Source organism: Streptomyces sp. GS7 (assembly GCF_009834125.1).
Taxonomy (GTDB): domain Bacteria; phylum Actinomycetota; class Actinomycetes; order Streptomycetales; family Streptomycetaceae; genus Streptomyces.
Genome location: NZ_CP047146.1, coordinates 572610 through 629445, shown reverse-complemented (window position 1 = coordinate 629445; position 56836 = coordinate 572610). Strand labels below are relative to the sequence as shown.

56 protein-coding genes (2 of these 56 only partly in view) are annotated in these 56836 nt (G+C 71.4%); 11 read left to right on the top strand and 45 right to left on the bottom strand.

Annotation, left to right across the window (positions count from 1 at the left end; all coding sequences use genetic code 11):
* The 4 genes from rpsI to GR130_RS02615 all read right to left on the bottom strand — a co-directional run.
* On the bottom strand, window positions 1-293 hold the 5' portion of the coding sequence (rpsI, locus tag GR130_RS02630) for a 30S ribosomal protein S9 (protein ID WP_159503199.1). Its footprint begins 220 nt before the window's first position; the window shows 293 of its 513 coding nt (coding positions 1-293); it begins with the start codon at window positions 291-293; the stop codon falls past the left edge of the window.
* 42 nt (window positions 294-335) lie between these two features.
* Window positions 336-779: a 50S ribosomal protein L13 gene (gene rplM / locus GR130_RS02625; protein ID WP_159503198.1), complete on the bottom strand. Its 444-nt coding sequence runs from the start codon at window positions 777-779 to the stop codon at window positions 336-338.
* A 204-nt stretch (window positions 780-983) separates the two neighbouring features.
* Window positions 984-2279, bottom strand: coding sequence for a glycosyltransferase family 87 protein (locus GR130_RS02620; protein ID WP_159503197.1), 1296 nt, complete (start codon window positions 2277-2279; stop codon window positions 984-986).
* A 68-nt stretch (window positions 2280-2347) separates the two neighbouring features.
* Window positions 2348-3976, bottom strand: coding sequence for an ABC-F family ATP-binding cassette domain-containing protein (locus GR130_RS02615; protein WP_159503196.1), 1629 nt, complete (start codon window positions 3974-3976; stop codon window positions 2348-2350).
* Between the two features lie 56 nt (window positions 3977-4032).
* On the opposite strand from GR130_RS02615, the gene GR130_RS02610 reads away from it, so the two are divergent.
* Window positions 4033-4890 carry a hypothetical protein gene (locus GR130_RS02610; protein ID WP_159503195.1) on the top strand — a complete coding sequence of 286 codons (858 nt, stop codon included), beginning with the start codon at window positions 4033-4035 and terminating at the stop codon, window positions 4888-4890.
* 72 nt (window positions 4891-4962) lie between these two features.
* On the opposite strand, the gene truA is transcribed toward GR130_RS02610, so the two are convergent.
* The 32 genes from truA to rpsJ all read right to left on the bottom strand — a co-directional run bounded on the left by truA (window position 4963) and on the right by rpsJ (window position 22767).
* On the bottom strand, window positions 4963-5814 hold the full coding sequence (gene truA / locus GR130_RS02605; RefSeq protein ID WP_159503194.1) for a tRNA pseudouridine(38-40) synthase TruA: 852 nt from the start codon (window positions 5812-5814) through the stop codon (window positions 4963-4965).
* A 92-nt stretch (window positions 5815-5906) separates the two neighbouring features.
* Entirely contained in the window at window positions 5907-6359 is a 453-nt protein-coding gene (rplQ, locus tag GR130_RS02600; RefSeq protein WP_159503193.1) for a 50S ribosomal protein L17, read from the bottom strand.
* A gap of 128 nt (window positions 6360-6487) precedes the next feature.
* The gene (locus tag GR130_RS02595; RefSeq protein WP_003956430.1) at window positions 6488-7510 is read right to left on the bottom strand and encodes a DNA-directed RNA polymerase subunit alpha; all 1023 of its coding nucleotides are present in this window, start codon (window positions 7508-7510) and stop codon (window positions 6488-6490) included.
* 111 nt (window positions 7511-7621) lie between these two features.
* Complete coding sequence (gene rpsD / locus GR130_RS02590; RefSeq protein WP_159503192.1) at window positions 7622-8248, bottom strand: 30S ribosomal protein S4; 627 nt, start codon at window positions 8246-8248, stop codon at window positions 7622-7624.
* Between the two features lie 27 nt (window positions 8249-8275).
* On the bottom strand, window positions 8276-8680 hold the full coding sequence (rpsK, locus tag GR130_RS02585; RefSeq protein ID WP_004571845.1) for a 30S ribosomal protein S11: 405 nt from the start codon (window positions 8678-8680) through the stop codon (window positions 8276-8278).
* Between the two features lie 64 nt (window positions 8681-8744).
* Window positions 8745-9125, bottom strand: coding sequence for a 30S ribosomal protein S13 (gene rpsM / locus GR130_RS02580; protein ID WP_018090888.1), 381 nt, complete (start codon window positions 9123-9125; stop codon window positions 8745-8747).
* A gap of 200 nt (window positions 9126-9325) precedes the next feature.
* A complete protein-coding gene (rpmJ, locus tag GR130_RS02575; RefSeq protein WP_003956441.1) occupies window positions 9326-9439 on the bottom strand; it encodes a 50S ribosomal protein L36 in 114 nt (37 codons plus the stop codon).
* Window positions 9440-9499: 60 nt separating this feature from the next.
* Window positions 9500-9721 carry a translation initiation factor IF-1 gene (gene infA / locus GR130_RS02570; RefSeq protein ID WP_003956442.1) on the bottom strand — a complete coding sequence of 74 codons (222 nt, stop codon included), beginning with the start codon at window positions 9719-9721 and terminating at the stop codon, window positions 9500-9502.
* Between the two features lie 179 nt (window positions 9722-9900).
* A complete protein-coding gene (map, locus tag GR130_RS02565; protein ID WP_159503191.1) occupies window positions 9901-10743 on the bottom strand; it encodes a type I methionyl aminopeptidase in 843 nt (280 codons plus the stop codon).
* A gap of 104 nt (window positions 10744-10847) precedes the next feature.
* A complete protein-coding gene (locus GR130_RS02560; RefSeq protein ID WP_159503190.1) occupies window positions 10848-11501 on the bottom strand; it encodes an adenylate kinase in 654 nt (217 codons plus the stop codon).
* Window positions 11501-12814, bottom strand: a complete 1314-nt coding sequence (secY, locus tag GR130_RS02555; RefSeq protein ID WP_159503189.1) for a preprotein translocase subunit SecY — start codon at window positions 12812-12814, stop codon at window positions 11501-11503. Before secY ends, GR130_RS02560 begins: the two co-directional genes overlap by 1 nt.
* Before the next feature lie 226 nt (window positions 12815-13040).
* The gene (gene rplO / locus GR130_RS02550; RefSeq protein ID WP_159503188.1) at window positions 13041-13496 is read right to left on the bottom strand and encodes a 50S ribosomal protein L15; all 456 of its coding nucleotides are present in this window, start codon (window positions 13494-13496) and stop codon (window positions 13041-13043) included.
* A gap of 1 nt (window position 13497) precedes the next feature.
* Window positions 13498-13680 (bottom strand): 50S ribosomal protein L30, encoded by a 183-nt coding sequence (gene rpmD / locus GR130_RS02545; protein WP_159503187.1) that lies wholly within the window; start codon window positions 13678-13680, stop codon window positions 13498-13500.
* A complete protein-coding gene (rpsE, locus tag GR130_RS02540) occupies window positions 13680-14282 on the bottom strand; it encodes a 30S ribosomal protein S5 (RefSeq protein WP_042155878.1) in 603 nt (200 codons plus the stop codon). Before rpsE ends, rpmD begins: the two co-directional genes overlap by 1 nt.
* Window positions 14283-14328: 46 nt before the next feature.
* Window positions 14329-14712 carry a 50S ribosomal protein L18 gene (gene rplR, locus GR130_RS02535; protein WP_159503186.1) on the bottom strand — a complete coding sequence of 128 codons (384 nt, stop codon included), beginning with the start codon at window positions 14710-14712 and terminating at the stop codon, window positions 14329-14331.
* A gap of 3 nt (window positions 14713-14715) precedes the next feature.
* On the bottom strand, window positions 14716-15255 hold the full coding sequence (gene rplF / locus GR130_RS02530) for a 50S ribosomal protein L6 (protein ID WP_159503185.1): 540 nt from the start codon (window positions 15253-15255) through the stop codon (window positions 14716-14718).
* 21 nt (window positions 15256-15276) lie between these two features.
* Window positions 15277-15675 carry a 30S ribosomal protein S8 gene (gene rpsH / locus GR130_RS02525; RefSeq protein WP_159503184.1) on the bottom strand — a complete coding sequence of 133 codons (399 nt, stop codon included), beginning with the start codon at window positions 15673-15675 and terminating at the stop codon, window positions 15277-15279.
* Window positions 15676-15914: 239 nt separating this feature from the next.
* Window positions 15915-16100, bottom strand: a complete 186-nt coding sequence (locus tag GR130_RS02515; protein ID WP_003956452.1) for a type Z 30S ribosomal protein S14 — start codon at window positions 16098-16100, stop codon at window positions 15915-15917.
* 5 nt (window positions 16101-16105) lie between these two features.
* Window positions 16106-16666, bottom strand: a complete 561-nt coding sequence (gene rplE, locus GR130_RS02510) for a 50S ribosomal protein L5 (RefSeq protein WP_016571061.1) — start codon at window positions 16664-16666, stop codon at window positions 16106-16108.
* Window positions 16666-16989 carry a 50S ribosomal protein L24 gene (gene rplX, locus GR130_RS02505; protein WP_016571060.1) on the bottom strand — a complete coding sequence of 108 codons (324 nt, stop codon included), beginning with the start codon at window positions 16987-16989 and terminating at the stop codon, window positions 16666-16668. Before rplX ends, rplE begins: the two co-directional genes overlap by 1 nt.
* A 3-nt stretch (window positions 16990-16992) precedes the next feature.
* On the bottom strand, window positions 16993-17361 hold the full coding sequence (rplN, locus tag GR130_RS02500; RefSeq protein WP_003998823.1) for a 50S ribosomal protein L14: 369 nt from the start codon (window positions 17359-17361) through the stop codon (window positions 16993-16995).
* Between the two features lie 140 nt (window positions 17362-17501).
* Window positions 17502-17783, bottom strand: coding sequence for a 30S ribosomal protein S17 (gene rpsQ / locus GR130_RS02495; protein ID WP_006604882.1), 282 nt, complete (start codon window positions 17781-17783; stop codon window positions 17502-17504).
* Entirely contained in the window at window positions 17783-18007 is a 225-nt protein-coding gene (gene rpmC / locus GR130_RS02490; protein ID WP_159503182.1) for a 50S ribosomal protein L29, read from the bottom strand. The genes rpsQ and rpmC overlap by 1 nt, the downstream gene beginning before the upstream one ends.
* Entirely contained in the window at window positions 18007-18426 is a 420-nt protein-coding gene (rplP, locus tag GR130_RS02485) for a 50S ribosomal protein L16 (protein WP_004571829.1), read from the bottom strand. Before rplP ends, rpmC begins: the two co-directional genes overlap by 1 nt.
* Window positions 18427-18431: 5 nt before the next feature.
* The gene (gene rpsC / locus GR130_RS02480) at window positions 18432-19253 is read right to left on the bottom strand and encodes a 30S ribosomal protein S3 (RefSeq protein ID WP_043264894.1); all 822 of its coding nucleotides are present in this window, start codon (window positions 19251-19253) and stop codon (window positions 18432-18434) included.
* On the bottom strand, window positions 19253-19600 hold the full coding sequence (gene rplV / locus GR130_RS02475; RefSeq protein ID WP_009997296.1) for a 50S ribosomal protein L22: 348 nt from the start codon (window positions 19598-19600) through the stop codon (window positions 19253-19255). The genes rpsC and rplV overlap by 1 nt, the downstream gene beginning before the upstream one ends.
* Window positions 19601-19644: 44 nt before the next feature.
* On the bottom strand, window positions 19645-19926 hold the full coding sequence (rpsS, locus tag GR130_RS02470; protein ID WP_016571057.1) for a 30S ribosomal protein S19: 282 nt from the start codon (window positions 19924-19926) through the stop codon (window positions 19645-19647).
* A gap of 12 nt (window positions 19927-19938) precedes the next feature.
* Window positions 19939-20775 (bottom strand): 50S ribosomal protein L2, encoded by an 837-nt coding sequence (rplB, locus tag GR130_RS02465; RefSeq protein ID WP_016571056.1) that lies wholly within the window; start codon window positions 20773-20775, stop codon window positions 19939-19941.
* Window positions 20776-20814: 39 nt separating this feature from the next.
* The gene (gene rplW, locus GR130_RS02460) at window positions 20815-21138 is read right to left on the bottom strand and encodes a 50S ribosomal protein L23 (RefSeq protein WP_159503181.1); all 324 of its coding nucleotides are present in this window, start codon (window positions 21136-21138) and stop codon (window positions 20815-20817) included.
* Window positions 21138-21791, bottom strand: a complete 654-nt coding sequence (gene rplD, locus GR130_RS02455; RefSeq protein WP_159503180.1) for a 50S ribosomal protein L4 — start codon at window positions 21789-21791, stop codon at window positions 21138-21140. Before rplD ends, rplW begins: the two co-directional genes overlap by 1 nt.
* A gap of 8 nt (window positions 21792-21799) precedes the next feature.
* On the bottom strand, window positions 21800-22444 hold the full coding sequence (rplC, locus tag GR130_RS02450; RefSeq protein WP_046927442.1) for a 50S ribosomal protein L3: 645 nt from the start codon (window positions 22442-22444) through the stop codon (window positions 21800-21802).
* A 14-nt stretch (window positions 22445-22458) separates the two neighbouring features.
* Entirely contained in the window at window positions 22459-22767 is a 309-nt protein-coding gene (gene rpsJ / locus GR130_RS02445) for a 30S ribosomal protein S10 (RefSeq protein WP_003948644.1), read from the bottom strand.
* A gap of 625 nt (window positions 22768-23392) precedes the next feature.
* Here rpsJ and GR130_RS02440 point away from each other — a divergent pair.
* The 6 genes from GR130_RS02440 (at window position 23393) to GR130_RS02415 (ending at window position 32161) form a co-directional block, all read left to right on the top strand.
* Window positions 23393-24538: an acyltransferase domain-containing protein gene (locus GR130_RS02440; protein WP_159509675.1), complete on the top strand. Its 1146-nt coding sequence runs from the start codon at window positions 23393-23395 to the stop codon at window positions 24536-24538.
* Window positions 24535-25749, top strand: coding sequence for a macrolide family glycosyltransferase (locus GR130_RS02435; protein ID WP_159503179.1), 1215 nt, complete (start codon window positions 24535-24537; stop codon window positions 25747-25749). The genes GR130_RS02440 and GR130_RS02435 overlap by 4 nt, the downstream gene beginning before the upstream one ends.
* 77 nt (window positions 25750-25826) lie before the next feature.
* Window positions 25827-26783: a class I SAM-dependent methyltransferase gene (locus tag GR130_RS02430; protein WP_159503178.1), complete on the top strand. Its 957-nt coding sequence runs from the start codon at window positions 25827-25829 to the stop codon at window positions 26781-26783.
* Window positions 26784-26794: 11 nt separating this feature from the next.
* On the top strand, window positions 26795-30103 hold the full coding sequence (gene fabD, locus GR130_RS02425) for an ACP S-malonyltransferase (protein ID WP_236572719.1): 3309 nt from the start codon (window positions 26795-26797) through the stop codon (window positions 30101-30103).
* Between the two features lie 25 nt (window positions 30104-30128).
* Entirely contained in the window at window positions 30129-31331 is a 1203-nt protein-coding gene (locus GR130_RS02420; protein WP_159503177.1) for a cytochrome P450 family protein, read from the top strand.
* Window positions 31332-31381: 50 nt separating this feature from the next.
* Window positions 31382-32161, top strand: coding sequence for a class I SAM-dependent methyltransferase (locus GR130_RS02415; RefSeq protein WP_159503176.1), 780 nt, complete (start codon window positions 31382-31384; stop codon window positions 32159-32161).
* Between the two features lie 106 nt (window positions 32162-32267).
* On the opposite strand, the gene GR130_RS02410 is transcribed toward GR130_RS02415, so the two are convergent.
* From GR130_RS02410 to GR130_RS02380, 7 genes are read right to left on the bottom strand one after another with little or no spacing between them, the layout of a single operon-like run.
* Entirely contained in the window at window positions 32268-33254 is a 987-nt protein-coding gene (locus GR130_RS02410) for an aldo/keto reductase (protein ID WP_159503175.1), read from the bottom strand.
* Complete coding sequence (locus tag GR130_RS02405) at window positions 33169-34374, bottom strand: NAD-dependent epimerase/dehydratase family protein (protein ID WP_159503174.1); 1206 nt, start codon at window positions 34372-34374, stop codon at window positions 33169-33171. The genes GR130_RS02410 and GR130_RS02405 overlap by 86 nt, the downstream gene beginning before the upstream one ends.
* Window positions 34344-34940 carry a dTDP-4-dehydrorhamnose 3,5-epimerase family protein gene (locus tag GR130_RS02400; RefSeq protein ID WP_159503173.1) on the bottom strand — a complete coding sequence of 199 codons (597 nt, stop codon included), beginning with the start codon at window positions 34938-34940 and terminating at the stop codon, window positions 34344-34346. Before GR130_RS02400 ends, GR130_RS02405 begins: the two co-directional genes overlap by 31 nt.
* A gap of 43 nt (window positions 34941-34983) precedes the next feature.
* Window positions 34984-36168, bottom strand: coding sequence for a cytochrome P450 (locus tag GR130_RS02395; RefSeq protein WP_159503172.1), 1185 nt, complete (start codon window positions 36166-36168; stop codon window positions 34984-34986).
* Window positions 36165-37037: a phytanoyl-CoA dioxygenase family protein gene (locus GR130_RS02390; RefSeq protein ID WP_159503171.1), complete on the bottom strand. Its 873-nt coding sequence runs from the start codon at window positions 37035-37037 to the stop codon at window positions 36165-36167. The genes GR130_RS02395 and GR130_RS02390 overlap by 4 nt, the downstream gene beginning before the upstream one ends.
* 13 nt (window positions 37038-37050) lie before the next feature.
* Window positions 37051-38481 carry an amidase gene (locus tag GR130_RS02385; RefSeq protein ID WP_159503170.1) on the bottom strand — a complete coding sequence of 477 codons (1431 nt, stop codon included), beginning with the start codon at window positions 38479-38481 and terminating at the stop codon, window positions 37051-37053.
* On the bottom strand, window positions 38478-39752 hold the full coding sequence (locus GR130_RS02380) for an activator-dependent family glycosyltransferase (protein ID WP_159503169.1): 1275 nt from the start codon (window positions 39750-39752) through the stop codon (window positions 38478-38480). Before GR130_RS02380 ends, GR130_RS02385 begins: the two co-directional genes overlap by 4 nt.
* 221 nt (window positions 39753-39973) lie before the next feature.
* Here GR130_RS02380 and rfbA point away from each other — a divergent pair, with 221 nt between their 5' ends.
* Genes rfbA through GR130_RS02360 form a run of 4 tightly spaced genes read left to right on the top strand, consistent with a single transcriptional unit; the run spans window position 39974 to window position 44633 of the window.
* The gene (rfbA, locus tag GR130_RS02375; RefSeq protein WP_159503168.1) at window positions 39974-40846 is read left to right on the top strand and encodes a glucose-1-phosphate thymidylyltransferase RfbA; all 873 of its coding nucleotides are present in this window, start codon (window positions 39974-39976) and stop codon (window positions 40844-40846) included.
* 29 nt (window positions 40847-40875) lie between these two features.
* Window positions 40876-41865: a dTDP-glucose 4,6-dehydratase gene (rfbB, locus tag GR130_RS02370; protein ID WP_236573896.1), complete on the top strand. Its 990-nt coding sequence runs from the start codon at window positions 40876-40878 to the stop codon at window positions 41863-41865.
* A 5-nt stretch (window positions 41866-41870) separates the two neighbouring features.
* Window positions 41871-43310 (top strand): NDP-hexose 2,3-dehydratase family protein, encoded by a 1440-nt coding sequence (locus tag GR130_RS02365; protein WP_236572716.1) that lies wholly within the window; start codon window positions 41871-41873, stop codon window positions 43308-43310.
* Between the two features lie 3 nt (window positions 43311-43313).
* Window positions 43314-44633, top strand: coding sequence for a phthiocerol/phthiodiolone dimycocerosyl transferase family protein (locus GR130_RS02360; RefSeq protein ID WP_159503165.1), 1320 nt, complete (start codon window positions 43314-43316; stop codon window positions 44631-44633).
* A gap of 74 nt (window positions 44634-44707) precedes the next feature.
* On the opposite strand, the gene GR130_RS02355 is transcribed toward GR130_RS02360, so the two are convergent.
* Both GR130_RS02355 and GR130_RS02350 read right to left on the bottom strand, forming a co-directional pair.
* Window positions 44708-52762 (bottom strand): type I polyketide synthase, encoded by an 8055-nt coding sequence (locus tag GR130_RS02355; protein WP_159503164.1) that lies wholly within the window; start codon window positions 52760-52762, stop codon window positions 44708-44710.
* Between the two features lie 59 nt (window positions 52763-52821).
* On the bottom strand, window positions 52822-56836 hold the 3' portion of the coding sequence (locus tag GR130_RS02350) for an SDR family NAD(P)-dependent oxidoreductase (protein ID WP_236572714.1). It continues 3800 nt past the right edge of the window; 4015 of the gene's 7815 nt are visible here — the last part of the coding sequence; the start codon falls outside the window, past its right edge; its stop codon occupies window positions 52822-52824.

Below are 56836 nucleotides of genomic sequence, written 5' to 3'. Positions count from 1 at the left end.
TCGTCGAGCTCGAGCACCTTGAAGGGCTCGTTGACTTCCTGCTGGTGCACCTTGTTGGGGAAGTAGCCCTCAAGGGTGCGGCCGTTGATCTTCCACTTGCCGGTGCCCGGGACGATCCGGACGCGGGCGATGGCGTTCTTGCGGCGGCCCAGGCCGGCGGCCGGCTGCGGGTCACCGAAGCGGGAGGCGACGGACTCGGAGGTGTAGTCGCCCTCCAGCGGAACCTCGGTCTCGGTGGTGTACTGCTCGACCTCGACCTCGTCCAGCGGGGTCTCGGGGGTGGTCTCAGCCACGATGCTCCTCAGATTCTCTATCGTCTTAGGGGGTGGCCGGACTTACTGCGCGACCTGGGTGATCTCGAACGGGACCGGCTGCTGCGCAGCGTGCGGGTGCTGGGCGCCCGCGTAGACCTTCAGCTTCGAGAGCATCTGACGGCCGAGGGTGTTCTTGGGGAGCATGCCCTTGATGGCCTTCTCGACGGCCTTCTCGGGGCTCTTGGCCAGCAGCTCGTCGTAGCGGACGGAGCGCAGACCACCCGGGTAGCCGGAGTGGCGGTAAGCCATCTTCTGGGTCTTCTTGTTGCCGGACAGGTGCACCTTGTCGGCGTTGATGATGATGACGAAGTCACCGGTGTCAACGTGAGGGGCGTAAACCGGCTTGTGCTTGCCCCGGAGAAGGGACGCGGCCTGGCTGGCCAGACGGCCCAGGACAACGTCCTGCGCGTCAATGATGTGCCACTGGCGCTGAACATCGCCGGGCTTGGGGCTGAACGTACGCACGTCTTAGCCTTCGCTTCGTAAGTGATGGGTCCTGTACTGGCCACCGCGGCTGATCACACAGCAGGGCGGTGCTACGGGTGACGCAACCCGATCGTCCGCCGCTGGTCAACGGCCCGGTGAGCCGGCGTAAGGGCCCCTCACGTGAGATAGAGCAAGCCAATACGCATAACGAACTGGCAGAATACCGGCCCGCCCCCAGCGGGGTCAAAACGCGTCCCGGACCGGCTCCCGGCCCCCCGCCGGCTCACCCGCTGACCCGCCCGCCGCCAGCGGCGCCCGCCCGCGCCCCGCGCAGGTCCACGCGGTCGCCCCCGCCAGCAGCCACAGCGCCGCCGCGTCCCTGAAGGCCCGCCGCTGGATCGCCTCCAGGTGCGGCCACGCGAAGCCGGAGACCTGCGGCACCAGCGCGCACCAGAACCAGGCCGTCCGCGGCACCGACCCGGCCACCACCACCGACGCCAGCAGCGGCCCCAGCACCACCAGCAGATAGTGGTCGAAGGACGGCCTGGAGACGAGGAAGGCCGCCAGCATCAGCATCGCCGCGGTCTCCACCAGCCGCCGCGGCCCGGCGTCGGCGCGCCGCCACCGCACCCGGGCGCACCCCAGCCCGACCGCCGCCGCGAGCACCGCGACCCCGTACGCGAGCGGCGCCGGCACCCCCAGCCGCGTCAGCACCATCCCCACCGAGGCGTCGTACGGCCGGGCGAAGGCGTCCTGCCCGCGGAGCAGGAACGGCAGTGTGTGCGTGAAGAACATCCCCGGCCGCGGCATCACCAGCGCCGCCGCCACCGACGCCGCCACCGGGATCCCGGCCGCCACCGCCAGCGCCCGCCCGCGCCGGGCGAGGACGAAGAGCAGCAGCAGCGGCACCAGCATCGGCTTGACCGCCAGCGCGCACCCGACCACCGCACCGGCCGCCGTCCACCGCCCGCGCGCCGCGCAGAGCACCGCCGCCGGCAGCGCCACCACCGACGCCAGCGTCCAGTTCCCGATGTTCGCCACGTTGCGCAGCGGCTCGAAGAACACCAGCCCCGCCACCCCCAGCGCCGCCAGCCGGCTGCCCGCGCCCACCCGGAAGATCCGCAGCGACGCCCACCATCCGGCCAGCACCGCCGCCGCCCCGGCCACCGGCACCAGCAGCCGCAGCTCCCGCGTACCCAGCAGCGCCTCGGGCACCGCCGCGAGCACCGCGCTCGGCAGGTAGAGGAACCGCTTGTCGGCGTACGGGGCCCCGCCGTCCAGCAGCGCCCGCGCGGCCCGGACGACGAAGTCGTTGTCCATCCCCAGCGTCGGGCTGGTCCGGTGCAGCTCCCAGACCAGCACCGCCAGCAGCCCGCCGGCCACCGACCGCAGCCCCCACGAGGCCCGCCCGCGCAGCCACGCCGCAAGGGCCGACCCCTCCGCAGGCCCCTCCGCCGCCTCCCCCACCAACTCGACTGAAATGACAGGCTTGCCCGGCTTGGCGGACTTGCCTGACTTGACCGGATCCTCCGCACTCATGCGGCCAGGCTAAGAGCCGCCCCGGCCACCGCTCCCGCCCGACACTCCCCCAGCGGGCCGGCACGCCCTCACGCCCTGGGGCGGCCCCGCGCCTCGTCCCACACCGGCTGAGCCGTCTCCCGTACGGTCCCGTCCGCGCCGAACACCAGGAACCGGTCGAAGGACCGCGCGAACCACCGGTCGTGGGTCACCGCCAGCACCGTCCCCTCGTACGCCTCCAGCCCCTCCTGGAGCGCCTCCGCGGACTCCAGGTCCAGGTTGTCGGTCGGCTCGTCCAGGAGCAGCGCGGTCGCCCCGGACAGCTCCAGCAGCAGGATCTGGAAGCGCGCCTGCTGTCCGCCGGACAGCCGCTCGAAGCGCTGCTCGGCCTGCTTCTCCAGCTCGTAGCGGCGCAGTACGGACATCGCCTGGCCCTGGTTCCTGGCGTGCTCGGTCCACAGCACGTCGAGCAGGGTGCGGCCCATCAGCTCGGGGTGCGCATGCGTCTGCGCGAAGTGCCCGGCGACGACCCGGGCGCCCAGCTTCCAGGCACCGGAGTGCGCGACCGGGTTCTGCGTGTCCCCGGCCAGCAGCCGCAGGAAGTGCGACTTCCCCGAGCCGTTCGAGCCCAGGACGGCCACCCGCTCCCCGTAGAACACCTCCAGGTCGAAGGGCCGCATCAGGCCGGTCAGTTCCAGGCCCTCGCAGGTCACCGCCCGGACGCCGGTGCGCCCGCCGCGCAGCCGCATGGTGATCTCCTGCTCGCGCGGCGGCTCCGGCGGCGGGCCGGCCTCCTCGAACTTCCGCAGCCGGGTCTGCGCCGCGGCGTACCGCGACGCCAGCTCGTGGCTGACCGACGCGGCCTGCCGCAGCGAGACCACCAGCTTCTTCAGCTGCGCGTGCTTCTCGTCCCAGCGCCGCCGCAGCTCCTCGAAGCGCGCGAAGCGCTCCCGGCGAGCCTCGTGGTAGGTGGCGAAGCCGCCGCCGTGCACCCAGACGTCGGACCCCGCAGGCCCCGGCTCGACGCTGATGATCTTCTCCGCGGCGCGGGCCAGCAGCTCCCGGTCGTGCGAGACGAACAGCACCGTCTTACGGGTCTGCCGCAGCTGCTCCTCCAGCCACCGCTTGCCCGGCACGTCCAGGTAGTTGTCCGGCTCGTCCAGCAGCAGCACCTCGTCCGTACCGCGCAGCAGCGACTCCAGCACCAGCCGCTTCTGCTGGCCCCCGGAGAGCGTGCGCACCTGGCGCCACTGCGCCTTCTCGTACGGCAGCCCCAGCGCCGCCGTGGTGCAGATGTCCCAGGCCGTCTCGGCCTCGTAGCCGCGCGCCTCGGCCCAGTCGCTGAGTGCCTGCGCATAGGCCATCTGCGCGGCCTCGTCGTCACGCGTCATGATCGCCTCTTCGGCCGCGTCCACCGCTGCCGCCGCCTGGCGGATCCGCGGGTGCGCGACCGACACCAGCAGGTCCCGCACCGTCCGCTCGTCCTGTACGGACCCCACGAACTGCGGCATCACGCCCAGCCCACCGCCGACCGCGACCGTCCCGCCGTGCGGCTCCAGCTCGCCCGCGATCAGCCGCAGCAGGGTCGTCTTGCCCGCGCCGTTGGCCCCCACCAGCGCCACCGAAGCGCCCTCCCCCACCCGGAAGGACACATCCCCCAGGAGAGCCCTCCCGTCCGGCAGGTAGTACTCCAGGTGCGCGGCTTCCAGATGTCCCATGGGCGGGATTGTCTCCGCCCCCCACGCGTTCCACCAACCGCATTAGGATGCGCGGCATGAGCTTTGGGCAAGGGGGGCCGTTCGGCGGCCCCGGGGGAGGCACCCCGGACTGGGACGCGCTCGCCGACGAGAGCGAGGCGCGCGGCCGCCGCAAGCGCTGGATGATGATCGGCGGCGGCGCCGTCGCCACCCTCGCGATCGCCGGCATCGTCGCCGTCGCCGTCATGAACAGCAACTCACCGGGCGGCAACCCCACGGCCCAGCCCACCGCCTCCGGCCAGAGCGCCGCGGGGAACGACAAGCCGTCGTTCCCCGACGTCTCGGTCCCGCCGCCGCCCAACCCGCAGGACTACATCTCCGACCCCAAGAAGGACACCGCGCCGCTCACCCCGGCCACCCTCTTCCCGCAGAAGAGCATGGTCGTCGGCGAGAACAGCTACCCGCAGACCGCCACCGACAGCAGCACGGACTGCACCGCCGCCGCCCAGGGCGCGCTGGTCTCCTCGCTCACCCACAACGGCTGCAAGCAGCTGCTGCGCGCCACCTACGCCAAGGACGGGGTCGCGGTCACCATCGGCATCGCGGTCTTCGACTCCCCCGCCAAGGCCACCGCGGTGATGAACGAGGGCAAGCCCAACCTCACGCCGCTCTCCGGCGGCGGCGTCCCGGCGAACTTCTGCCAGGGCACCAAGTGCCGGATGACCACCAACGCCACCGGCCGCTACGCGTACTTCACCATCGCCGGCTACACCAACGGCAAGGACGTCGGCGCCGGCGACACCAAGGCCCAGCAGATCAACCGGGACGGCGGCTCCTACGCCTTCGCCCAGATCGCCCAGCGCGGCAAGGACCAGGCCGCCAAGGCCGCCGCGCAGCAGCTCCAGGACGCCCGTCGGAAGGCCGGCAAGTCCTGACGCCGAGTGGCACCTCCCCCGCGCCCCTGCGGCGCGGGGGCCCCGGCGCCGCCGCTCGGCGGCTGCCGCCGCTCAGCAGCAGCCTGCGCCCGGCAGGGACCGCTTGTTGCGCGCCTCCTTGTTGCGCGCCATCAGCAGCTCGTCGGCCGGGTACCCGACCTCCTCCAGCGTCAGCCCGTGCGGCCGTACGACGTGGACGGCGGAGTCCCGCACCCCCGCGGCCAGCACCTTCGCCGGCCACTCCACCGGCCGGTGCCCGTCGCCCACGAACAGCATCGCGCCCACCAGCGAGCGCACCATGTTGTGGCAGAACGCATCGGCCCGCACCGTCGCCGTGATGATCCCGTCCGCGCCCCGCTCCCAGCTCAGCTCCTGGAGCGTGCGGATCGTGGTCGCGCCCTCCCGCCGCTTGCAGTAGGCCGCGAAGTCGTGCTCCCCGAGCAGCGGCCGGGAGGCCGCGTTCATCGCCTCGACGTCCAGGTCCCAGTCGTGCCACAGCACGTGCCCGCGCAGCAGCGGGTCGACGCCCCCGTGGTGATCGGTGACCCGGTACGCGTACCGCCGCCAGATCGCCGAGAACCGCGCGTTGAACCCGTACGGCGCCTCGGCGACCCGCCACACCCGGACGTCCTTCGGCAGCCGCCCGGCCAGCCGCCGCAGCAGCTTGTCCGCGTGCTCGGCCCACAGCTCCGCCGGCAGGTCCACATGCGCCACCTGCCCCCGCGCGTGCACCCCCGCGTCCGTCCGCCCGGCGACGGTGAGCTCATACGCCTCCGGCGACCGTGTCACGGTCCGGATCGCGTCCTCCAACTCGCCCTGGACCGTACGCCGTTCACGCTGCTTGGCCCATCCGGAGAACTCCGCGCCGTCGTACGACAGGTCCAGCCGCACCCGGACGAAACCGGGCTCCACTTCATCACTCACGCCAGCAATCCTCCCTCACCCCACACGAACCTCGCCCCACACGAAAGCGGGCCCGCCCCGAAGGGCGGACCCGCTCACAGCCAACCGGTGCCTCAGGCTTCGGTGGTCTCCTCGGCCGCAGCCTCGGACTCCTTCACCGCGCGCTTGGTCGCGGCCTCGGCCTCGGCGACGGTCGCCTTCTTGGCGATCTCGCCCTCGACCAGCTCGATGACCGCCATCGGGGCGTTGTCGCCACGACGGTTACCGATCTTGGTGATGCGGGTGTAGCCACCCGGACGCTCCGCGAAGCGCGGGGCGATCTCCGTGAAGAGCGTGTGCACGACGCTCTTGTCCGAGATCAGCTCCATGACCTGGCGACGGTTGTGCAGGTCGCCCTTCTTCGCCTTGGTCACCAGGCGCTCCGCGTACGGGCGCAGACGACGGGCCTTGGCCTCGGTCGTCGTGATGCGGCCGTGCTCGAAGAGGCTGGTCGCCAGGTTGCGCAGCATCAGACGCTCGTGAGCCGCGCTGCCGCCCAGACGGGCACCCTTGGTGGGCTTCGGCATGGTGTTTCTCCTTCATTGCTGCACCGGCCGTATCAGGTACCGGTGTCAGTTCCCCCGAGGCGGCCGCCCCGGGGAAGATCTCACACGGCTGGGGCCCGGGACACCGCCCGGACCCCAGTCGGTCACGCTCAGTACTGCTCGGTCTCCACGAAACCGGCGTCCGCGTCGTCGTCCGCACCGAAGGCGTCGGCGGCGGCGGTCGGGTCGAATCCGGGCGGGCTGTCCTTGAGCGCCAGGCCCATGCCGGCCAGCTTCGCCTTGACCTCGTCGATCGACTTCGCGCCGAAGTTGCGGATGTCGAGCAGGTCCGCCTCGGAGCGGGCCACCAGCTCGCCCACCGAGTGGATGCCCTCACGCTTGAGGCAGTTGTAGGAGCGGACGGTGAGCTCCAGCTCCTCGATCGGCAGCGCCAGGTCGGCGGCCAGGGCGGCGTCCGTCGGGGACGGGCCCATGTCGATGCCCTCGGCGTCGATGTTCAGCTCACGGGCCAGGCCGAAGAGCTCGACGAGGGTCTTGCCGGCCGACGCCATGGCGTCGCGCGGGCGCATGGCCTGCTTGGTCTCGACGTCGACGATCAGCTTGTCGAAGTCGGTCCGCTGCTCGACACGGGTCGCCTCGACCTTGTACGTGACCTTGAGCACCGGCGAGTAGATCGAGTCGACCGGGATCCGGCCGATCTCCTGGCCGACCTGCTTGTTCTGCACGGCGGAGACGTAGCCGCGACCGCGCTCGACGGTCAGCTCCATCTCCAGCTTGCCCTTGCCGTTGAGCGTGGCGAGGACCAGGTCGGGGTTGTGCACCTCGACACCGGCCGGCGGCGCGATGTCGGCGGCGGTGACCAGACCCGGGCCCTGCTTGCGCAGGTACATCACGACCGGCTCGTCGTGCTCCGAGGAGACGACCAGCTGCTTGATGTTGAGGATCAGGTCGGTGACGTCCTCCTTGACGCCCGGCACGGTGGTGAACTCGTGCAGGACACCGTCGATGCGGATGGACGTGACCGCCGCACCCGGGATCGAGGAGAGAAGCGTCCGGCGCAGGGAGTTGCCGAGGGTGTAGCCGAAGCCCGGCTCCAGCGGCTCGATCACGAACCGGGAGCGGTATTCGTCGACGACCTCTTCGGTCAACGAGGGGCGCTGAGCAATCAGCATGGTGTTCGTTCCTTCAGTCGTGGACGCCCGCTATTTGACGTCCGCTGTACTTCAAAGGGTACGGGCGGTACGGCGCCGATGGCTCCGTACCGCCCCTACCACGCTCAGCCCTTACTTGGAGTAGAGCTCAACGATCAGCTGCTCCTGCACCTGGGTGTCGATCACCTGGCGCTCGGGCAGGCTGTGCACGAGGATCCGCAGCTGCGAGGGGATCGCCTCCAGCCACGCCGGGACGGTCTTCTCGCCGGCCTCCGCCTTGGCCACCTCGAAGGGGGTCAGGGTCCTGGAGCCCGTGCGGACCTCGATGATGTCGTTCACGGCGACGCGGGCCGACGGGATGTCGGTCTTGCGGCCGTTGACCTGGATGTGTCCGTGACGCACCAGCTGACGGGCGTGGTCGCGGGACTTGGCGAAGCCGGCCCGGTAGACCACGTTGTCGAGGCGGGTCTCAAGGATGCGCAGAAGGTTCTCACCGGTCTTGCCGGTCTTCTGGTTCGCTTCCTTGTAGTAGTTCACGAACTGCTTCTCAAGGACACCGTAGATGCGGCTGCACTTCTGCTTCTCGCGAAGCTGGAGCAGGTACTCGCTGTCCTTGGTGCGCCCGCGACCGTGCTCACCCGGGGGGTAAGGACGGATCTCGATCGGGCACTTCGCGCTCTCGCACTTGCTCCCCTTGAGGAAGAGCTTCTGCTTCTCCCGACGGCAACGCTTGCAGTCGGCCCCGGTGTATCGCGCCATTGTCTAGTTGTCTCCTACTTCAGTGGGTCAGACGCGGCGACGCTTGGGCGGGCGGCATCCGTTGTGCGGGGTGGGGGTGACGTCCTGGATGGAGCCGACCTCAAGACCGGTCGCCTGCAGCGAACGGATGGCCGTCTCGCGGCCCGAGCCCGGGCCCTTCACGAAGACGTCGACCTTGCGCATGCCGTGCTCCTGCGCGCGGCGGGCGGCCGACTCGGCGGCCATCTGCGCGGCGAAGGGGGTGGACTTGCGCGAGCCCTTGAAGCCGACGTGGCCGGCAGAGGCCCAAGAGATCACGTTCCCGGTCGGGTCGGTGATCGAGACGATCGTGTTGTTGAACGTGCTCTTGATGTGAGCGTGCCCGTGGGCGACGTTCTTCTTCTCCTTGCGGCGCACCTTCTTGGCGCCGGCCGTACGGCCCTTCGGAGGCATGAATTTCTCCCGTGGAGGTGGTCGGTCCTACAGCGAAGACCGCTGGTGAGCGTCCTGCTGAGGACTACTTCTTGCCCGGCTTCTTCTTGCCGGCGATCGCGCGACGCGGACCCTTGCGGGTACGGGCGTTCGTGCTGGTGCGCTGACCGTGCACCGGCAGACCGCGGCGGTGACGCAGACCCTGGTAGCAGCCGATCTCGACCTTGCGGCGGATGTCGGCCTGGATCTCGCGACGGAGGTCACCCTCGGTCTTGAGGTTGTTGTCGACGTACTCGCGGATCTTGACGAGGTCTTCCTCGGCCAGGTCGCGGACCCGGGTGTTCGGGTTCACGCCGGTGGCGGCGAGGGTCTGCTGCGAGAGCGTCCGCCCGATACCGAAGACGTAGGTGAGGGCGACCTCCACACGCTTTTCGCGCGGGAGATCAACGCCTGCGAGGCGTGCCATTGATGTGGCTCCTGATGGCTATTCGGAGGTCTTCCGCAGCACCGTTCCCGTAAGACTCTGCAGAATTACGAGCCGGGTCCCCGGCCTCCGAGCCGGGGGTGTCGTCCCCTCGCGACAGATGCGGGGGTCGGGTGACTGCGTATGTACGTGTCGTGCTTGCGTCGCGCGAAAACTGCGAAATGCAGGTTGGTCGGCGTGCGTCAGCCCTGGCGCTGCTTGTGGCGCAGGTTGTCGCAGATGACCATGACCCGGCCGTGGCGGCGGATCACCTTGCACTTGTCGCAGATCTTCTTGACGCTCGGCTTGACCTTCATGGGATGTGAGGTTCTCCGGGTCAGTGCCGTCGCCCCACGGGAGCGGGGCTTCGACAAGATCTACTTGTAGCGGTAGACGATCCGGCCACGCGTCAGGTCGTAGGGAGAAAGCTCCACCACAACCCGGTCATCCGGGAGGATACGGATGTAGTGCATCCGCATCTTGCCGCTGATGTGCGCGAGGACCTTGTGACCGTTCTGGAGCTCCACCTTGAACATGGCGTTCGGCAGAGACTCGATCACGGTGCCCTCGATCTCGATGGCACCTTGCTTCTTGGCCACGCTTCGCCTTTCGAATCGGCTACCTTGATCGACTCACTTGCAAAAAGTGTCCACTAACGTGCGGGCACACGGATGCACGAGAGCCGACGCGTCAGTCTACGTCAGTGCCTAAGAAAAGACGAATCCAGGGCTATTGCCCACCAGCGGAGATCATTACGCGTTGGGGTCTCCCCTGGTCCCTAAGACCTTGGGGAAGGGTCCGGCGCCACGGTGATCCCCAGCTCCGCCAGCTTGGCCTTGCCGCCGTCCGGCGCGGTCAGCACCAGCGGGCCGTCCTCGGTCAGCGCGACCGAGTGCTCCCAGTGCGAGGACCAGCTGCCGTCGTTCGTCTTGACCGTCCACTCGTCGTCGAGCACATGCGTCTTGGCGGTGCCGAGGTTGACCATCGGCTCGATCGCGATGCAGAAACCGGGCACCAGCTTCGGGCCGCGGCCCCGCTTGCGGTCGACGTAGTTCAGCAGGTGCGGATCCATGTGCATCTGCGATCCGATGCCGTGGCCGCCGTAGTCCTCGACGATGCCGTACTTGCCGCTGGACGGACGCGGCTGGCGCCGGATGTAGCCCTCGATGGCCTTGGAGATGTCCACCAGCCGGTTGCCCTTGGCGACCGCGGCGATCCCCGCCCACATCGACGCCTCGGTGACCCGGCTCAGCTCGATCAGCTCCGCGGAGTGACCCGAGCCGACGAAGGCCGTGTACGCGGCGTCGCCGTGCCAGCCGTCGATGATCGCGCCGCAGTCGATGGAGATGACGTCGCCGTCCGCCAGGACCGTGTCCTCGGACGGGATGCCGTGGACGACCACGTCGTTCACGGAGGTGCAGATGGTCGCCGGGAAACCGCCGTAGCCAAGGAAGTTCGACTTCGCCCCGTGCTCCGCGAGCACCTTGCGCGCCGCGTCGTCCAGGTCCTTGGTCGTGGCGCCCGGCACCGCGACCTCGCGGGTCGCCGCGTGGATGGCGGCGACCACCAGCCCCGCCTCGCGCATCTTGGCGATCTGCGCGGGGTTCTTGATCTCCAGCATGCCGGTGCCTTCCGCCTTCACTCTCGTCCGTGGGTGATTCCCGTTGGACCAACAGTACGGCCGCGGTGCCCATGGTGGACACCGCGGCCGTACGGAGCTGTCTGCTACTCGCCGGTTCCCAGGGCGCTCATCGCCCGCTGGGTCACCTCGGCGACCTTGCCGAGGGCCGGGATCGTGACGACCAGGTCCTGGGCCTTGTAGTAGTCGATGATCGGCTCGGTCTCCGTGTGGTAGACCTCCAGCCGCTTGCGGACGGTCTCCTCGCGGTCGTCGTCGCGCTGGTACAGCTCGCCGCCGCAGACGTCGCAGACGCCGTCGGCCTTCGGCTTGTTGTACTCCGCGTGGAAGACGTGGCTGCTGTCCTTGCGGCAGATCCGCCGGCCGGCGATCCGCTTCACGACCTCGTCCTCGGGGACTTCGAGGTCCAGGACCGCGTCCAGCTCAAGGCCCTTGGCCTTCAGGTACGTGTCCAGCGCCTCGGCCTGGCCGAGGTTGCGCGGAAAGCCGTCGAGCAGGAAGCCGTCGGCCGCGTCGGACTGTTCCATACGATCCTCGGCCATCCCGATGGTGACCGAGTCGGGCACGAGATTGCCGGCGTCCATGTAGGACTTCGCCTCGACACCCAGGGGCGTGCCCTGGCTGATGTTGGCGCGGAACAGGTCCCCCGTGGAGATGTGCGGGATCGCGAGGTTCTTGGCAAGGTACGCGGCCTGCGTACCCTTGCCGGCCCCCGGGGGTCCGACGAGGACGATTCGCATCAGCGGAGGAACCCTTCGTAGTTGCGCTGCTGAAGCTGGCTCTCGATCTGCTTCACGGTCTCCAGGCCCACACCCACGATGATGAGGATGCTCGTCCCGCCGAACGGGAAGTTCTGGTTCGCGTTGAACAGCACCAACGCCACTGTTGGTACGAGCGCGATCAGCCCCAGATACAGCGAGCCCGGCCACGTGATCCGGTTGAGCACGTAGCTGAGGTACTCGGCCGTCGGGCGACCAGCCCGGATACCCGGGATGAAGCCACCATACTTCTTCATGTTGTCGGCAACTTCTTCGGGGTTAAAGCTGATGGCCACGTAGAAGAAGGCGAAGAACACGATGAGCAAGAAGTACGTGACGATGTAAACCGGGTGATTTCCCTTGGTGAAGTTGGTGGCGATCCAGGTCGCCCATGCCGCCTTCGACCCGCTGAACTGTGCGATGAGCGCCGGGATGTAGAGCAGCGACGACGCGAAGATGACAGGAATCACACCTGCCTGATTGACCTTGAGCGGGATGTAAGTGGACGTACCGCCGTAGGACCGACGCCCGATCATCCGCTTCGCGTACTGCACCGGAATGCGCCGCTGCGCCTGCTCGACGAAGACCACCAGGGCGACCATCGCCAGGCCCACCGCGATGACCGCGAAGAACTCGATCCAGCCGTCGGCCAGCTTGCCGGTGAGCTTGATCTGCCACAGGGCGCTCGGGAAACCGGCGGCGATCGAGATGAACATCAGGATCGACATGCCGTTGCCGATACCGCGGTCGGTGACCAGCTCACCGAGCCACATGATCAGGCAGGTGCCGGCGGTCATCGTGATCACCATCGTGATGGTGGTGAAGATCGAGTCGTTGGGCACGATCTGGCTCGCCACCGGGCAGCTCTGGAAGAGCGCGCCGCTGCGGGCGGTGGCCACCAGGCCGGTGCCCTGCAGCACGGCCAGTGCCACGGTCAGGTAGCGGGTGTACTGGGTGATCTTCCCCTGCCCGGACTGGCCCTCCTTCTTGAGGGCCTCCAGCCTTGGGATCACGACGGTCAGCAGCTGGAGGATGATGCTCGCCGTGATGTACGGCATGATCCCCAGCGCGAAGATCGTGATCTGCAGCAGCGCTCCACCGCTGAACATGTTCACCAGGCCGAACAACCCGCTGTTGGCGCCGGCCTGCTTCATGCAGGTCGCGACGTTCGCGTAGTTCACCCCAGGGACGGGGACGTGCGCTCCGATGCGGTAGAGCACGACGATGCCCAATGTGAACAGCAGCTTCTTGCGCAGGTCGGGCGTCTTGAACGCTCGGGCGAACGCGGTGAGCACGGTGCCTCCTGCGCCCCCCGCTTCGTGGGCGGGAGGTGACGGTCTTGAGGATCGACGAATACGTAGCGGCTGTGCCGCACGGACATCGTCCGCGCAGCGGGCTCCGGGGACGCACCCCGGACAAAACAACAGTGCAGGCCACCTTACCGGCGACCTTACCCCCGTGGAACGACCAACCGGGGATGCCCCAATAGATGGGCATCCCCGGTCAGTTGAACCAACGAACTCAGAGGAGTTCGGTGACGGTGCCGCCGGCGGCGGCGATCTTCTCCTTGGCGGAGCCGGAGACGGCGTCAACCGACACCTGCACGGCCACGGAGATCTCGCCGGTGCCGAGCACCTTGACGAGCTCGTTCTTGCGCACCGCGCCCTTGGCGACCAGGTCGGCCACCGTGACCTCGCCACCCTGCGGGTAGAGCGCGGCCAGCTTGTCCAGGTTCACGACCTGGAACTGCTTGTGGGCGGGGTTCTTGAAGCCCTTCAGCTTCGGGAGGCGCATGTGGAGGGGCATCTGCCCACCCTCGAAGCGCTCCGGAACCTGGTAACGGGCCTTGGTGCCCTTGGTACCACGACCTGCGGTCTTACCCTTGGACGCCTCACCACGACCGACACGGGTCTTGGCGGTCTTGGCACCCGGGGCAGGACGGAGGTTGTGGACCTTCAGCGGGTTGGTCTCCGCCATGTCAGTCGACCTCCTCAACCGTCACGAGGTGGCGGACGGTGTGCACCATGCCGCGGAACTCGGGACGGTCCTCCTTGACCACCACGTCGTTGAGCCGCTTGAGGCCCAGCGAACGCAGCGTCTCACGGTGGTTCTGCTTGCTACCGATGTAGGACTTGGTCTGCGTGATCTTGAGGTGCGCCATTACGCGGTCACCCCAGCACGCGCCCGCAGCAGAGCGGCGGGAGCAACGTCCTCCAGCGGCAGGCCACGACGGGCGGCGATCTCCTCGGGCCGCTGCAGGCCCTGGAGCGCCTCCACCGTGGCGTGCACGATGTTGATCGGGTTCGACGAACCGAGCGACTTGCTCAGCACGTCGTGGATGCCCGCGCACTCCAGGACGGCGCGCACCGGGCCACCGGCGATCACACCGGTACCGGGGGAAGCCGGCTTGAGCAGGACGACGCCCGCAGCCTTCTCGCCCTGGATCGGGTGCGGGATGGTGCCCTGGATACGGGGGACCTTGAAGAAGTTCTTCTTGGCCTCTTCCACGCCCTTGGCGATGGCAGCCGGAACTTCCTTGGCCTTGCCGTAACCGACACCTACGGTGCCGTCACCGTCGCCCACCACGACCAGCGCGGTGAAGCTGAAGCGACGACCACCCTTGACAACCTTGGCGACGCGGTTGATCGCGACAACGCGCTCAACGTACGCGGTCTTCTCGGCGGCAGCGCCACCGTCGCGACCCTTCCGGTCCCGCCGCTCGCCGCCACCGGCACCGCTTCCGCGGCGCTGGGGTCCAGCCATTGGATTTACCTCTCTCTATTGCGTCCGCTAGCTCCGGAACCGGGGCTTAGAACTTCAGCCCGGCTTCGCGGGCGGCGTCGGCCAGAGCGGCAATCCGCCCGGCGTACTGCTTGCCACCACGGTCGAACACGACGGCCTCGACACCGGCGGCCTTGGCACGCTCGGCGACCAGGGCGCCAACCTTCTGGGCCTGGGCGCTCTTGTCGCCCTCGCCACCACGGATCGACGCGTCCAGGGTCGACGCCGAGGCCAGCGTGTGGCCCGCGATGTCGTCGATGACCTGGGCGAAGATGCCGCGGTTGGACCGCGTCACGACCAGACGCGGACGCTCCGGGGTACCCGAAATCCGCTTGCGGATGCGGATGTGGCGACGCTTGGCGGCAGCGCGCTTGTAGGCGTTGCCCTTAGCGATCTTCACACCGTATGCCATGGCTTACTTACCAGCCTTTCCGACCTTGCGGCGGATGACCTCGCCGGCGTACTTGACGCCCTTGGCCTTGTACGGGTCAGGCTTGCGCAGCTTGCGGATGTTCGCCGCCACCTCGCCGACCTTCTGCTTGTCGATGCCCTCGACGCTGAGCTTGGTCGGGGACTCGACCTTGAAGGAGATGCCCTCGGGCGCCTCGACGACGATGGGGTGGCTGTAGCCCAGCGAGAACTCCAGGTTGGAGCCCTTCGCCTGGACGCGGTAGCCGACACCGCTGATCTCAAGCGCCTTGCTGTAGCCCTGGGTCACGCCGGTGATCATGTTCGCCACCAGCGTGCGGGACAGGCCGTGCAGGGCCTTGTTCTGCCGCTCGTCGTTCGGGCGGGTGACGGAGATGACGCCGTCCTCACCCTTGGCGACCTCGATGGGCGCCGCGACGGTGTGCGAAAGGGAGCCCTTGGGACCCTTCACCGCGACCGTGCGGCCCTCGATGGTGACGTCCACACCAGCGGGAACCTGGATGGGCAGCTTGCCAATACGCGACATTAGCTATTCCTCCGTTCCCTGTTACCAGACGTAGGCGAGGACTTCCCCACCCACGCCCTTCTTCTGCGCCTGCTGGCCGGTCAGGAGACCGTGGGACGTGGAGATGATGGCCACGCCCAGGCCGCCGAGGACCTTCGGCAGGTTGGTGGACTTGGCGTAGACCCGCAGACCCGGCTTCGAGATCCGCTTGATGCCGGCGATCGAGCGCTCGCGGTTCGGGCCGAACTTCAGCTCGAGGACGAGGTTCTTGCCGACCTCGGCGTCCTCGGTCTTCCAGCCGGTGATGTAACCCTCCTGCTGGAGGATCTCCGCGATGTGCGACTTGATCTTGCTGTGCGGCATCTCGACGGTGTCGTGGTAAGCCGAGTTCGCGTTCCGCAGACGGGTCAGCATGTCTGCGATGGGGTCAGTCATGGTCATGAATTGGCCTTCGGCCTCTCTCGCCGGGGTTTCCTATATGCGCCATCCCTCTCCCCGATCTCGGTCGGGACGGGTGCGGCACGGGGACCTACGGCGTAGTAAGCGACGTTATGCGGGCGGGGCCCGCGGTCGGTCTCGGGCGGCGGGGCGCCCAAACCCTTCCAGCTTACGGGAAAAGGTCTGGGACGCCCGCCGACCGAATGCTTACCGAGAGCGTCCGGTGATTCCCAACTAGGGAATTACCAGGAGCTCTTGGTCACGCCCGGCAGCTCGCCACGGTGAGCCATCTCACGAAGGCACACGCGGCACAGGCCGAACTTGCGGTAGACGGAGTGCGGACGGCCGCAGCGCTGGCAGCGGGTGTACGCGCGCACACCGAACTTCGGCTTGCGAGCAGCCTTGGCAATCAGAGCCTTCTTCGCCATCTCGCTCACGCCTCCTTGAACGGGAAGCCGAGGTGACGAAGCAGGGCGCGGCCCTCGTCGTCGTTGGTCGCCGTGGTGACCACGGTGATGTCCATACCCCGGGTGCGGTCGATCTTGTCCTGGTCGATCTCGTGGAACATGACCTGCTCCGTGAGACCGAAGGTGTAGTTGCCCCGACCGTCGAACTGCTTCGGGGACAGACCACGGAAGTCGCGGATACGCGGCAGCGCGAGCGACAGCAGGCGGTCCAGGAACTCCCACATGCGGTCACCGCGGAGGGTGACGTGGGCACCGATCGGCTGGCCCTCACGCAGCTTGAACTGCGCGATGGACTTACGGGCCTTGGTGACGGCCGGCTTCTGGCCGGTGATCGTGGTGAGGTCGCGGATGGCGCCCTCGATCAGCTTGGAGTCGCGGGCGGCGTCGCCCACACCCATGTTGACCACGATCTTGGTCAGGCCGGGGATCTGCATGACGTTCTCGTAGGAGAACTCGTCCTTCAGCTTCCCGGCGATCTCTTCGCGGTAGCGCGTCTTGAGACGCGGCGCGTTGGTGGTGGCAGTCATCAGATGTCCTCACCGGTCCGCTTGGCAACGCGGATCTTGTTGCCCTCGTCGTCGAAGCGGTACCCGACGCGGGTGACGACCTTCTTGCCGTCCTGCTCCACGACCAGCTGCACGTTGCTGACGTGGACCGGAGCCTCGGTCGTCACGATGCCGCCGGTCTGCGAACCACGAGCGGTCTGTCCGGCCTTGGTGTGCTTCTTGACCCGGTTGACACCCTCGACCAGGACACGGTCCTCGCGGGGGTAGGCCGCGATGACCTTGCCCTGCTTGCCCTTGTCCTTACCGGTGATGACCTGGACCAGGTCGCCCTTCTTGATCTTCATCGGTTACAGCACCTCCGGCGCGAGCGAGATGATCTTCATGAACTTCTTCTCGCGCAGCTCACGGCCCACGGGGCCGAAGATACGGGTGCCGCGGGGGTCGCCATCGTTCTTGAGGATGACGGCCGCGTTCTCGTCGAAGCGGATGTACGAGCCGTCCGGACGGCGGCGCTCCTTGACGGTGCGAACGATGACGGCCTTGACGACGTCACCCTTCTTCACGTTGCCACCGGGGATCGCGTCCTTGACGGTGGCGACGATGACGTCACCGATGCCCGCGTAGCGGCGACCGGAACCACCGAGAACACGGATGCAAAGGATCTCCTTCGCACCAGTGTTGTCGGCGACACGCAGTCGCGACTCCTGCTGGATCACGTCTATCTCCTGAATGTCTGCCGGTTCCCGGCAGGGGCCCGTCCCTTACGGGACGTCAGCCCCTGCCGAGCCTGGCGGAACTGTTCCTAGGGGGTCCCCCTAGGAGGGATTGCTTGCCTGTCGAAATCCCCGTGAGGGAATTACTTGGCCTTCTCGAGGATCTCGACGATGCGCCAGCGCTTGGTGGCGGACAGCGGCCGGGTCTCCATCAGGAGGACGCGGTCGCCGACACCGGCAGCGTTCTGCTCGTCGTGCGCCTTGAGCTTGTTGGTACGGCGGATGACCTTGCCGTACAGCGCGTGCTTGACGCGGTCCTCGACGGCGACGACGACGGTCTTGTCCATCTTGTCGCTGACGACCAGACCCTCACGGGTCTTGCGGAAACCGCGCTCGTTCGTCTCAGTCACATTCTTCTCGCTCATCAGGCGCTCTCCACCGTCTCGATGCCGAGCTCGCGCTCCCGCATCAGGGTGTAGATCCGGGCGATGTCCTTCCGGACGGCCTTCAGCCGGCCGTGGTTTTCGAGCTGTCCGGTCGCCGCCTGGAAGCGGAGGTTGAACAGCTCCTCCTTGGCCTCACGCAGCTTGGCAACGAGCTCCTCGTTGTTCAGCTCGCGCAGCTCGGACGCCTTGGTAACGGCCGACATCACGATTCACCTGCCTCGCGCCGAACGATGCGGCACTTCATCGGAAGCTTGTGGGCGGCGCGGGTCAGCGCCTCCTTGGCAACCTTTTCGTTCGGGAAGGACAGCTCGAACATCACCCGACCAGGCTTGACGTTCGCGACCCACCACTCCGGAGAACCCTTACCGGAACCCATGCGGGTCTCGGCCGGCTTCTTCGTCAGCGGACGGTCGGGGTAGATGTTGATCCACACCTTGCCGCCACGCTTGATGTGACGGGTCATGGCGATACGAGCGGACTCGATCTGCCGGTTCGTCACGTAGGCCGGGGTCACGGCCTGAATGCCGTACTCACCGAAGGCCAGCTCGGTACCGCCCTTGGCCATACCGTTCCGCTTCGGGTGGTGCTGCTTGCGGTGCTTGACCCTGCGAGGGATCAGCATGTCGGTCAGCCCTCCGTTCCAGGGTTCTCCGCCGGAGCAGCGGCAGCGGCCTCGGCCTTGGGGGCCTCGGCAGCGGCGCTCTGCTGCTGCGGCTTGCGGCCGCGACCGCCACGCTCGCCACCGCGACGCGGACGCTCGTTGCCACCGCGAGCCGGGCGGTTGCCCGCACGGGCGGCGGCGTTCTCGGCGCGCACCTCGGCGATGTTCTTGACGTCGCCCTTGTAGATCCAGACCTTCACGCCGATACGGCCGAAGGTGGTCTTGGCCTCGAAGAAGCCGTAGTCGACGTTCGCGCGGAGGGTGTGCAGGGGCACACGGCCCTCGCGGTAGAACTCCGAGCGGGACATCTCGGCGCCGCCGAGACGGCCACCGCACTGGATCTTGATGCCCTTGGCGCCGGCCTTCATCGTCGACTGCATGCTCTTGCGCATGGCGCGACGGAAGGAGACGCGGGACGACAGCTGCTCGGCGACGGCCTGGGCCACGAGCTGAGCATCGGTCTCGGGGTTCTTGACCTCGAGGATGTTCAGCTGGACCTGCTTGCCGGTCAGCTTCTCCAGCTCACCGCGGATGCGGTCGGCCTCGGCGCCACGGCGGCCGATGACGATGCCCGGACGAGCGGTGTGGATGTCAACGCGGACGCGCTCACGGGTGCGCTCGATCTCCACCTTGGAGATACCGGCGCGCTCCATGCCCTTCGTCATCATGCGACGAATGGCGACGTCTTCCTTGACGTAGTCCTTGTACAGCTTGTCGGCGTACCAGCGGGACTTGAAGTCCGTCGTGACGCCGAGCCGGAACCCGTGCGGGTTTACCTTCTGGCCCATTACCGGGTTCCTTCCTTGCTGCTGACGACCACGGTGATGTGGCTGGTCCGCTTGCGGATCCGGTAGGCACGGCCCTGGGCACGCGGACGGAACCGCTTCAGGGTCGGGCCCTCGTCGACGTACGCCTCGCTGATGACGAGCGTGGAGGCGTCCGTGTGGTCGTAGTTGTGCGCGGCGTTGGCAATGGCGCTGTCCAGCACCTTGCCGACGGGCACGCTCGCGGCCTGCGGGGCGAAACGCAGGACCGCCTGAGCCTCCGTGGCATCCATGCCACGGATAAGGTCCACCACGCGGCGGGCCTTCATGGGCGTGACGCGGATGTACCGCGCCTGGGCCCTGGCTTCCATGGTTGTCCCTTCGGTGTCAGTCATAGTCTTCGCACTCCGGTCGATCAGCGACGACGCGACTTGCGGTCGTCCTTCTCGTGGCCGCGGAAGGTGCGGGTCGGCGCAAACTCGCCGAGCTTGTGGCCGACCATCGACTCGGTGACGAACACCGGGACGTGCTTGCGGCCGTCATGCACCGCGATCGTGTGGCCGAGCATGGCCGGGACGATCATGGAGCGGCGGGACCAGGTCTTGATGACGTTCTTGGTGCCTGCATCGTTCTGTACGTCCACCTTCTTGGCGAGGTGGTCGTCGACGAAGGGCCCCTTCTTGAGACTACGCGGCATCTAAACCCGCTCCTAGCGCTTCTTGTTCGTCTTGCGGCGGCGGACGATGTACTTGTTGCTGGCCTTCTTCGGCGAGCGAGTACGACCCTCCTTCTTGCCCCAGGGCGAGACCGGGTGGCGACCACCGGAGGTCTTGCCCTCACCACCACCGTGCGGGTGGTCAACCGGGTTCATCACGACACCACGCACGGTCGGGCGGACGCCCTTCCAGCGCATGCGGCCGGCCTTGCCCCAGTTGATGTTCGACTGCTCGGCGTTGCCGACCTCGCCGACGGTGGCGCGGCAGCGCACGTCGACCAGGCGGATCTCGCCGGACGGCATACGCAGGTGGGCCATGGAGCCCTCCCGCGCCAGCAGCTGCACGGAGGCACCCGCGGAACGGGCGAACTTCGCGCCGCCGCCGGGCCGCAGCTCGATGGCGTGGATGGTCGTACCGACCGGGATGTTGCGCAGCGGCAGGTTGTTGCCCGGCTTGATGTCGGCGCCAGCGCCGTTCTCAATCCGGTCGCCCTGCTGCAGGCCACGCGGGGCGATGATGTAGCGCTTCTCGCCGTCTGCGTAGTGCAGCAGCGCGATGCGCGCGGTGCGGTTGGGGTCGTACTCGATGTGCGCGACCTTGGCCGGCACGCCGTCCTTGTCGTGACGACGGAAGTCGATCACGCGGTAGGCGCGCTTGTGGCCACCGCCCTGGTGGCGAACGGTCACACGACCGGCGTTGTTACGGCCGCCCTTGCTGTGCAGCGGGCGGACCAGCGACTTCTCCGGCGTGGACCGCGTGATCTCGACAAAGTCGGCGACGCTGGAGCCACGACGGCCCGGGGTCGTCGGCTTGTACTTGCGGATACCCATTTCTCAGTCCTCGTCCGATTCCGGACGACTCGGACTCCGTTAGGAGACCGGGCCGCCGAAGATGTCGATTCGGTCGCCCTCGGAGAGGGTCACGATGGCGCGCTTGGTGTTGGCGCGCTTGCCGAAACCGGTCTTGGTGCGCTTGCGCTTACCCTGCCGGTTGATCGTGTTGACCCCGGTGACCTTGACCGAGAAGACCGCCTCGACGGCCTGCTTGATCTGGGTCTTGTTCGCGCCGGGCGCGACGATGAACGTGTACTTGTTCTCGTCCAGCAGCGCGTAGCTCTTCTCGGAAACCACCGGCTTGACGAGAACGTCGCGCGGGTCCGTGAAGGTCTTGCTGGTGACGACGGCCTCAGTCATCAGGCGTCGCTCCCTTCGGTCTCAGCGTTGGCCTTGGGGCCGGACACGAAGGACTCGAAGGCGGCCTTGGTGAAGACCACGTCGTCGGAGACGAGCACGTCGTACGTGTTCAGCTGGCCCGGCTCCAGGATGTGGACCTGGGGCAGGTTGCGGGCGGACAGCCACGCGGCCTCGTCGGAGCGCTCGGCGACCAGGAGCAGGTTCTTGCGCTCGCTGATCTTGCCGAACAGGCCCTTGGCGGCCTTGGTGGAAACCGCGCCCTCGACCACGCCGGACACGACGTGGATGCGGCTGTGGCGGGCCCGGTCGGAGAGGGCACCGCGCAGCGCGGCGGCCTTCATCTTCTTCGGGGTCCGCTGCGAGTAGTCACGCGGCTGCGGGCCGTGGACGACGCCACCGCCGGCGAACTGCGGCGCGCGGGTCGAACCCTGGCGCGCGCGGCCGGTGCCCTTCTGGCGGTACGGCTTCTTGCCACCGCCGCGGACCTCGCCGCGGGTCTTGGTCTTGTGCGTGCCCTGACGGGCCGCGGCCAGCTGCGCGACGACGACCTGGTGGATCAGCGGAACGCTGACCTTGGCGTCGAAGATCTCCGTGGGGAGCTCGACGGTCCCGGCCTTGTCGCCTGCCGGCGAAAGGATGTCAATGGTGCTCATCGGTTACCTCAGGCCCCCTTGGCCGCGGTACGGACCAGGACGAGGCCGCCGTTCGGACCAGGAACTGCGCCCTTGATGAGCAGCAGACCCTTCTCCGCGTCAACGGCGTGGACGGTCAGGTTCTGGGTGGTGACCCGCTCATTGCCCATACGGCCGGCCATCCGCATGCCCTTGAACACGCGGCCCGGGGTGGCGCAGCCACCGATGGAGCCCGGCTTGCGGTGCACGCGGTGGGCACCGTGCGAAGCCTTGCCGCCGTGGAAGCCGTGACGCTTCATGACACCGGCGAAGCCCTTGCCCTTGCTCTTGCCGGTCACGTCCACCTTGACGCCGGACTCGAAGGTCTCGGCGGTCAGCTCCTGGCCGAGGGTGTACTCGGACGCATCCGGCGTACGAACCTCGACGAGGTGGCGACGGGGGGTGACGTCGGCCTTCGCGAAGTGGCCCTTGAGGGGCTTGTTCACCTTGCGCGGGTCGATCTCGCCGAAGGCGATCTGGACGGAGTCGTAGCCGTCCTGGTCATTGGTGCGCACCTGGGTAACGACGCAGGGGCCGGCCTTCACCACGGTCACCGGGACGACACGGTTGTTCTCGTCCCAGACCTGGGTCATGCCGAGCTTCTCGCCCAGGATGCCCTTGATCTGCTTAGCCATCTCTTCCGCGCCTCTCAGAGCTTGATCTCGATGTCAACGCCGGCCGGAAGGTCCAGGCGCATCAGCGAGTCAACGGTCTTGGGCGTCGGGTCGAGGATGTCGATCAGGCGCTTGTGCGTGCGCATCTCGAAGTGCTCGCGCGAGTCCTTGTACTTGTGCGGCGACTTGATGACGCAGTACACGTTCTTCTCAGTGGGCAGCGGCACCGGGCCCGCGACCGACGCACCAGTGCGGGTCACCGTCTCGACGATCTTCTTCGCCGAGGAGTCGATGACCTCGTGGTCGTAGGCCTTGAGCCGGATGCGGATCTTCTGTCCCGCCATGGCTACTTCGTAGTCCTGTCTCTCGTAACGCTCTGGGACCCGGCAGGTTCGCGTTCGTCCCCGACCCACGCGGTCGGGCGTGTCGCGCCCCTTCTCGTAAAATCTCCGCACGGGAGACCCTTCAAGAAGGAGAAAGTGAGGGAAGAACACCCACCGGGCGCCTGGCCGAGGCACCGCGCTGACGCTTCCCGGAAGATTCCCGTACTTCCGCCCCTCAGAAGGGACGACGAATACCTGGGACTCGCTTCCGGTCCTCCCGGCGGGAGGCGCGCAGCATCGGCACTCAACCGAGCAACCTGGACAGTGTGCCATACGGGTCATGTCGACGGCCAATCGAGCCGAAGAGCGTACCCCAGGCGGGACGCGGCGAACCGCCTCGGCGGACCGCGCCACCGTGCGTGACGGTGCGTGACGATCCGCGGGGTCGGTGACGCGTGGCGCGCACCGCATCGGGAGGCCGGAGCCCCTTTCCCGGAGGTAGTGGTCGCCGGCAAGACCCCTAGGTCGAGGGGCCTGTCTATAGGGGGTGTCACGGGTTCACGGCCGCAGCGCCGGGTGCCTAGCCTGACGCGGGCGGGGCCCGGGCTGCCTGGGCGCACTCACTGAGAGGTGTCCAGAGGTGACCATGTCGCTCGATCCGGTGGCCATGGCCGGTGCCGGGTACCGGCTGCCGGACGGCGCCCCCCGCCACAAGGTCGTCTTCGCCTTCGCCGGACAGGGGCACCAGTGGCGCGGCATGGGGCGGGAGCTGCTGGGCCACGAGCCCGCCTTCCGGGAGACCGTGGAGCGCTGCGACGCCGTCATCCGGCCGCAGGTCGGCTGGTCGGTCATGGACCAGCTCCTGCTCGACGCGGCCGAGCCGCGGCTGCGCCGGTCCGACGTCCTCCAGCCCACGCTGTTCACCTTCCAGGTCGCGCTCGCCGCGGTGTGGCGGTCCTGGGGCGTGCGCCCCGACGCCGTGGTGGGCCAGAGCATGGGCGAGGTGGCCGCGGCGCATGTCGCCGGCGCGCTGACGCTTGAGGACGCGGTGACGATCCAGTGCCGGCGCAGCGCGCTGCTCCAGCGGATCAGCGGCAGGGGCACGATGGCGGTGGTCGAGCTGCCGGCCGAGGACGTCGCCGACGAGATCGCCAGGGAGGGCGACGGCGACCGCGTCGGCATCGCCGGGTACAACAGCCCGACGCTGACCGTCCTCGCCGGTGACCACCAGGCCCTGGAGCGGATCCTGCGGCGGCTGGAGGACCGGGACGTCTACTGCAAGCAGGTCCGGGACACCGCCCCCTCGCACAGCCCGTACGTCGACGAGCTCCGCGACGACCTCGAAGCGGCGCTGCGGGACATCCGGCCGCGCCGGGCGTCCGTCCCCATGTACTCCACGGTGACGCTGGAGCGCGTCGACGGCGCCGAGCTGACGGCCTCGTACTGGATACGGAACCTGCGGGAGCCGGTCCGGCTCATGCCCGCGGTCGGCCTGCTGCACGCCGCCGGGCACGACGTCTTCCTGGAGATCAGCGGTCATCCCGTGCTGCAGGACTCGATCCAGCAGTGCCTGGAGAGCGCCGGGCACACCGGCCACGCCCTGGCCTCGGGCCGCCGCAGGGCCGAGCTGGACTCCCTGTCCGCCTCACTGGGTGCCCTGCACGCGCTGGGCTGCACGCCCCGGCGGCCGGTGCGCCGCCGCGGGCCGACCCCCTACCAACGGGCCGTGGCCCCCGCCCTGCTCCACCGGACCCGGACGCACCAGCGCCGGCACCAGGGGGAAACCGCATGAGCGGCCACGTTCTGATCGTCAACGTCCCGGTCACCGGCCACGTCCTGCCCACCCTCCCGGTGACCGCCGAGCTGGTGCGCCGGGGGTGCCGGGTCAGCTACGTGACGGCCGCCCCCTTCGCCGACCAGGTGCGGGCGACCGGGGCCGAGGTCCTGACGTACCCCTCGCTGGACCCGGGCGGCAGGCTCAGGGACGCGAGTCCGGCCGAGTCGGTGACGGTGTTCCTGGAAGAGAACATCCGCATCATCCAGGCCGTCGAGGACCGGCTGGGCGGGCTGCGGCCCGAGGAGCGCGTCGACCTCGTCGCGTACGACGGGCAGACCTTCCAGGCGGGGCGGGTGCTGGCCGCCAAGTGGGGACTTCCCGCGGTCCAGTTGAACCCCGTCTTCGCCTCCAACGAGCACTACTCCTTCATGCAGGAGATGGCGGAGGGCGCCGGAGCGGGCGGGGCGAGCCCCGAGGAGATGGCCGAGTACGGCAGGCGGAACGCCGAGCTGCTCGCCGAACACCGCGTCGCCCTGCCGGTCCTGGACTTCCTGACGAGGGTCGAGGACTTCCACGTGGTGTTCGTCCCCCGGGCCCTGCAGCCCAAGGAGGAGACCTTCGACGAGCGCTTCGCCTTCGTGGGCCCGTGCCTGGACGGGCGGGGCTTCCTGGGCGAGTGGCGGCGGCCCGCCGGGGACCGTCCGGTGGCGCTGATCTCGCAGGGCACCACGTACAACGACAACACCGGCTTCTTCCGGGCCTGCCTGGAGGCGTTCGAGGGCCTGGACTGGCACCTGGTGATCTCGGTGGGGCCCGGCGCCGATCCCGCGGCGCTCGGCCCGCTGCCGCCGCACGTCGAGGTGCACCAGTGGGTCCCGCACCTGGCCGTGCTGGAACACGCCTCCGTGTTCGTCTCCCAGGGCGGCATGGGCAGCCTCACCGAGGCGCTGTACCAGGGCTGCCCCATGGTGGTCGTACCGCACTCGCCCAGCTACCTGCCCAGCGCCCGGCGGGTGGCCGAGCTGGGGATCGGCGAGGTCGTCCGCCCCGAGGAGGTCGACGCAGCGCGGCTGCGCACCGCCGTGCTCGCGCTCACCGGGGACGAGGGCGTCCTGCGGCGGGTGGCCGATCTGCGGCGGCAGACCCGTGAGGCGGGCGGGGCCGTGCGCGCCGCCGACGAGATCACCGCGTATCTGCGGCGCGCCCGCACCACGGCCCCGCGCTGACGCCCGACGGCCCCCGTCGGCCCCGCCGGCTCCCCGACAACTGCCGTACGTACCACCCGCGTTCACGAGAGGAACACATGAGTACTCCCAAGGTCTTCGGCGAGTTCGCCGAAGGGCTCCGAACCATCAACCTCACACGCGGTGTGGACGGCCCCGGTCCGGGCCTCGGCGAGCGGTTCAAGAAGGCGACCGGGTCGGTCTACGACCTCGCCGCCGCCGGGTCGTCCAAGGGCGACATCTGGAACTGGGGCATCCACGACGATGCCCTGGAGAAGGAGATCCGCACCCGGATACCCGGCTTCGGCAGGCTCGACACCGACGGCTTCTCCGAGCAGATGTACTACCTGGCGCTGCGGGAGCTGCCCATCGGACTCGACGCGTACGCGGGCACGTCCGTACTGGAGGTGGGCTGCGGCCTCGGCGAGGGCCTGAACTTCCTCTCCCGGATCGTCGACGCCGACCGGGTGATCGGCCTGGACCTGTCGCCGAACGCGATCGAGCGGGCCGACACCCGGCTGTCGCGCGGCACCCGGCTGAGCTACGTCCAGGGCGACGCGGAGAACCTGCCGTTCGAGGACGGCGAACTGGACGTCGTCGTCAACATCGAGAGCTCGCACACCTACCCGGACCTGGGCCGCTTCCTCAGCGAGGTGACCCGGGTGCTCAAGCCCGGCGGTCACTTCACGCACATCGACAGCTTCACCCACGCCCGGTACGAGCAGATGACGCGGCTGAAGCAGGAGGCCGGGGGCCTGGAGTGGATCCACGAGCGGGACATCTCCCCGCTCACCCGGGCCGCGATCCGCCGCCGCTTCGCCCCGGGCAGCCTCTTCCACAGGTCCTTCGCCGAGAAGCGGATGCCGGTGCTGGCGCGGGTGATCGGCGAGCAGGCGCGCCGGGGGCTGTACGGCGCGAAGTTCGCGGGGCTGCCGGACACCGCGCTGATGAGGGCGCTGAAGAAGGCGGGCGTGCTCCCCTCGGGCAGCCCGCTGCCGGACAGCTACCGCCACCAGATCGCCAGGAAGAAGGGCTGAGGGCCGGCCCGATGACCCTCCCCTTGCCCCTGAGCAACGTCTTCCTCTTCGCCGGACAGGGGTCCCAGTACCACCGGATGGGCTCCTGGCTGTACGAGCACGACGCGGTGTTCCGGCGTACCCTCCTCGACCTCGACGCGGTGGTGCGCGAGCAGCGCGGCGACTCGGTGGTGGAGCGGATCTACGGCGGGCGGATGGACGAGCCGCTGGACACGTTCCGCGACAGCCAGCCGGGCATCTTCATGATCGAGTACGCGCTGGCGACCACCCTGATCGCGCAGGGCGTCCGGCCCGACGCGGTGGTCGGGGCCAGCCTCGGCGAGACGGCGGCCGCGGCCGTGGCCGGGGCGGTGGACCCGCGGGAGTGCCTGGGCCTGCTGCTGCGCCAGGTGGAGATCTTCGAGGCGCGCTGCCCGCGCGGCGGCATGCTGGCGGTGCTGGCCGAGCCCGGCCTCTTCGACCGGGCGCCCGCCCTGCACGGGCGCCTGGAGCTGGCCGCGGTCAACTCCGCGACGAACTTCGTGGTGGCGGGCGCCGATCCCGATCTGGACCGGGCCGAGGAGTACCTGGCCGGGGAGGGCGTCCTCTTCCAGCGGCTACCGGTGCCGTTCGCCTTCCACTCCTCGGCGATCGACGCCGTACGGGACGAGTTCACCGCGCTGATCGGCACGGTCGCCTTCCGCCGCCCGCGGATCCCGCTGCTGTCGTGCACCACCGGCGGGGTGGTGGAGCACTTCGACGCCGACCACCTGTGGCGGGCGATGCGGCACCGCTTCGACGTCCGTCCGGTCCTCGACGGCCTGTTGCGCGAGGACAGCCGGCTCTATCTGGACCTCGGCCCGTCCGGCTCCATGGCGAACCTGATCACGCCGCGGCTCCCGGCCGGCACCGCCTCGCGGGCGCTGCCGCTGCTGTCGCCCTTCTCCCAGGACGGGGCGCTGATCAGGAAGGTCCTGGCCTACCGCCGCCCCGACGACGCACCGAAACCCGAGGCCCAGCAGGTGACGCAGCAGGTGACGCAGCAGATGGCGCAGCAGATGGCGCAGCAGACGACGTCGCAGCCACTCCTCGTTCATGTCTTCCCCGGCCAGGGGTCCCAGGTCAAGGGCATGGGGCGGGAGCTGTTCGAGCGGTTCCCCGAGCTGACCGCCCGCGCGGACGCCGTCCTCGGCTACTCGATCCGCGAACTGTGCGTGGACGACCCCGCCCGGCAGCTGAAGCAGACCGAGTACACCCAGCCCGCCCTGTACGTGGTCGGCGCCCTGTCCCACCTGGCCGCGCTCCAAGAGGGCGGGCGGCTGCCGGACTACGTCCTCGGGCACAGCCTGGGCGAGTACGTGGCGCTGTTCGCGGCCGGGGTCTACGACTTCGACACCGGCCTGCGGCTGGTGCGCAGGCGCGGCGAGCTGATGAGCCGCGCCGGCGGCGGCACGATGGCGGCGGTGGCGGGCTGCGACGTGGAGGCGGTACGCAAGGTGCTGCGGCAGCACGGGCTCGACGCGATCGACATCGCGAACCTCAACACCCCCACCCAGACGGTGATCGCCGGGCCCAAGGACGCCGTGGACCGGGCACTGCCGCTGTTCTCCGAGGTCGGCGCGCGCTGTGTGCCGCTGAACGTGAGCGCCCCGTTCCACAGCCGGTACATGGCGGACGCCGCCGAGGAGTTCGGCCGCTTCCTGGACGGGTTCGCCTTCGCGGCGCCGAAGGTGCCGGTGATCGCGAACGTCGACGCCCGGCCGTACGGCGGTCCGGACGAGGTCAGGGAGAAGCTGAGGCAGCAGATCGCCGGTCCGGTGCAGTGGACCGACAGCGTGCGCCACCTCATGGGCCAGGGGCCCCTGGAGGTACGGGAGTTGGGCCCGGGCACGGTGCTCACCAAGCTGGTCGACCGGATCCGGTCGGAGGCCACCGCGCTGACCGCGCCGGACACCCGCCCGGACACCCGCCCGGACCCGACGGCCGCCGCGGCCGTCGCACCCGCCCCGCGGACCACCGCCCGGACGCTGGGCTCCGCCGCCTTCCGCGAGACCTACGGCGTCGAGTACGCCTACGTGGCCGGGGGGCTGCACCACGGGATCGGCTCCGTGGACCTGGTGGCCGCCATGGCCAGCGCGGGCTTCCTCTCCTACCTGGGCACCAGCGGACTGACGACCACCCAGATCGAAGACGCGGTCCGGGCCCTGCGCGAACGGCTCGGCCCCGGTGCGCCGTTCGGCGTCAACCTCACCTACAGCCCGTTCGGCGCCCGCGCCGAGCAGGAGGTGGTGGACGCGGCCCTGCGCGGCGGCGTGCGCTTCCTGGAGGTCTCCACCTACGTACAGATCACCCCGGCGCTGGTGCGCTACCGGCTGCACGGCGCCCGCCCGCTCGGCGGCGGCCGCGCGCACGCCCCGCACAGGCTGCTCGCCAAGGTCACCCGCCCCGACGTGGCCCGGCTCTTCTTCGAGCCGCCGCCGCCCCGCATCGTCGAGCGGCTGCTCGCCGAGGGCGCCCTCACGGCCGACGAGGCGGCGGCCGCCCCGCTGCTGCCGATGGCCGACGACGTGTGTGCGGTGGGCGACGCGGGCGGCTACACGGACCTGGGCACGCTGCCCGCGCTGCTGCCCTCCGTCCGGCGGCTGCGCGACGAGGTGGCCCGTACCGTCCCCGCGGCCGCGGCCGTCCGGGTGGGCGCGGGCGGCGGCATCGGCACCCCCGAGGCGGCGGCCGCGGCCTTCGTCCTCGGCGCCGACTTCGTGCTGACCGGGTCGGTCAACATCTGCACGGCCGAGAGCGGCCTCAGCGCCCGGGTCAAGGACATGCTGTGCGCCCTGGACGTGCACGACACCACGTACGCGCCCTTCGGCGACCTCTTCGAACTGGGCGGGCGGGCCCGGGTGATGAAGAAGGGGGTGCTCTTCCACGCCCGCGCCAACAAGCTCTACGACCTGTGGCGCACGCACGACGACTGGCACGGCATCGCCCCCGAGGTCCGCGCCCGCATCGAGGAGCGGTACTTCCAGGACTCCTTCGAGAGCGTCTACGCCCAGGCCAGGGCGGCGTCCGCGCAGGACGCGCGGGACGTGCCGGGCATGGGCGAGGAGCCGGACCCCAAGCGGCGCATGGCGCTCGTCTTCCGCTGGTACTGCGACCGCGCGCTGCGCCTGGCGGTGGCGGGTGAGGCGGGCCGCGAGACGGACTTCCAGGTCTTCTGCGGCCCCGCCCTGGGCGCGTGCAACCAGTGGCTCCGCGGCACCGGCCTCGACGCCTGGCGGCAGCGGCACGTCGACGAGATCGGCCGCCGGATCCTCGACGGGGCCGCACGGATCACCGGCTGACCCCCCATCGGAAAGGCAAGAACGTATGACCGACGTTGAGTACGACCTGTCCGACCCGGCGTTCATCACCGACCCCGCGGCAGCCGAGCGGTGGCTGAGTGCGCCGCGCCCGGCGTGCCCCGGCCGGTCCCTGGACGGCTCCCCGGTGCTGGTGGTCACCCGTTACGAGACCGCCCGGGAGGTGCTGTCCGACCCGCGTTTCACCAGCCGCCCGCCCGGCGACTCGCACATCCGCGGGCTGCTCGGTCAGGGCGTCCCCGAGGACCTGGCGCCGCTGATGTCGTCGACGCTGCTGTCGATGGACACCGCCGACCACAACCGGGTGCGCCCGCTGGTGACCCTGGCCTTCTCCGCGAAGCGGGTGCGCTCGCTGCGCCCGCGGATCGAGGAGCTGGTGACCGGGCTGCTGGACGCGATGGACCCCGGAGTGGAGGTCGATCTCCTCGGCGGGCTGGCCGACCCGCTGCCGCTCGCGGTCATCGGTGAACTGCTCGGCGTGGACGCGGCGGACCGGGCCCAGTGGCTGGCCTCGGCCGAGACCTTCACCGGCAGCAGCCCGGCCACCCCCGACCAGGTCGGTCCCGCGCTGCGCGGCATGGTCACGGTACTGGGCGAACTGATCGACAAGCGGCGCGCACGGCCCGGGGACGACCTGGTCTCCGAGCTGGTGCAGACGCACGACGCGGACGGCGCACGGCTGACCGACACCGAACTGCTGGCGCTGGCCATGCTGGTGATCCAGGCCGGGCACGACTCGGTCCGCCAGTTCCTCGCGCAGAGCGTGTGCACGCTCCTCGCCCACCCCGACCAGCTGGAACTGGTGCTGGCCGACCCGTCCCGGTGGCGCACCGCGCTCCCGGAGATCATGCGCCACGCCACCCCCGTCAAGCACGCCTTCCGCCGGTTCGCCACCGAGCCGGTCGAGGTCGAGGGGCACACCGTGCAGGCCGGCGAGGGCGTCCTGGTGGTGCTGGCCGCCGCCAACCACGACGCGGACCAGTTCGCGGAAGCGGGCCGGCTCGATGTGACCCGTACCCCCAATCCGCACCTGGGCTTCAGCCACGGGCCGCACTTCTGCCCGGGGGCCTCGCTGGCCCTGACGCAGGCGGAGATCGCGCTGTCCGCACTGTTCGGACGGTTCCCCGGCCTGCGGCTGGCGGTACCCGCCGAGCAGATCGCTCCACGGTTCCTGATCGGCATGCAGCGGCTGCCGGTGCGCCTGGCCTGAACACAGGTGCCGTACGCCACCCGACCCACACACCGACGAAGAGAGACGACATGACCGACAACTCGTACCGGCAACCGCAGACCGTGCCGCACGAGTCGGAGCAGGAGCGCGACTCCCGGCTGCGCCTGACCGAGCTCCTGGCCGAAACGCCGATCCCGCCCGAGTACCTGATCGACAACCTCCCCGTCTACCTGCGCCGCAACCAGCTCGCCGACCTGCTGGCCATGGACGCCCTGTACCGGATGATCACCGATGTCCCGGGCGTCATCATGGAGTTCGGCGTCCTCCACGGCCGCCACCTCGCCACCTTCACCGCCCTGCGCAGCATCTACGAGCCCTACAACTCGCTGCGCCGCATCATCGGCTTCGACACCTTCACCGGCTTCCCCAGCGACATCGCCGAGATCGACCGCGCCACGCCCAGCGCCCACCCCGGCCGGTTCGCGGTGCCCGAGAACGAGGTGGACCACCTGCGCGAGGTGCTGCGCGCACACGAGGCGAACGAGCCCTGGGGCCACACCCAGCGCAGCTTCGTGGTGCAGGGGGACGTCCGCAAGACGGTCCCGGAGTACCTGCAGGAGAACCCGGAGACCATCGTCTCGCTGGCCTACTTCGACCTCGATCTGTACGAGCCCACACGCGAGCTCCTGGAGGTCGTCCGGCCCCACCTGGTCAAGGGCAGCATTCTCGCCTTCGACGAGCTGACCCACCCCAAGTGGCCGGGAGAGACCACGGCGCTGCGCGAGTTCATGGAGCTGGGCAACGCGAAGCTGCGCCAGCTGACCACGCGCGAGAACCCGGTCGTCTACCTGGAGTGGGGCGCGAGCTGACCCGCCCATGACGTGAGACGGTCCGCCCGAACCCGGGCGGACCGTCTCACGTGGCCGTTCGGTTGTTCAGCGCTGCGACTGTGCGGCGCTGCGGCTGGTCAGCGGTTCACCATGCCCAAGCCTCCGGGCCCGGGCCGCCGTTGCCGATCGGCGGGAAGAGCGTGTCCAGCTCGCCCAGCACCTCCTCGGGCAGCTCCCGCTCCATGGCCCGCAGGGCGCCTTCGAGTTGGGCCACGCTGCGCGGGCCGATCACCGGGGCCGTCACGCCGGGGCGGGACAGCACCCAGGCCATGCCGATCTCCGCCGGGTCGGCGCCCAGGCGGTCGCAGAGCTTCTCGTACCCGGCGATGGCGTCCCGGTGCGTGCGCAGCGCCTCGACCGCGCGGCCCTGGGAACTCTTCATCGCCGTGCCCTCCTCCAGCTTCCGCAGCACCCCGCTCAGCAGCCCGCCGTGCAGCGGCGACCACGGCAGCACGGCGACCCCGTACCGCTGACACGCCGGGACGACCTCCAGCTCGATGTGGCGGGTCACGAGGTTGTACACGCTCTGCTCGGAGACGATGCCGAGGAAGTGGCGGCGGGCCGCGGCCTCCTGGGCCTCCGCGATGTGCCAGCCGGCGAAGTTCGAGGAGCCGACATAGCGGACCTTGCCCTGCCGGGTGAGGGTCTCCATCGCCTGCCACACCTCGTCCCAGGGGGCGTGCCGGTCGACGTGGTGCATCTGGAACACGTCGATCCAGTCGGTCCGCAGCCGACGCAGCGAGTCCTCGCAGGAGGCGATGATGTGCCGGGCGGACAGGCCCGAGTCGTTGGGCCAGTCGCTCATGGGGTTGAAGACCTTGGTGCCCAGGACGACCTTCTCGCGGCGGCCGCCGCCCTGCGCGAACCAGCCGCCGAGGAACTCCTCGGTGTAGCCCTTGTGCTTCTGCCAGCCGTACTGGTTGGCGGTGTCGACGAAGTTGATGCCGTGGTCGAGCGCGGTGTCCAGGATGGCATGGCTCTCCTCGTCACCGGCTCTGACGCCGAGGTTCAGCGTACCCAGGCAGATCCTGCTGACCTGCAGGGCGGTGCGGCCGAGATAGGTGTACTGCATCGATGTCCTCGTGTCCTTGTTGGCCTTGTTGCGCTCGTTGGCCTCGTCGTTCTCGTTGGTCTCGCTGTTCTCGCTGTTCTCGTCGGCCTTCGAGGAGAGCCGTCCACTGCCTGTGGAGGGAGTCCTCCAGCGGCACCCGGGGTGACCAGCCGAGGAGTTCGCGCGCGGTGCGGATGTCCACCTGGGTCCAACTGCTGCTGTTGCCGCCCGCGGGCGTGGCGCCCGCGGGGGCGGGCCGTTCGTCGACCAGGTGCGGGGGCAGTCCCGACGCGGCCACCAGCAGCCAGGCCAGCTCGCGCACGCTGATCGCGGTCCCCCGCCCGATGTTGACGACCCGGCCGGACACCGGAGCCGTGGCCGCCGACACGACGGCGGCGGCGACGTCCTCGACGTCGATGAAGTCCCGCCGGTCCTCGGTCACGTCGAGGCTCACCGGCGTCCCGTCGGCCATGGCCCGCCGCAGCCGCTCGGCCAGGCCGCCGAGGAAGCTGCGGCGGGGCGAGCCGGACCCGCAGACGTTGGAGATGCGCAGCACGCAGCCGTCGACACGGCCCTCGGCCGTCGCGTCCAGGACCATGCGCGTGCCGGCCAGTTTCGTCCTGGCGTACGGGCTGACGGGGTCGGCCGGATGTCCCTCGCCGATGACCGTGCCGACCGGGACCTGCCCGTACTCGTACACCGAGCCCAGCTGCACCAGCCGCGGCCGGGCCGGGGCCGCGGCGACGGCCCGTACCAGCCGCTCCAGCAGCGGGATGTGCGAGGCCGTCATCTGCGCCTCGGTGCCCTCCCAGGTGTCCGTCACCGCGTTGACCACGGCATCGGCGCGGGCCACCAGGGCGTGCAGCGCCTCGGCCGGGCCCGTCAGCACGTCCAGCGGCACCAGCTCCGCCCCGGGGACCGGCTCCCGGGGACCGCGGGTCACCGCCAGCACCCGGTGGCCGGGGAGCTGCCCGAAGGCCCGGCAGATGTGCCGCCCCAGGAAGCCGGCGCCGCCCAGGACCACGACCGTGCGCTCCGGCCCGCCGGGCGCGCCGTCCCCGCGCCCGGCGTCGTACGAGGCGTCGTGCGAGCCGTCGTACCGGCCGTCGTTCACCGGCGCCGCCAGGGCAGGTCGAGGCATGCCTGGTAGGTCGGCAGCCTGCCGAGGCGCCCGGCCTCGGCCAGGGACGGCGCGTTCCGGTCGCGCTCGGAGAGGACGTACTCCATGCCCGTGGGCCAGGGCAGGCCCAGCGCCGGGTCGAACGGGTCGATCTCGTGCTCGGCCGCCGGGTCGTACTCCACCGAGTTCAGGTAGTGCGTGACGGTGTCGTCCTGCAGCGCGATGAAGGCGTGCCCGAGCCCCTCCTCCACGTACACCGCCTCACCGGAGGCGGCGTCCAGGTGGATGCTGTCCCACTGGCCGAAGGTGGGCGAGCCCACCCGCAGGTCGACCACGACGTCCAGCATCGCGCCCCCGACGCAGCAGACGACCTTGGCCTGTCCCGGCGGTACGTCCGCGTAGTGCACCCCGCGGACGGCGCCCCGCCGGGACATGCTGTGGTGGCTCTGCCCCAAGTGCAGTGCCCGCCCGGTGGCTTGGGCGAACGCCGACTCCACGTAGAGCGCGACGAACGCTCCGCGTGTGTCGCGGAAGACGTCGGGGGTGATCCGGTAGGCACCGGGGACCGCCAACTCACGGATCTTCACTGCCGGTGCTCCTTAGTCTCCGTCTCCGTCTTCGTCTCCGTCGTCACCAGGTGACGGGCAGCTCCGCGACACCGTAGAACGCCATGTCCTCGTACGGTGGCACCTGTTCTGCCGCCACGGCCAGGCGCAGTTCGGGGAAGTGGCGCAGCAGCTCCCGCAGCGAGACCGCGATCATCAGCCGCGCCTGGTGCTGCCCCAGGCAGCGGTGCGCGCCGTGCCCGAAGGCGACGTGCTGCACCGCGTTCCGCCTGGTCAGATCGAGCCGGTCGGCGTCGGGGAAGGTCCGCTCGTCGCGGTTGGCGGCGGTCAGGGAGGCGACGATCACCTCACCGCCGGCGATCTGCTGGTCGCCGGCCGCGGCATCCTCGGTGGCCTTGCGGACCGAACCCATGTTGTTGATCGGCAGATAGCGCAGCAGCTCGTCGACGGCGTTGTCGACCAGCTCGGGGTCCTTGCGCAGCAGGTCGAGCTGGTCCGGGGTGCGCAGCAGGACGAAGATGCCCAGGCCGATGGCGTGCGCGACCAGGTCCTTTCCCGCGATGCGCAGCTGGAGCCCGATCGAGGCCGCCTCCTCGTCGCTGAGCGGTCCCCGCTCGTCCTCGGCGGCGAGCAGTTCGCTGAGCACGTCGTCGCCCGGCTGCGTCCGCTTGGCGCGGACCAGGTCGAGCATGTGGAACCACATCTCCTGGTACGTCGCGACGAACACCTCGGGGGTGACGTCGGCCCCGACCAGGCGCCCCACCTGCCGCTCGAACCGCTCCTGGTCGTCCAGGGTGGTGCCGAGCAGGTCGCAGGAGACGCGGGCGGAGATCGGCCACGCGAAGTCCTTCATGAGGTCGGCGGGCCCGCCGCGCCCCCGTATCTCCTCCAGGCGCTCGCCGACGATCCGCTCGACTCTGGGCTCGAACCGCCGCATTCTACGTACGGAGAACATGTCGGCCAGCAGACGGCGATAGCGGGTGTGCTCCGGCGGGTCCATGCCGAAGATCCAGCCGGGCGGGCTCTGCCCGTCGATGACCGGCGGCAGGACGTGCAGCGACGAGCTGAAGTGGCCGTCCTTCAGCGCCTTCCTGACGTCCTTGTACCGGGTCAGCAGCCTGCCCTGGCGGCCGTGTTGCAGCGTGACGACGACCGGGTCGCCGTCCTGCTGCACCCGGCGGTAGTCGTCCGGCGGGTCGAAGGGGCAGCCGCGCGGCTGGGCCCCGGGGACGGGCAGCGTCTCGGTCACCGCTCTCCCCCGGTCACGTCGCCGGCCGCCGCGGGCTTGTCCTGGAGCACCAGGTGCGGGTCGGCGGACTCGTACCAGCCCAGGAACGGGGGGCAGGTGTCGTAGCCGAGCAGCCGCTGGACCTCCTCGGGGTACGCGCGGACCTTCTCCACGGGCACGGCGAGGAACTGGTTCTCCTCCTGCCGCATATTGCCCGCGATCATGGAGATGGTCAGGCCGGTGCGCGGCCCGTCCGACCGGTTCGGGCCGCCGCCGTGGTAGGTGCCGCCCAGCCAGATCAGGCAGGAACCGGCGGTCATCTCGGCGGGGACGGCCTGGTCCTTGGCGGGCGGCTCCTCGTCGCCGAGGGTGTGGCTGCCGGGGACGACCAGCGTGGCGCCGTTCTCGGTGGTGAAGTCGCTCATGGCCAGCATCAGTTGGACGCGGCTGATGGGCGAGGGGTAGGTGCGCAGATGCGACATGTCGTCGCGGTGCAGCCACTGCGCGCCCTCGTCGGGCCAGATCTGGATCACCTGGGTCGCGCTGATCTGGACGTTCGGGGCCAGCTCGACGCGCTGCCCGCCCATCCACACCGGGACCGGCCGCTGGATCAGGCGCCGCGCGGCGCCGAGGAACTGCGGCAGCAGCGCGATCGTCGCGGCGTGCCGCGTCCGGGCGAACAGCGACGAGAGCCGCTTGGTGCGGTGCCCGGCGAAGTCGTTGTCACCGTAGTCCCAGTCGTCCAGGGCCGGGCCGAGGTCCTCCCACAGGCCCTTCAGCGTCGCCTCGTCGACCAGGTTCTCGATGATCAGACCGCCGTCGCGCTCCAGCACCTCGCAGACCTCGTCCACGGAGGCGCTCGGACTCAGGCGAGTGAGCGTCGGTTTCACAGCGCACCCCTACTCAGTTGTCGTGGTTCCGCTGCGGATTCAGCGGGTTGACGGGCGTGAAGGTGCCCAGCCGTTGCTCGACCGCGGCGGCGGCGTCGAGGCACACGTCCTCGCGGAAGGGCCGGCCGATGAGCTGCACGCCCTGCGGCAGGCCGTCCGCGATCCCGGTCGGCACGGCCACGGCGGGCAGCCCGGCGAAGGTGGACACCGAGCACAGCCGCATCGCCGTCATCACCCGCTCCAGCCCCTCCGGGTCGCGGGACTCCAGGCCGGGCTCGACGGGCTGCTCGGTGAAGACCGGCCCCAGCAGCAGCGGGTAGCGGTCGAGGAACTCGGCCCAGGCGCGCTGGATCCCCATCCGCTCCCCGGTGAGCTGCACGTACTCCGCGAGGCCGACGGGCGGGGTGCGCTCCATGGACATCTCCAGGAAGCGGCGGCCGTCCTCGGGCATCAGCGGCCTGAGCGCGTCCCAGCCGAGGCTGTACTCGGTCATCATCAGCCGCGCGTACGCCCGCAGCGCGTCCCCGAGCCGGGGCACCTCCACCTCCTCGACCCGGTAGCCGGCGTCCTCCAGCGCGTCGGCCGCCGCCGCGACGGCGGCCCGTACCCGCGGGTCGACGCCGAGCCCGCCGGGGTCGGCCGCGACACCGACCCGGATCGGGCCGGGCAGCGGCGGTCCGGCCGCCGGTGCCGGAACCGCGCGCGGGTCGCGGGGGTCGGCGCCGGACAGCAGGCCGTGCAGGATCCGCAGGTCCTCCACCGTCCGCGCCATCGGGCCGTCGACGGGGAACAGCTGGGTGCCCAGGGCGGGTTCGCGGCCCATGAGGCGGTTGTCGGACGCGTACCGCCCGCAGCTCGGCCGCAGGCCGGTGATGCCGCTGAAGACCGCGGGGATCCGGATCGAGCCCTCCCAGTCGTTGGCGAGGGCCAGCGGGGCCATACCGGAGGCGACCGCGACCGCGTCACCGCCGCTGGTGCCGCCGGGCGTCCGGGCCGGGTCCCACAGGTTGACGGTGTCGCCGTGGGTGCCGCTGCGGGTGTGCATACCGCGCATGCCCATGTCGGGCATGTTGGTGCGGGCCACGGGGATCGCCCCGGCCGCGCACAGCCGCCGCACGGGGGGCGCGTCCTGCTCGGCGACGAGGACCCGCAGTTCGGGCATCCCCTGGGTGGTCGCCATGCCCTCGACGTGGATGTTGTCCTTGACCGTGAACGGCACCCCGGCCAGCGGGCCCAGCTCCTCGCCCGCCGCGCGCCGGGCGTCGACGTCCTTCGCGGCGGCGCGGGCGCGGTCCGCCATGACCGTGGTGACGGCGTTCACCTCGGGATTGACCGCGGCGATCCGCTCCAGGTGGCGGTCCACCGCCTCGGCCGCGCCGACCTCGCCGCGGGCGAGAGCCGCCGCCAGCTCCGCGGCGCTCAACTGCCAGATCTCGGTACTCAAGACGTCTCCGTGCTCGTGCGGTACTCGGCGGTCAGCTTCTCCAGCGTGGGCACCAGCTCACCGGGGGACGGCACGGCCAGCACCTCCTCGCGCAGCCGGGCCGCGGACTGCCGGAACGACGGCTCCTCAAGCAGCCGTACGAGGGCCGCGCGCAGGGTCTCGTCGTCGGCCTCGTCGGCGGGCACGACGAGGCCCGAGCCGTACCGCTCCATGTGCTCGGCCTTGATGAAGGTGTCGCCCGACTGCGGTACGAGCAGCTGGGGCACCCCGTGGAGCATCGCCGCCATCCAGGTGCCGCTGCCGCCGTAGTGGACGACCGCGTCGCAGGTGGGCAGCAGCGCGTGCATCGGCACGAAGTCGACGACGCGGGTGTTGGCCGGGACCTCCGCCGTCTCCTCGCCGGGGATCGGGATGAGGGTCGTGACGACTTCGATGTCCAGGTCGGCGAATGCCTTGAGGCCGGAGACCGGGAAGCCGTCGTGCCCGGTGTACCGCCGCCGGGACAGGCCCATCGTGACGCACACCCGGGGGCGGGCCGGCGGCTCGCGCAGCCAGTCCGGGACCACCGCCACGCCGTTGTAGGGCACGTACCGCACCGGCACCGTGTGCAGCTTCAGGGGCAGCCGCGCCCCGGCCGGCGTCGGGTCGATGGTGAACTGGCCGGTCACCACCTGCTCGTCGAAGTCCAGGCCGTGCCGCTCCAGTTCGCCGGCCAGCCACTCGCCGAGCGGGTCCACCCGCTGGTCCTCGGGCTGCTCCTCCCTCAGCTCCAGGAACATCTCGCGCTGGCGGCCCAGGAAGTCCGGGCTCCACAGCACCCGTGCGTGCGCGGCGCCGACGGCGCGGGCGGCCACCGCGCCCGCGTAGCTCATCTGCTCCCAGAGGACGAGGTCGGGGCGCCAGTGGCGGGCGAAGTCGACCAGTCCGTCGACGAAGGAGGGGTTGTTGGCGATCTTCAAGTAGTAGGGGACGAGCGCCTCGTACACCCCCCGCTCCCGCTCCCAGGTGGTCCGGGGACGCTCCAGGCCGCCGAAGGAGGGGCCCATGTTGAACGCCTGCGGGTTCTCGCGGGCGATCGCCTGGGCCATCTCCAGGAGCTGGTGGTCCTCGCCGACCGGCACGGCCGTCAGTCCGGAGGCCGTGATCGTGTCGGCCAGCGCGGGCTGGCTGGCGACGCGGACCTCGTGCCCGGCGGCGGCCAGCGCCCACGCCATGGACACCATGTGGAGGTAGTGCGTCTTCTCGGCATAGGTCACGATCAGAACGCGCATCGAAACTCCTCGTCCCCCTCTGCCCTCGGCCGCACGTCGGCCTCAGGTCCCACCGTCGGTCGGGGAACAAGCCGCGCGTACGCGAGAATTCAAAGGGCTGACGACCCGCCCATCAACCCCTAATCGACGCACCCGCCCCTACCCCTAATTTCCGCCCCCGCCCCCTAGGGCTGCCGGGCACATCTGTCTTTCGGGCGGCAGGCGTTGGTAGCTTCGCCGCGATGAAAGGGATACTGCTCGCCGGGGGCCATGGCACACGGCTGCATCCGCTGACCCATGCCGTGTCCAAGCAGCTGCTTCCCGTCTACAACAAGCCAATGGTCTATTACCCGCTCTCCGTGCTCATGCTGGCGGGTATCAGAGACATTCTGGTGATTACGGCACCGGACCAGACGGAACTGTTCCGGGCGCTGCTCGGCGACGGGGAAAAGCTCGGCATCAGCATCGAATACGCCGAACAGCCCGAGCCGAACGGCATTGCCGAGGCTTTCCTCATCGGCGCCAAGCACATCGGGGACGACCGGGTGGCGCTGGTGCTGGGCGACAACATCTTCCACGGGCCCAACTTCCCCACGCTGCTGCGCCGGCACGCCCGCCACATCGACGGCTGTGTGCTGTTCGGCTACGGCGTGAAGGACCCCGAGCGCTACGGCGTCGGCGAGGTGGACGCCTCGGGAAAGCTGGTGGACATCGCGGAGAAGCCCGCCCACCCGCGGTCCAACCTGGCGATCACCGGCCTGTACCTGTACGACAACGACGTCGTGGACATCGCCGGCGGCCTGCGTCCGTCGGCCCGCGGCGAGCTGGAGATCACCGACGTCAACCGGGTCTACCTGGAACGCGGCAAGGCCCAACTGGTGGACCTGGGGCGCGGATTCGCCTGGCTGGACACCGGAACCCACGACTCGCTGCTCCAGGCCGGCCAGTACGTGCAGGTTCTGGAACAGCGCCAGGGGGTGCGCATCGCCTGCCTTGAGGAGATCGCATTCCGCATGGGATTCATCGACGCCGACGCCTGTTACCGGCTCGGGGTCGAGTTCGGCTCCTCAGACTACGGCGAGTATCTGAGAGGCATTGCGACCAGAGAGACATAGAAAGTGATGAGGCGGACAACGTGCGAGTGCTGGTGACAGGCGGAGCGGGCTTTATCGGCTCGCATTTCGTACGGCAGTTGGCGAGCGACGCCCACCCGGCCTTCGCGGGGGCCGAGGTGACCGTTCTCGACAGGTTCACCTACGCGGGCAACGAGGCGAATCTGGCGCCGGTCGCCGACCGCCCCGCGCTCCGCGTCGTACGCGGCGACATCTGCGACGGGCCGCTGGTGGCCGACGTCATGCGCGGCACCGACCTGGTGGTGCACTTCGCGGCGGAGTCCCATGTCGACCGGTCGATCGCCGGCGCGGCCGAGTTCGTCCGCACCAACGTGCTGGGTACCCAGACACTGCTGGAGGCCGCGTCCGCCGCCGGGGTGGGCAGGTTCGTCCATGTCTCCACGGACGAGGTCTACGGCTCCATCGACGACGGCGCGTGGGACGAGGACGAGCCGCTGCGGCCCAACTCCCCCTATGCCGCCTCCAAGGCGTCCTCGGACCTGCTGGCCCTGGCGTTCCACCGCACGCACGGCCTTCCGGTGTGCGTCACCCGCTGCTCCAACAACTACGGCCCGTACCAGTTCCCCGAGAAGGCCGTCCCGCTGTTCGTCACCAACCTCCTCGACGGCAGGAAGGTGCCGCTGTACGGGGACGGCGGCAACGTGCGGGACTGGCTGCACGTCGACGACCACTGCCACGCCCTCGCCCTGGTCGCGCAGAAGGGCTCCCCCGGCGAGGTCTACAACATCGGCGGCGGAACCGAGCTGACCAACCGCGACCTGGTGGCCCGGCTGCTGGAACTGCTGGGCGCGGACGCGTCGTTGGTGGAGCGGGTCCCCGACCGCAAGGGCCACGACCGCCGCTACGCGCTGGCCTACGGCAAGATAGCCGCCGAACTCGGCTACGCGCCCCGCGTCCGCTTCGAGGAGGGCCTGGCGGACACCGTCCGCTGGTACGCGGACCACCGGGACTGGTGGGAGCCGCTGCGGACGAACGCCCGGCGCGCGACGCAGGGAGCGTGACCGGCGTGACGACCACGACGCACCCGCTTCTCGCCCGCATCGCCCGCTCGACCGCGGCGACCGACACCCCCACCGCCCCGCTCGCCGCACTCCACCAGTGGTGGCAGGAGGTCCGCGAGGCGGACGACTCCCGGGTGGAGCTGATCCCCTTCGAGGCGATGCGCTCCTGGAGCTTCGCGCCCGGCACCGGCAACCTCGTCCATGACACCGGGCGGTTCTTCAGCGTCGAGGGCCTGCGGGTGCACCGGCCCGAAGGGCCCGTACCGCACTGGTCGCAGCCGATCCTCAACCAGCCGGAGGTCGGCGTCCTCGGCATCCTCGCCAAGGAGTTCGGCGGCGTCCTGCACTTTCTGATGCAGGCGAAGATGGAGCCGGGGAACTGCAACGGCCTGCAGCTCTCCCCCACCGTCCAGGCCACCCTGAGCAACTACACCCGGGTCCACAAGGGCGGCTCCGTCCCCTACATCGACCACTTCCTCAGCCGGGACCGGCACCGCGTCCTCGTCGACGTCCGCCAGTCCGAACAGGGCAGTTGGTTCCACCGCAAGCGCAACCGCAACATGGTGGTCGAGGTCACCGAGGACGTCGAGGTCCGCCCCGGCTTCCGCTGGGTGACCCTGGGCCAGCTGCACCGGCTGCTGGCCGTCGACGACCTGGTCAACATGGACGCGCGCAGCATCCTGGCCTGTCTGCCGTTCCCCTTCGAAGGGGTGACCGGCGAGGGGCGCCGGGAGCCGGGTACGGAGCTGCTGAGCTGGCTGACCGAAGCGCGCAGCATGGAGCGGGTGCTCGCCGAGCGGGTACCGCTGGCCGGGCTGCCCGGCTGGCGGCGCCGTCCGGACCGCATCTCCCACGAGGACGGCGCCTTCTTCGACATCGTGGCGGTCGACGTCACCACCGGCGGCCGGGAGGTCGGCGGCTGGACCCAGCCCCTGCTCCGGCCGCGCGGCCAGGGCGTGTCGGCCTTCGTCACCAAGCGCGTCGGCGGCGTCCGGCACGTGCTCGCGAGCGTCCGCGTGGAGGCGGGCTGTGCCGATGTGCTGGAGCTCGGCCCCACCGTGCAGTACACGCCGGAGAACTACGCGCGGCTGCCCGCCGGAGCCCTGCCGCCGCTGCTGGACGAGGTGCTGGGCGCCCCCGCGGAGCGGGTGCTGTTCGACACGGTGCTCTCCGAGGAGGGCGGTCGGCTCCACCACGCCCGCAGCCGCTACCTGATCGTCGAGGAAGACGCAAACGTGGGCGACGGGGCCGACGGGGGCCACAGAGGCGACGGCGGCCCGCCCGGCTCCCCCGGCCACCGCTGGATCCCGATGGACGAACTCGTCGGGCTGATGCAGCACAGCCACTACGTCAACGTGGAGGCCCGCACGCTCGTCGCCTGCCTGCAGTCCGTGTGCGGCCCCGCCGAGCGCCGACCGGCGCGCTCCCACGGGAAAGGTGCGTAACCGATGTCCTGGATTTCCCCGACGCCACGGAAACTGTCTCTTGAGGAGATGGTGCACGTCCCGGAGGCCACCAGAAGCCGCGTCACGGTCGTCTGCACCGTCCGCGGCGAGGCCGGCGGGGTCGACGAGAAGCTGCTGGCGCAGGCGTTCGCGACCGCGGTCGGGCGGCACCCGTCGCTGCGCAGCCGGATCCGGCAGGACGGGCCGGTGGCGTACTCCTTCCAGCCGCTGGAGAGCGGTCTGCCGGAGCTCCAGGTGCGCCCCGGCGGGCCGTCGGCACTCGCCGAGGAGATCAACACCGCGCTCCCGCCGGGCGGCGCGCTGGTCCGCGCCGTCCTGCTGCGCGGCGAGGACGGCGAGGTCGGCGGGGACGGCGAGGACGGGGACACCTTCGTCCTGAGCGTGGACCACACCATCACCGACGGCCAGAGTGCCCTCGCCCTGAACCACTCGCTGTGGCGGGCCTACGCCGCCCTCGCCGACGGCACGTTCACCGCCCCGGAGGCCGCGGGGCAGGACCTGCCCGCCCCGCTGTCGGCCCGGCTCACGCCCTACCCGCAGGAGGACCTCGCCGCGTACGTCGCCGCCCGCGGCGCACAGGTCCACGGGGTGTCCATGGGGTTCCTGCCGTACGCGGCCGCGGGGCGGGAACGTACCGGGCAGGGCCCGCTGATGGACGTGGCGCGCGTCCGGCTCACCGTGGAGGAGACCGCCCGCCTGGTCGGGGCCGCCAAGGCGGGCGGGGTGTCGGTCCACGGCCTGGTCGTGGCGGCGCTGCTCATCGCCATCCGGCAGCAGCTGGGGGGACAGCCCGCGGACCGTCGGCTCGGCTCCATGACGCCGGTGGACCTGCGCAGCCGGCTGTCCCCGCCGCTGGACGGGGAGGTCCTGGTGCCCGCCGCGTCCTTCTTCTTCGACGTACTCGACGTGCCGGACGACGCCGACCCGGTGGCGCTGGGCCGCCGGGTCGTCGACAACCTGCGCGCCGCGATGGAGCGCGGCGACCTCGCGCGGGAGATCCTCGCGGCCCCGCAGGTGCTCCGGGACCCGTCGCTGATGCGGGCCAGCCTGGTGACGACCAACCTCGGCAGCATGCCGGTGCCCGGCCTGCCGAGCGGCCTGGAGATCACCGACATGCGGTGCTTCGCGCTCGGGAACGCGTCGTTCCCGCAGGCCGGGCGGGGGCCGTTGGGGGCGGCCGTGCTCACCGTGCACGGCCGGCTCGGCATCGAGTTCCCCCACAGCACCGACTGCTTCACCCCCGAGCAGCTGCGCGACGCCTGCGACTCCGTCCGGGCCACGCTGACCGGCCTCGCTTCCTGAGGACACGGACACGGTACGGACCCGGTACGACGAACCCCCTGTGCGGATCCGCACAGGGGGTTTCGCCCGTCGTTTCAGCCGGCGTACGGGCGGGTGAACACGCCCGTCTCCCGTACGGCCGCGTCGCCGTCCGCCGGCCCGGCGGCCAACAGGCCGCACAACCGGGTCCGCGCCCGCTCGTCGAGGACCGGCGGCAGGTCCACCAACCCGCCCCAGCGGCCCGGGTGTTCACGGGCCGCCGCAGGGCCCAGGCTCCACAGCCCGACCTGCCGCCCGCGAGCGGGCCGCTCGGCGGCGGCCACCGCCACCGCGCCCTGCGTCACGCACCACAGCGGGGCGTGCACGGCGGCCTCGCCGAGCGCACCGAGCAGCGTCCGCGCGCTGTCGGCAGGTTCGGCGTCCGGGGTGGCCGCGGTGGCCAGGCAGGACAGGACGCCGGCCACCGGGCCGCGGCCGTCGAGGAGTTGGCGCAGCCGGCGGGCGAGGGCGTCGCGGCTGTCGGCGGGGGCCGCCGGGAGGGCCACGACCTGGGCGCCGTGCCGCAGCAGCGCGCCCAGGAGCGGGTCGCCGAGATCGCCGGGGCCGCCCGTGCCGCCGGAGGGCAGCACGACGAGCCAGGTCCCGGACAGCCGAGGCGTGCCCGCCTCCGCCAGCGGCGTCCACCCGGCCTCCCGCCGCCCCTGGAACGCGTACGTCGGCAGGTCCACCACGCGTGCGGACAGGCCGCCGAACACGGCGTCCCAATCCACCGCCACGCCCCGTACGTGGGCCCGGCCCAGGGTCTCGGCCAGCGCACGGGACGCCGAGGCACCCCCGGGCGCCTCGTGCCCCGCGAAGTGCGCTCCGTGCGGCCCGAGTTCGAGCACCGCACCCCGCGGGGCGGGGGACTCCACTTCCCGTGCGTGCCGCAGCCAGTACTCGGGCGAGGCGAGTTCCGCGTCGGCGACCGCCCGCCCGTCGGCGGCGGACACGAGCGGGACGCGCGGTGCACAGTAGGTCGCCTTCTCGGCCACCCGCCGGAACTCCTCCGGCAGATCCCCGGGCAGGCCCTCGACCGGACCACGGGTCGCGCCCCCGGTCCGTTCACCGCCCGCGAGACGGCCGTGTGCCACCGCCAGCGCGGCCGCGTCGTCCAGGTCGAGCACCCCTGCGACATGGGCGGCGGCCAGCGCGCCGACCGAGGAGCCGGACAGCCGGTCCGGCCGCAGCCCCCAGTGCTCCAGCAGCCGGAACATCGCCACCTGCACGGCGAAGAGCGCGGGATGCCCGTACTCCGCCTGCTCCAGCAACTCCGGCTCGTACCAGACGACATCGCGCAGCGGGCGGCCGAGATGGACGTCCAGGCGCGCGGCGACGCCGTCGAGCGCCTCGGCGTACACCCGGTGGGCGCGGTACAGCGCCCGCCCCACGGTCGGCCGGCGGCCGCCGTGCGCGGTGAAGTGGAAGCCGATCCGGCCGTCGGCGGCGGTGCCCCGCAGCACGCCGTGCGCCTCCTCGTCGCCGCGCGCCAACGCGCCCAGGGCGGCGAGCAGTTCGTCCCGGTCGGCGCCGAGCGCGACCGCGCGGTGCGCGAAGGCCGTACGCGTGGTGGCCAGCGAGCGGGCGAGGTCCGCGGGTTCCGCCTCGGGCCGGGCTTCCACATGGCCGAGCAGCCGCCGCGCCTGGTCCCGCAGCGCCTGCGGGGACGCCGCCGACAGCACGCACGGCACGGGCGGCGGGGAGGGCCGCACGACGGCGGCGGCCGCCGCGTCGTCGCCGGTGGCGGGCGGGGCCTGCTCGATGATCACATGCGCGTTGGTGCCGCTCGTGCCGAACGCCGAGACGCCGATCCGGCGCGGTGCGTCCGCCCGCGGCCACGGCGCCGCCTCGCCCAGCAGCCGCACGGCGCCCGAGGACCGGTCGAGGTGCGGCGAGGGCTCGTCGGCGTGCGGGGTGCGCGGCAGGACGCCGTGCCGCAGCGCGAGCACCGACTTGATCACCCCCGCGACCCCGGCCGCGGCCTGGGTGTGCCCGATGTTCGCCTTGACCGTGCCCAGGCGCAGCGGCCGGTCGGCGGGCCGGTCCGGACCGTACGCCTCCTGGAGCGCGCGCACTTCGGCCGCGTCGCCGTCCACCGTGCCGAAGCCGTGCGCCTCGACCGCGTCCACCTCGTGGGCGGCCAGCCCGGCCCGCTCCAGCGCCTGGGAGATCACCTGCCGCTGGGCGGCGGCGTCGGCCGCCCCCGTGCCGCCGCGGCCGACCGCGCTCCCCCGTACGACGGCGAGCACGGGGTGCCCGGCGCGCCGCGCGTCCGACAACCGCTCCAGTACGAGCACTCCGGCGCCCTCGGCGAGCCGGGTACCGTCGGCCGCCGCGGCGAACGCCCTGCACCGGCCGTCCGCCGCGAGGCCGCCGCGCTGCCGCTGCCGGTAGGCGGCGAAGACGGCCTCGGTCCCGTACACCGTGACACCCGCGGCCAGCGCCAGCGTGCACTCCCCCTGCCGCAGCGCCTGGGCCGCCAGGTGCAGCGCCACCAGCGACGAGGAGCACGCGGTGTTCACCGTGACGGCCGGGCCCGCCAGCCCGAAGGCAGCGGCCACCGAACCGGAGATCTCCTCGCCGACCGCGCCGCCCTCCTGGTGCGTCAGGCCCACGAACACCCCGGTCCGGCTGCCGGACAGGGAACCGGAGACGATCCGGGCGCGCTCGAACGCCTCCCAGGCGACCTGGAGCAGCAGTCGGCACTGCGGGTCCGCGGCCGCCGCCTCGTCCGGCGCCATACCGAAGACGTCCGGGTCGAACGCACCGTCCACGAACCCGCCGTTGTCCGCACCGGACCCGCCGGACGCGGCCCAGTCGCGGTCGCCCGGGACCGGCGAGACCGCCTCCTCGCCCGAGGCGAGCAGGTGCCACAGGTCCTCGGGACCGGCCACGTCGCCCGGCAGGCGGCAACCCATCGCGACGACCACGACGGGATCGTCGTCGGTGGCGGTGGCGGGCGCCGTGACGGCGGCGGTGCCCGCGCCGGGCTCCGGATCAGGCAGCAGGGTGAGCAGGTACCGGCCCGCCTCGACGGGCGTCGGGTGGTCGAAGACCAGGGTGCCCGGCAGGTGCAGTCCGGTGTCCGCGGCCAGCCGGTTGCGCAGCTCCACCGAACTCAGCGACCCGATGCCCAGGTCCTGGAACGTACGGCGCGGGTCGACCGCGCCCGCCGCGTCGAAGCCCAGCACCGCGGCGGTGGCCGTGCGCACCAGCTCCAGCAGCGCCTCCTCCCGCTCGCCTGCGGGCAGCGCGGCCAGCCGGTGCGCCGGTGCGGTGCCGTTGTCCCCGGCGGCGGCCGTCCGGGTACGGGCAACCCGGCGCACCGGCACGTCGACCAGGCCGCGCAGCAGCGCGGGCACACCGCCGGCGGCCGCCTGGGCGCGCAGCGCGCCCAGGTCGAGCCGTACGGGCACGAGCGCGGCACCGCCGGCCGCTCCGGCCGTATCGGGCGCCGTGTCGAGCACCGTGTCGAGCGCCAGGTCCAGCAGCTCCAGGCCGTCCTCGGCGGACAGCGGAGGGAAACCGGTGCGGGCCATGCGGTCCCGCACCGCCTCGTCCAGACCACCCGTCATCCCGCTGCTCGGCTCCCACAGGCCCCAGGCGAGGGAGACCGCGGGCAGCCCCTGAACCCTGCGGTGCTGCGCCAACGCGTCCAAGCAGGCATTCGCGGCGGCGTAGTTGGCCTGCCCCGGACCGCCCAGCACACCAGCCACGGAAGAAAACAGCACGAAGGCAGACAGATCACAGTCACGCGTCAGCTCGTGCAAGGCGACCGCCGCATCGACCTTCGGCCGCAAGACGGTCTCGAACCGCTCCGGGGTCAGATCGGCCACCAGCCCGTCATCAAGCACACCGGCCGCATGCACCACGCCAGTCAACGGATGCTCGGCAGGAACAGTGGCCAGCAACGCACCCAACGCACCACGATCCGCCACATCACACGCAGCCCACCTCACCTCCGCACCCCGACCCACCAACTCCGCCTCCAACACCCCCGCACCCGGCGCCGCAGCACCACGACGACTCACCAACAACAGCCGCCGCACCCCATGCCGCGCCACAAGATGCCGAGCCACCAAACCCCCCAGCGCCCCCGACGCACCAGTGATCAACACCGTGCCGCAGGCAGGCCACACCCCCCCGGCCGCAGCCGGCACAACGGAACCCTGGGACACGGAACCCTGCGACAACGACACCGCACGCGCCAACCGCGGAACAAACAACGTCCCCGCACGCACGGCCAGTTGCGGTTCCGCGGTGGCCAGCACCTCAGGCAGCCCACGCACCCACGCCGCGTCCAGCTCGCCCTCGGGCACATCAAGCAGAACGAACCGGCCGGGATGCTCGGACTGCGCGGACCGCACCAGACCCCACACCGCCGCCTGGCCCAGGTCACCGACGTCCTCCCCGGACCCGACAGCCACCCCACCACACGTCACGAACACCAACCGCGAGCCCGCGAACCTCTCCTCCGCCACCCACGACCGCACCAGACCCAGCACCCGGCCCACCGCCACCCGAACCGCCGCCGCCCCACCACCCGCCTGGGGCACACAGGGCACGAACACCACCTGCGGATCGCCGCTCAGCGACGTGAGGCCGTCGCCTGCCTCGTACGTCTGGACCTGCATCCCCCGGTCGCGTAGCCCGGCGGCCAGCCCCGATTCGTCCGGGCCGAGCACGGCCCACCGCACGGGCCCGTCCGACCCCTCCGGCGGCAGCTGCACCGGCGTCCACTCGACGCGGTAGAGCGGCGGGCCCTGGGGCGTGACGCCGGAGAGCGCGCCCTCCGGCACGGTACGTACGACGAGCGAGTCGACCCGGGCCACGGGCGCACCGGTGGCGTCGAACGCCTCCACACGCACCGTGTCGTCATGTGCGGTCAGCCGCACCCGCAGCGCCGAGGCGCCCGCGGCATGCAGCGCGACCCCTCGCCAGGCGAACGGCAGCCGGGGCCGCCCGGACTCCGGCTCGCCGCTTCCGTTCCCCTCGTCGCCGAAGCCGGGCAGGCCGAGGGCGAGCGGGTGCAGCGCGGCGTCCAGCAGTGCCGGGTGCAGCCCGAACTCGCCCGCCGCCGTGGCCTCGTCCAGCGCCACCTCGGCGAACAGCTCGTCACCGCGCCGCCATACCGCCCGTACGGCGCGGAAGGCGGGGCCGTACCGGAGACCGGCCGCGGCCATCCGGTCGTAGATGTCGTCGGGGCGCAGCGCGTCGGCGCCCTCCGGCGGCCAGGACCACCCGGCGGGGGTTCCGGGCCGGGTGCCGGTGGCCAGCAGGCCGGTGGCGTGCCGGGTCCACGGCTCCGTCCCGCCCGGCCCGCCCGGCGCATCCGCGTCCGCATCCGCATCCGCTGCGCCGTCGGGGCGGGAGTACAGGGCCACCGTGCGGCGACCATGCTCGTCGGGTGCGCCGACGGTGACCTGGAGCCACACCCCGCCGCTCTCGGGCAGCACCAGCGGGGCTTCGAGCGTCAGCTCTTCGAGCAGGTCGCAGCCCGCCTCCTCCCCGGCGCGCAGCGCCAGTTCGGCGAAGGCGGTGCCGGGCAGCAGTACGGCGTCCCCGACGGCGTGGTCGGCCAGCCACGCATGCGTACCGACCGAGAGGCGGCCGGTGAACAACAGGCCCTCGGCGTCCGCGAGGGATACGGCGGCGCCCAGCATCGGGTGTCCGGCGGTGCGCAGACCGAGACGGCCGGGGTCGACCGGGGCCGCGGCGCTGTCGCGCCAGTACCGCTCGCGCTGGAAGGCGTAGGTGGGCAGGTCCACGTGACGGGCACCGGTGTCCGCGAAGTACGCCTGCCAGTCGGGCGCGCAGCCGTGCGCGTACGCCTGGGCGAATGCGGCCAGGAAGGCGCGCGGCGCGCTCTCGCCGCCCGGTGCGATGCCCACGACCGCGGTCTCACCGCCGCCCGGTAGCTCCCGAAGGCGTTCGGTGAGCCGCTCGTCCGGTCCCAGGGCGATCAGGACGCCGACGTCCTGGTCGAACAGCGGACGCGCGGCGTCGAGCGTGGCGTATACGGGCACGGGGGTGGCGGCGGCGTGCGGCAGCAGGTCCTGACGGTCCGTCACCACGGCGTGGAGCGCGTCCTCCAGGGACACCGCGCCCGCGACACAGGCCGCGGCGGCCGCTGCCGACGCGTCCTGTGCGACGACGGCGGCCGGCTCCACGCCGTGCGCCCGCCACAGCGCGGCCAGCGCGGTGCCGATCGTGAACCGTACGAGCCCGGCGACATCGGCGCGGCCGTGCTGCGGGGCACCCGGCTCACCCCTCAGCACGGCGGTGAGCGACCAGTCCACCAGGGGTGCCAGCGCGCGTTCGCACGCGCCGACGTGCGCCGTGAACGCCGGTGCGGAGTCGAGCAGTTCGCGGGCCGTACAGGCCCACCGCGCGGCCTGCCCGGCCTCGCCGCCCTCCCCGGACCCCGCTACGGATCCGGACAGGGCGGGGAGGACGAAAGCCGCCCTGCCGCCGCCGGACGCCGTCCCCGTGACCTGCGGTCCGGCGGCCAGGGCGGCGAGCAGTTCGTCCCGGTCGGCGCCGAGCACGACCGCGCGGTGCTCGAAGGCCGTACGCGTGGTGGCCAGCGAGTACGCCACGTCCACGGGGCGCAGGCCGGGCCGCTCGGCGACCCAGTCGCGCAGCCGGGCGGCCTGTGCACGCAGGGCCTGCGGCGTTCTGCCCGAGATCACCCATGGCAGCGGCCCGGACGCGGGCGGCGCCCCGGCGGACTGCTCGGACTGCTCGGACTGCTCGGACTGCTCGGACTGCTCGGACTGCTCGATGATGACGTGCGCGTTGGTGCCGCTGACGCCGAAAGCGGAGACGGCCGCCCGCCGCGGCTCGCCCGCCGCGGGCCAGCTCACGCTCTCTGTCAGCAGCCGCACGTCGCCCGCCGACCAGTCCACGTGCGGCGTGGGTTCGTCCACGTGCAGCGTCCCGGGCAGCGTGCCGTGCCGCATCGCCATGACCATCTTGATGACCCCGGCCACGCCCGCGGCCGCCTGGCTGTGGCCGAAGTTGGACTTCACCGAGCCCAGCCACAGCGGCCGCCCCGGCGCCCGGTCCCGGCCATAGGTGGCCAGCAGCGCCTGGGCCTCGATGGGGTCGCCGAGCCGGGTGCCGGTGCCGTGTGCCTCCACCGCGTCGACCTGCGCGGTGGACAGCCCGGCGTCGAACAGGGCGTCGCGGATGACGCGCTGCTGGGCGGGGCCGCTGGGCGCGGTGAGCCCGTTGCTGGCGCCGTCCTGGTTGACCGCGCTGCCGCGCACCACGGCCAGCACCGGGTGCCCGTTGCGGCGTGCGTCGCTCAGCCGCTCCACCACGAGGACACCGACACCCTCCGCCCACCCGGTGCCGTCCGCCGCGCCCGCGAACGACTTGCAGCGGCCGTCGGGCGCCAGCCCACGCTGCCTGCTGAACTCGACGAACGTCTCCGGTGTGGCCATCACGGTGACCCCGCCGGCCAGCGCCAGCGAGCACTCGCCCCGGCGCAGCGCGTGCACCGCCTGGTGCAGCGCCACCAGCGAGGACGAGCAGGCCGTGTCCACGGTGACCGCGGGCCCCTCCAGGCCGAGCGCGTAGGCGACGCGGCCGGGCACCACGCTGCCCGCGGCGCTGCTGCCCGCGTAGTCGTGGTACATCAGGCCCGCGAAGACGCCGGTGCGGCTGCCGCGCAGCGAGCGGGGGTCGATGCCCGCGCGCTCCACCGCCTCCCAGGCGGTCTCCAGGAACAGCCGCTGCTGCGGGTCGGTCACCAGCGCCTCGCGTGGGGACATGGCGAAGAACGCGGCGTCGAACCCGGCGGCGTCGTGCAGGAAGCCGCCCTCCCGGGTGGTGGCGGTGCCCGGGTGGTCGGGGTCCGGGCAGTACAGGCCGTCGCGGTCCCAGCCCCGGTCGGCCGGGAACTCGGTGACCGCGTCGGTGCCGGTGGCCACCAGCTCCCACAGTCCCTCCGGCGACACGACACCGCCGGGGTAGCGGCAGCCCATGCCGACGATCGCGATGGGCTCCCGGTGCCGTTCCTCGGCCTCGGTGAGCTGCTTACGGGTGCGTTGCAGCTCGGCGGTGAGCCGCTTGAGATAGTCGCGGAGCCGGTCCTCGTTGTGCATGGGGTGTCGTCGCTCCTCAGGCGTCGAACGGATGAGGCGGATGGAGGGGAACCGGCTGCTCAGGAGCCGCCGAGCTGGCTGTCGAGGTAGGCGAAGAACTCGTCGTCGGTGGCCGAGTCGAGCCGGTCCAGGGCCGTGGTCCCGTCCGGTTCGCCGTCTTCGCCGCCCTCGCCGTCGCCGGAGGCGCCGTTGTGTGCGGCAGCCAGCCGCGCCGCGGCGTCCCTCAGACGCTGGGCGACCCGGCCGCCGATGGTCTCGTCGGCCTCGGCGTACCGGGCGAGTTCGCTCTCCAGCCGGTCCAGCTCGGCGAAGGCCCGCAGGACTCCCGCCGCGCCGCCCCCGCCGCCGCCCAGCTCCTGCCGCAGGTGGGCGACGAGTGCTGCCGGGGTCGGGTAGTCGAATGTCAGGGTGGCCGGGAGCCGCAGCCCGGTGGCGCCGTCCATCCGGTTGCGGAACTCGACGGCGCTCAACGAGTCGAAGCCGAGCTCGGTGAACGGGCGGTCCGCTTCGACGGCGTCCGTCCCCGCGTAGCCGAGCACCTCGGCCACCTGACCGCGCACCAGAAGCGACAGCTCGGCGCCCTGTTCGGCGTCCGGCAGCCCGGCCAGGCGCCGCCGCAGCGCGTCCGCCGCGCCGTCCCGGCCGAAGCCCGTGCCGCCGCCCTTGCCCGGTGCGCGCACCAGGCCCCGCAGCAGCGGCGGCACGGCGGCGTCCCGGCCCGTGAGCGCGGCCATGTCCAGCCGGATCGGCATCAGTTGGGGAGCGTCCGAACCCACCGCCAGGTCCAGCAGCTCCAGGCCGTCCTCGGCGGACAGCGCCTGGATGCCCGTACGTCCCATACGGCGCCGGTCCGCCGCGTCCAGCGAGCCGCCCATGCCCGCGGTGCCTCCGCTGCCTTCCCACAGGCCCCAGGCGAGGGAGACCGCGGGCAACCCCTGAACCCTCCGATGCTGCGCCAACGCGTCCAAGCAGGCATTCGCCGCAGCGTAGTTGGCCTGCCCCGGACCGCCCAGCACACCGGCCGCCGAGGAGAACAACACGAAGGCAGACAGATCACAGTCACGCGTCAGCTCGTGCAAGGCGACCGCCGCATCGACCTTCGGCCGCAAGACCGTCTCAAAACGCTCCGGCGTCAGATCAGCCACCAGCCCGTCATCAAGCACACCAGCGGCATGCACGACACCGGTCAACGGATGCTCGGCAGGAACAGTGGCCAGCAACGCACCCAACGCACCACGATCCGCCACATCACACGCAGCCCACCTCACCTCCGCACCCCGACCCACCAACTCCGCCTCCAACACCCCCGCACCCGGCGCCGCAGCACCACGACGACTCACCAACAACAGCCGACGCACCCCATGCCGCGCCACAAGATGCCGAGCCACCAAACCCCCCAGCGCCCCCGACGCACCAGTGATCAACACCGTGCCACCGGCAGGCCACACCCCCCCGGCCGCAGCCGGCACAACGGAACCCTGGGACACGGAACCCTGGGACGACGACACCGCACGCCCCAACCGCGGAACAAACAACGTCCCCGCACGCACGGCCAGTTGCGGTTCCGCGGTGGCCAGCACCTCAGGCAGCCCACGCACCCACGCCGCGTCCAGCTCGCCCTCGGGCACATCAAGCAGGACGAACCGGCCGGGATGCTCGGACTGCGCGGACCGCACCAGACCCCATACCGCCGCCTGGCCCAGGTCACCGACGTCCTCCCCGGACCCGACAGCCACCCCACCACACGTCACGAACACCAACCGCGAGCCCGCGAACCGCTCCTCCGCCACCCACGACCGCACCAGACCCAGCACCCGGCCCACCGCCACCCGAACCGCCGCCGCCCCACCACCCGCCTGGGGCACACAGGGCACGAACACCAGCTCGGGGAGCGTGCCGGCGGCGGCGAGTTCGGCCACCCCGGCGTACGGCTCGGCGGTCACACCGGCCGCCGCCAGCCCGGCGGCCAGGCCGAGCGCGTCCGGCCCGAGCACCGCGCAGCGCCCCGGAGCGGTTCCGGCGGCGGGGGGCAGCGCGGTCCAGTCGACGCGGAACAGCGCGTCGGATGCCGCGGAGCCGGCGCGCCGGGACACCGGACGCAGGGCCAGCGACTCGACGGTGGCCACGGGTGCGCCCGAGGCGTTCGCGGCCTCAAGGGCCACGGCGTCCGGGCCCGCGGGGCTGATCCGCACCCGCAGCCCGCCGCCACCGCCCGTACCGGGGTGCAGCGCGACCCCGCTCCAGACGAACGGCAGATGCGGCTGGTCCGGTACGGAGAGGAAGGAGCCGTAGGCGATGGCGTGCAGCGCCGCGTCCAGGAGCGCCGGATGGACGCCATACCCGGCGGTGTCCTGACGTGCGTCCTCCGGTGGGGCGACCTCGGCGTAGAGGTCGCGGCCCCGGCGCCACACCGCGCGCAGCCCGCGGAACGCCGGGCCGTACCCGAGTCCGGCGGCGGCCAGCCCCTCGTACAGCCCGTCGATCGCCACGGGTTCGGCGCCGCTCGGCGGCCACTGGCCGAGGCCCGACGGCGCCGGCGGTGCGCCGGGCGCGAGCGTTCCGGTCGCGTGCCGGGTCCAGGGGATGCCGTCCGCCGCCTCCTCCGGCCGTGCGTGGACGGTGGTCCGGCGCCGTCCTTCGGCGTCCGGGGCCGCTGCCTGGACGGTCAGCCGGATGGCGCCGCGCTCGGGCAGCGCCAGGGGCGCCGCCAGCGTCAGGTCCTCGATCACCGGGCAGCCGACCTGGGCGCCGACGTGCGCCACCAGCTCGACGAACGCGGTGCCCGGCAGCAGCGCAGAGCCCGCGACCAGGTGGTCGGCGAGCCACGGGTGGTCGGTCAACGACAGCCGGGCGGTGAAGAGGCTTGCGCCGTCGGGCAGTTCGGCGGATGCGCCGAGCAGCGGATGGTCGACGGCGTCGACACCGCCCAGGGCACCGGCACCGCCCGGAGCGCCGACAGCGCCCGTACGGGCCGGAGCGGGGGCCAGGGGCCCGGCCGAGGCCGGGGTGATCCAGCAACGGGTGCGCTCGAAGGGGTAGCCCGGCAGCGACAGCCGCCGCGGCCGCCGCCCGCGGTGCAGGGGGCCGAAGTCGACCTCGGCTCCGGTGACCCAGGCGCGCGCCAGCGCGTCCAGGTCGCCGGCCTCGGCGGCCGCGGTGAGCCGGGCCGCGGCGGGCTGGGCGGCCGAGCGGTCGCGCCGCCCGCGGTGGGTGCCGGGCGGGAGGGCCCCGTCGGCGAGGTGCGCGGAGAGCCGCTCGGCGAGCTGGGCGGGGCCGGACGCGATGACGGCGAGCCGGGCGTCCATGGCGTCCCGGCCCGACTGGAGGGTGAAGGCGAGGTCGTCGGGGTCGACGGCGCCTTCCGGCGCGGCACCCGGCGCGTGCGGACCGTGCGGCGCGAGCCGCCCGGACAGCCGTGCCGCCAGCGAGCGGAGCGTGGCCTCGCCGTCCACGAAGGAGGGCGGCAGTTCGACTCCCAGCTCCTCCTCGATACGCCGTGCGAACATGGCCAGCTCCGGGTAGTCCAGGCCGAGTTCGGCCAGCGACTCGTTCGGCGTCGAGCCGGCCGCGGCGGCGCCGGGCAGCTCGCCCAGGATCCGCGCGAGGCGGCGTTCGCAGCCGTCCGGGTCCGGTCCGCCGGAGTGCCGGGCCAGGAAGTCCGTGACGCGGCGCAGCAGGTCGTGCAGGCGGCCCTCGTTCTTGGCCGAGAACACATACAGGCGGTCCCCCGCGCCTCCGGCCTCCGGGCCCGCGCCGTGCTCGGCGTGCTCCGGGTACTCCTCAAGGATCAGATGCGCGTTGGCGCCCCCCGCCCCGAAGGAGCTGATGCCCGCGCGCAGTGGCGCCCCGCCCGGACCGGGCCGCCAGGGGGTGCGCACGCGCTGCACGTAGAACGGCGAACGGTCCCAGTCGATGGTGGTGTTGAGCCGCTCGGCGTGGAGCGAGGGGACCAGCTCGCGGTGGCGCAGCTGGAGCACCACCTTGGTGACCGCGGCGATGCCGGCCGCCGACTCCAGGTGGCCGACGTTGGACTTCACCGACCCGATCGGGATACCCGCCTCGCCCGTCCCGGAC

Coding starts and splice junctions, on each gene's coding strand:
- GR130_RS02620 (WP_159503197.1), bottom strand. CDS start 2,279: ATGAGTGCGGAGGATCCGGTCAAGTCAGGCAAGTCCGCCAAGCCGGGC.
- GR130_RS02615 (WP_159503196.1), bottom strand. CDS start 3,976: ATGGGACATCTGGAAGCCGCGCACCTGGAGTACTACCTGCCGGACGGG.
- GR130_RS02610 (WP_159503195.1), top strand. CDS start 4,033: ATGAGCTTTGGGCAAGGGGGGCCGTTCGGCGGCCCCGGGGGAGGCACC.
- rplQ (WP_159503193.1), bottom strand. CDS start 6,359: ATGCCGAAGCCCACCAAGGGTGCCCGTCTGGGCGGCAGCGCGGCTCAC.
- GR130_RS02595 (WP_003956430.1), bottom strand. CDS start 7,510: ATGCTGATTGCTCAGCGCCCCTCGTTGACCGAAGAGGTCGTCGACGAA.
- rpsD (WP_159503192.1), bottom strand. CDS start 8,248: ATGGCGCGATACACCGGGGCCGACTGCAAGCGTTGCCGTCGGGAGAAG.
- rpsK (WP_004571845.1), bottom strand. CDS start 8,680: ATGCCTCCGAAGGGCCGTACGGCCGGCGCCAAGAAGGTGCGCCGCAAG.
- rpsM (WP_018090888.1), bottom strand. CDS start 9,125: ATGGCACGCCTCGCAGGCGTTGATCTCCCGCGCGAAAAGCGTGTGGAG.
- rpmJ (WP_003956441.1), bottom strand. CDS start 9,439: ATGAAGGTCAAGCCGAGCGTCAAGAAGATCTGCGACAAGTGCAAGGTG.
- map (WP_159503191.1), bottom strand. CDS start 10,743: ATGCTGGAGATCAAGAACCCCGCGCAGATCGCCAAGATGCGCGAGGCG.
- GR130_RS02560 (WP_159503190.1), bottom strand. CDS start 11,501: ATGCGAATCGTCCTCGTCGGACCCCCGGGGGCCGGCAAGGGTACGCAG.
- rplO (WP_159503188.1), bottom strand. CDS start 13,496: ATGGCGGAGACCAACCCGCTGAAGGTCCACAACCTCCGTCCTGCCCCG.
- rpmD (WP_159503187.1), bottom strand. CDS start 13,680: ATGGCGCACCTCAAGATCACGCAGACCAAGTCCTACATCGGTAGCAAG.
- rpsE (WP_042155878.1), bottom strand. CDS start 14,282: ATGGCTGGACCCCAGCGCCGCGGAAGCGGTGCCGGTGGCGGCGAGCGG.
- rplR (WP_159503186.1), bottom strand. CDS start 14,712: ATGGCATACGGTGTGAAGATCGCTAAGGGCAACGCCTACAAGCGCGCT.
- rplF (WP_159503185.1), bottom strand. CDS start 15,255: ATGTCGCGTATTGGCAAGCTGCCCATCCAGGTTCCCGCTGGTGTGGAC.
- rpsH (WP_159503184.1), bottom strand. CDS start 15,675: ATGACCATGACTGACCCCATCGCAGACATGCTGACCCGTCTGCGGAAC.
- GR130_RS02515 (WP_003956452.1), bottom strand. CDS start 16,100: ATGGCGAAGAAGGCTCTGATTGCCAAGGCTGCTCGCAAGCCGAAGTTC.
- rplE (WP_016571061.1), bottom strand. CDS start 16,666: ATGACTGCCACCACCAACGCGCCGCGTCTCAAGACGCGCTACCGCGAA.
- rplX (WP_016571060.1), bottom strand. CDS start 16,989: ATGAAGATCAAGAAGGGCGACCTGGTCCAGGTCATCACCGGTAAGGAC.
- rpsQ (WP_006604882.1), bottom strand. CDS start 17,783: ATGAGCGAGAAGAATGTGACTGAGACGAACGAGCGCGGTTTCCGCAAG.
- rpmC (WP_159503182.1), bottom strand. CDS start 18,007: ATGTCGGCCGTTACCAAGGCGTCCGAGCTGCGCGAGCTGAACAACGAG.
- rplP (WP_004571829.1), bottom strand. CDS start 18,426: ATGCTGATCCCTCGCAGGGTCAAGCACCGCAAGCAGCACCACCCGAAG.
- rpsC (WP_043264894.1), bottom strand. CDS start 19,253: ATGGGCCAGAAGGTAAACCCGCACGGGTTCCGGCTCGGCGTCACGACG.
- rplV (WP_009997296.1), bottom strand. CDS start 19,600: ATGGAAGCCAGGGCCCAGGCGCGGTACATCCGCGTCACGCCCATGAAG.
- rpsS (WP_016571057.1), bottom strand. CDS start 19,926: ATGCCGCGTAGTCTCAAGAAGGGGCCCTTCGTCGACGACCACCTCGCC.
- rplB (WP_016571056.1), bottom strand. CDS start 20,775: ATGGGTATCCGCAAGTACAAGCCGACGACCCCGGGCCGTCGTGGCTCC.
- rplW (WP_159503181.1), bottom strand. CDS start 21,138: ATGACTGAGGCCGTCGTCACCAGCAAGACCTTCACGGACCCGCGCGAC.
- rplD (WP_159503180.1), bottom strand. CDS start 21,791: ATGAGCACCATTGACATCCTTTCGCCGGCAGGCGACAAGGCCGGGACC.
- rplC (WP_046927442.1), bottom strand. CDS start 22,444: ATGGCTAAGCAGATCAAGGGCATCCTGGGCGAGAAGCTCGGCATGACC.
- rpsJ (WP_003948644.1), bottom strand. CDS start 22,767: ATGGCGGGACAGAAGATCCGCATCCGGCTCAAGGCCTACGACCACGAG.
- GR130_RS02440 (WP_159509675.1), top strand. CDS start 23,393: ATGTCGCTCGATCCGGTGGCCATGGCCGGTGCCGGGTACCGGCTGCCG.
- GR130_RS02435 (WP_159503179.1), top strand. CDS start 24,535: ATGAGCGGCCACGTTCTGATCGTCAACGTCCCGGTCACCGGCCACGTC.
- GR130_RS02430 (WP_159503178.1), top strand. CDS start 25,827: ATGAGTACTCCCAAGGTCTTCGGCGAGTTCGCCGAAGGGCTCCGAACC.
- fabD (WP_236572719.1), top strand. CDS start 26,795: ATGACCCTCCCCTTGCCCCTGAGCAACGTCTTCCTCTTCGCCGGACAG.
- GR130_RS02420 (WP_159503177.1), top strand. CDS start 30,129: ATGACCGACGTTGAGTACGACCTGTCCGACCCGGCGTTCATCACCGAC.
- GR130_RS02415 (WP_159503176.1), top strand. CDS start 31,382: ATGACCGACAACTCGTACCGGCAACCGCAGACCGTGCCGCACGAGTCG.
- GR130_RS02410 (WP_159503175.1), bottom strand. CDS start 33,254: ATGCAGTACACCTATCTCGGCCGCACCGCCCTGCAGGTCAGCAGGATC.
- GR130_RS02405 (WP_159503174.1), bottom strand. CDS start 34,374: ATGCCTCGACCTGCCCTGGCGGCGCCGGTGAACGACGGCCGGTACGAC.
- GR130_RS02380 (WP_159503169.1), bottom strand. CDS start 39,752: ATGCGCGTTCTGATCGTGACCTATGCCGAGAAGACGCACTACCTCCAC.
- rfbA (WP_159503168.1), top strand. CDS start 39,974: ATGAAAGGGATACTGCTCGCCGGGGGCCATGGCACACGGCTGCATCCG.
- GR130_RS02360 (WP_159503165.1), top strand. CDS start 43,314: ATGTCCTGGATTTCCCCGACGCCACGGAAACTGTCTCTTGAGGAGATG.
- GR130_RS02355 (WP_159503164.1), bottom strand. CDS start 52,762: ATGCACAACGAGGACCGGCTCCGCGACTATCTCAAGCGGCTCACCGCC.